Here is a 56,808-nt window from a genome sequence, read left to right on the forward strand (position 1 = left end):
AGCCGGTGAAGTGGATGCCGGCCAGCCGCGGATCGTCCAGCACCACGTCCGAGACCTCGGGCCCGTGACCGTGCACCAGATTGATCACCCCCGGCGGCAGTCCGGCCGCCTCCAGCAGCAGCATCGTCTGATGCGCCGCCAGCGCCTGGGTGGTCGACGGCTTCCACACCACGGTGTTGCCCATCAGCGCGGGCGCGGTCGGCAGGTTGGCGGCGATCGCGGTGAAGTTGAACGGCGTGACGGCGTAGACGAAGCCCTCCAGCGGCCGGTGGTCGGTGCGGTTCCACACCCCCGCCGCGGATATCGGCTGCCCGGCCAGGATCTGCCGGGCGAAGTGCACATTGAACCGCCAGAAGTCGACCAGCTCACAGGACGCGTCGATCTCCGCCTGATAGGGCGATTTGGACTGCCCGAGCATGGTGGCCGCGGCCACGGTCTCCCGCCACGGGCCCGCCAGCAGATCGGCGGCGCGCAGGAAGATCGCGGCCCGTTCGTCGAAGGGCAGGGCCCGCCACGCCGGCGCGGCGGCCGCGGCGGAGTCGACGGCATCACGGGCGTCGCCGGATTCGGCCATCGCGACGGTGCCCAGGACCGCGTCGTGCCGGTGCGGCTGCACGACCTCGACCCGGGGGCCGGAGCCGTGCCGGTGGCGACCGGCGATGACGTGCGGTATCTCGATGGGATCGGCGGACAGAGCGGTGAGTGCGGCCCGGAGCCTGGTTCGCTCGGGCGTCCCGGGAGCGTACGAATGCACGGGTTCGTTGGCCGGTACGGGGACCGTCGTGATCGCGTCCATGCCTGGTAGGAAACACCCTCGGCGGCCCCGGTGTGTTGTTCTATCGTACGAATTGCAGGGTGTGTCTTCGTCCAGTTGAATGAAAAGGGTGCCGAGGTTCCTGTCCCTGTCCGAGCTGCTGTCGTCGCTGACCAACTCGGTGGCCACGCTGGTCGACGCGCCGGCCGGTGCCGATGTGGTGGTCGATCAGGTGGCCTTCCTGGACGCGGGCGATCTCATGATGGACCTGCCTCCGGGTCAGCCGCTCGCCGAGGCGTATCTCCAGGTCGGTGTCGGCGATCGGGAGGCCACGCAGTGGCTGTGCGCGCTCGCGCGGGAATGCCCGGCGGCGGACCGGCCCCGGGTGCTGTTCTCCAAATCGGTCACCCCGGAGTTGCGGGCCGCCGCGGCGGAGGCGGGGATCGCGCTGGTCGCGGTGCATCCGCAGGCCCGGTGGGAGATGGTGTACTCGCTGATCGACCGCATCACCGGGCACAGCGCGGGCGCCGCCACGGCCGAGCAGCCGCCCGCGCTGGACACCGACCTGTTCGGGCTGGCCCAATCGGTGGCGGCGTCCACCCGTGGCCTGGTCAGCATCGAGGACGATCAGTTCCGAGTGCTGGCCTATTCGGCGGACAACGCCGCCACCGCGGATCCGGTCCGCCGGCTGTCGGTGCTGGGCCGGCAGGGGCCGTCCGGCTATATGCGCTGGTTGCAGCGCGAGGGCGTGTTCGACCGGCTGCGCAATTCCGGCGACACCATCGAGGTGCCACCACAGCCGGAGTGGGAGACCCGGCGGCGGATCGCCATCGGGATCCGGGAACCGGGCCGCCACGGCGGCCGCTCGCCCGCGGTGCTCGGCACCATCTGGGTGCAGGAGGGCGGGGAGCCGCTGGATCCGGACAGTCCGCACACGTTGCGCGGCGCCGCCTCCATCGCCGCGCGGGTCATCTGGCGTGCCCGCCGCGCCCCGACCAGCGACGCGCTGCTGATCCAGCGGCTGTTCGGCGCGCACGGCGGCGGCGTCGACGTCGCGGCCTTCGCCCACCACTTCGGCGTCCACGCGGACGGGCCCGCGGCGGTGGTGGGCTTCGCCCGCTGCGCGGAGGCGGACGAGGACGACGAGGTGATGCAGCGCGCGATCGTGACCCTGCGGTTGCACGCCAGCGCGTTCCGGCAGGACTGCCTCACCACGCTGATCGGACCGCGGCTGTATGTGCTGTTCCCGGAACATCATTCGGTGGACCGGGTGGCCTCCTGGGCGCGGCAGGTGATCGGCCGGCTCGGCGAGCACTTCGCCCTGGAACTGCGCGGCGCGATCGCGGCGCCGGTCGAGGGCCTCGCCGATGTGACCCGGGCCCGCGCCGAGGTGGACCGGGTGCTGGACCGCACCACGGAACTGCCCGGCGCGGAGGCGGTCACGACGCTGGCGCGGTCCCGCACCACCGTGCTGCTCGCGGAGATCCTGGCCGCGGTCGGCGAGCGCGCGGATCTCCAGGACCCGCGGGTGGATCTGCTGGTCGACTACGACCGCCGGTATTCCGCCCAGTTGTGCCAGAGTCTGGACGCCTACCTGCGGCGATACGGCGATGTCCGATCCGCCGCCGCCGACCTCGGCATCCACCCCAACACGCTGCGCTACCGCATCCGCCGCGCCGCCGATCTCATGGGCATCGACCTGGACTCCGCCGCCGACCGGCTGCTGCTGGAGATCCAGCTGGCCGCGCGCCGCGCCGGATCGGGCGAACAGCCACCCGAGGGCGGGCGATCGTGAGTGCTCGCATCGAGGTCCGGCACTCCCATCTGTTCCCCGGTCTGGTACTCGAATCCGACTGCACGGCAGAGGAATTCGAGATCCACTTCGGTGACGGCGGTCGCACGCGCGCAATCGTGCTGCACGATCCGGCGGGCCGGGCCGCGCTGGCGGTCGACCCCTACGTCACCGTCGCCGGTACCCGAATCCCCGCCCGGCTGTGGCCGATCCGAACGTTGTGTGCCGAAGGCGGCCTGCGGTTGCGGCTCGGCCGCGCCCTCCCCGCCGGACCGGCCGCGCCGAACGAGGATTCGCCCTGATCGCGGACTGCGCTCACGGTCGTGGCCGGCGCTCGGCGCGCGCAACCGGCGGCGATCGCGAATGATCATGGTTTACGCGCAGTTACGGCTCGGTTAGGGGTATCGGTACGTCTTGACGGTGCATGCGACTCTGTATACAGTCTCGCGTACGACGTGGTGTGTGACTCCGCGCACGGGCTGCGGTGGCCACGTTCTCGAGCTGTGCAGGAGAGATGATGAAACGACCTCGACTCGCCGCTGCCGTCGCGGCGGTCCTCGGCTGCGCCCTGGTCAGCGCGTGTTCCGGCGGGGGCTCCGGCGGGACCGCACCGTCGGCCACCGCGGGCGGCACCCGGCCCGCCTTCACCACCGTGACCCCGGGGGTGCTGACGATCGCCACCGAGGTCGGCAATCCGGGCTGGATGGACGGCACCGATCCCGAACACCTCACCGGCGGTGTCGAATACCGGATGGCGTTGCAGCTGGCCCAGGACTGGGGCATCCCCAAGGTGGTGTTCCGCAATGTCAGTTTCACGCCGCTGGTGTCGGGCACCGTCACCGGCTACGACCTCGGCCTGATGACCATCTTCAAGACGGCGGCCCGCGAACAGGTCAACCGGTACTCGGACTGCTACTACCCGGCGATCACCGGCGCCCTGGTACGCAAGGACGTGACCCTGGCGACCGCCGCCGACGCGAAGAAGCTGCGCTGGGGCTACGTCACCGGCGGGTACGCGGGGCTGATCATGCAGAAGCTGGCGCCGGCCACCACCGCCAAGAGCTATCAGGACGGGCCGACCGAATACGCCGCGCTGCAATCCGGGCAGCTCGACGCGGTGATGGACGATCTGTCCTCGCTGGCCGGGCGCTCGCAGCAGGCCGGATTCGAGAACACCCGGGTGGCGGCGGTGATCGAGGGGAAGGATGTGCCGATTCCGTGTTCGGCGGCCCGGCTGCCGGAGAACGCGCCCGCCGCGAACGTCGCCGCCGTGAACGCCGAACTCGCGGCGCTGAAACCGCAGATCGACGGCTGGGTGCATCAGTACCTGTCGCCGCTGGGCGACGACCCGGCGAAATATCCGACGATCACCGTCGGCTGACCGTCCGCAGAGGGCACGTCCGCTGATGACGAAGGACGATATGAGTACGGCGATCGAGCCGGGTCCGAGGGTGGCGAGCCCGGCCGGACCCGGTGGCGCGCGGCGGGATCCGCGCCGGCGCACGCTCGCGCTGGTGCTGCTCGGCTGCCTGTTGCTGCCGCCGCTCGGGCTGGCCGCCGGATGGCGATATCTGCGCGGGGTGCGGCGGTGGCCGGTGGAGCGCGACGCCGCGCGGGTGGAACTCGCGACCGCGCGGCTGTGGGCCGGATACGCCGTCAGCCTCGGCATCCTGCTGGGGCTGGTGGCGTTCGTGGCGCTGGTGTTCCTCGCCGACGACCACGCGGTGTACCGGACCTTCTTCGATGCTTCGGTGCTGCGGCCCAATCTGCGGTATCTGGCGGCCGGATTCTGGATCAACGTGAAGTTGTTCCTGGTCGGCGAGGTGGTGATCCTGGTCTGGTCGACGCTGGTGGCGGTGGTCCGGGAGCTGCCGGGACCGGCGGCCGGGCCGCTGCGCGCGGTGGCGATCGTCTACACCGACGTGTTCCGCGGCATGCCGGTGCTGCTGGTGCTGTTGATCGTCGGACTCGGGCTGCCGCGCACCGGCCTGCCGGTGGTGTCGCACTTCGACGATTTCCAGGCGGCGCTGGTGGCGCTGACGCTCAGTTACGGCGCCTACATCTCCGAGGTGATCCGGGCCGGCATCCACAGCGTGCACTGGAGTCAGGACGCGGCCGCGCGGTCGCTGGGGTTGTCGCACCTGCAATCGATGCGGCTGGTGGTGCTGCCGCAGGCGATCCGGCACACCGTGCCGCCGCTGCTGAACGGGTTCATCAGCTTGCAGAAGGACACCGCGCTGGTCTCGGTGCTGGGCATCCTGGACGCGGTGAACCGGGCCCAGGCCACCTCCAGTTATGCCGCCAGCCTCTCGCCGTACGCCGGGGTCGCCCTGTTCTACCTGGTGATCACCGTGCCGCTGACCCGTCTCACCGACCATCTGGAACGACGCAACCGCCGCCGGCGGCTGGCGAGGAGTTGACCGTGCTCGAGAACCGTTCCGCCCTGGTCGAACTCGACCGGGTCACCAAGCGCTACGGCCCGGTGACGGTGCTCGACGAGGTCAGCCTGACCCTGGCCGAGCACACCACCACCTGCCTGATCGGCGCTTCCGGCAGCGGCAAGTCGACGCTGCTGCGCTGCGTCAACGGGCTGGAGACCATCGACGGCGGCAGCATCCGGTTCGCGGGCGAGCGGATCAGCGGCTTCGGGGTCGATCTGGACGAGGTGCGGCGGCACGTCGGCATCGTGTTCCAGTCCTACAACCTGTTCCCGCACATGACGGTGCTGGAGAACGTGATGCTGGCCCCGTGCACGGTGTTGCGGCTGGCCCGCGGCGCGGCCCGGGAGCGGGCCGAGCGGCTGCTGCACCGGGTGGGGCTGGCGGACAGGGCCGGTCACTATCCGGACCGGCTGTCCGGCGGGCAGCAGCAGCGTGTCGCCATCGCCCGCGCGCTGGCGCTGGAACCCCGGGTCATCCTGCTCGACGAGATCACCTCCGCCCTGGATCCGGAGCTGGTCGGCGAGGTGCTGGCGCTGATCGGGGAGCTGGCGGCCGAGGGCATGACCATGGTGCTGGCCACCCACGAGATGGCCTTCGCCCGCGAGGTCGCCGACACGGTGTGCTTCCTCGACGGCGGCCGGATCCACGAACAGGGCCCGCCGGAGCAACTGTTCGGCGCGCCCCGGCAGGAACGCACCCGCACCTTCCTGAGCCGTGTCCGCGCGGGCGGTCCGGCGGCACCGGCCCCGTGAGGGGTGGCCGAGTGCCGGTGTCTCCGGGCGGATCGAGTACGCTCTTGTATACAGACAATCGGTTTCGATGAGGGGATGGGTGAGACGGTGCTGACCGACGGGACGGCCGCCACGGCGCGCAAGCCGCGTGGCGGCGCCGAGAACATCGCCGACGCGGTGCACGAGCAGTTGCGCGATGCCATCCTGTCGGCGGAGTTCCGGCCCAATCACCGGCTGGTGGAGGAGGAGTTGGCGGAGCGGTTGCAGGTCAGCCGTACTCCGGTGCGCGAGGCGCTGCTGCGGCTGCGGCAGGAGGGCCTGGTCGAACAGCGGCGCGGCTGGATCGTGCGTGACCACGCTCCCGAGGAACTGCTCGAGATCATCGAGGCGCGAGCGGGTGTCGAGGCTCATACGGCTCACCTGGCCGCCGAACGCATCGGCGCGGCGGAGCTGACGCGGCTCGAGGAGCTGATCGCCGAAATGGAGAGCCCGCCGCCCACCCGGGCCAAGCTCAACGAGCTGAACGGCGAGTTCCACCGGATCATCACCGAGGCGTCGGGCAACGCGCTGCTCACCCAGTTCCATCGGCGCACCAAGCTGAACTACTGGAACCTCACGCAGCCGGTGGTTTTCACGCCCGCCGACGACGAGGTGGTGAACGCGCAGCACCGCCTGCTGGTGTCGGCGCTGCGCGCCCGGGACGCCGAGACCGCGGGCCGGGTCGCCCGCGAACACGTCGAGAACACCGCGCGGATCATCCGCGGCGCCCTGGGGTGAACGTCGGGCCGCCGTCGTATTCGGCCGACGTGGTGCCGAACCCGATGCGGCACCACGCCCTGCGAATCCGGGCCCACCCGCCACCGCCGGGTCGCGTCCTGAGATCGCGCGCGACGAACAGCGCCAGTCCGGCGAGGATCGAACCCAGTGCGGCCCACTGTCTTCCGGTGATCGTTTCGCCGAGCAGGCCGAGGCCGAGGGTCAGGCCCACGATCGGTTGCAGGTAGGTGTTGAACGAGGTGGCCGTGGAGCCCCAGCGCAGGATGAAGCGGAAGTACAGCAGGTAGGCCAGCGCCGAGGCGAACAGGCCCAGCTCCAGCAGGGCCAGCGCCGGCGCCGGGCCCACGGCGCGGATCGGGGTGCCGATCGTCGCGGCGGGCAGCGCGGAAAGGATTGCGGCGCTGCCGATCTGGCCCGTCGCGATGACGAGCGGGTCGACCCCGGCCAGATATCGGCCGGTGGCGACGTTGCCGATCGCGAACACCAGCGATCCCGCCACCGCGACCAGCGGCCACAGCCGTCCGCCGCCGGCGCCCGGCGGATGCAGCAGGGCGATACCGGTGAAGGCCAGCAGCACTCCGGCGGCCCGGCCGGGCGTCACCCGTTCCGTGCGCAGGATCGGCCCCGCGACCAGGAAGACGAAAATCGGTGTGGTGGCGGAGAGTACGCCGGTCAGCGCGGACGGCAGATGCGTCTGGGCGACTGTGATCAGGGTGTACGGCAGGGTCACGTTGCACAGCCCGAATACGCACAGCAGCACCATGATTCGGCGCGTGGGCCGGGGCGGGCGGCGACGCCACGCGACGCCGCCGAGCACCATCGTCGCGATCGCCATCCGGCCGAACACGACCATCATGGGAGAGAAGGACCGCAGGGCGATGGCGGTGAAGAAATAGCTGGCGCCCCACACCGTCGTCATCGTCGCGTACGCCAGCAGATCCGGCGCGCGCACCGGCGACCACCGGGTGCGCGCGCCGGATGCCACCCGGCCCGTCACCGAGACCACCCGGCCCGCAACCGATTCCGCGAGGCACGCCGGGTGGCCGCGGGGCCCGCCGGATTCTCGCGGCTGGTAACCGATTTCGCCGGATTCGCCGGGCACGTGACCGGATCCGCCGGTTCCCTCACCGGGACGCGGCCGACCGGCCCGGCGGGCCCGAGGGGGCGGGGCGGTCGAAGTCGGGGCATTCGGCGGCCTCGTCGAAGATGTCCTGGACTTCGCGCTGGTAGTCGGCCGGGAAGCGCTGTTCGGCCAGGCCCGCGGGGACGCGTTCCCAGTAGAAGCGGGGTGGCCGCATGCGCGCGCCGGGCCGGGTGAGTACGTAGGTGAAGCAGTCGTAGCTGCGGCCGTCGTCGCCGCGCACGGTCAGGAAGACGATGTCGAAATCGTCGAAGTGGTCGGCCAGATGCGCCGCGTCGACCTCGAAGACGATGCCCTGCGCGGATTTGCCGTAGGTGCCGGTGTGGGCCAGATGGCACCAGCCACGGTCGGTGCGGTCGCCGGCGGCGCGGAACTGGATCTGATGGTTGACCGCGGTGGCGTGGGTGATCGCCAGGGCCTCGGGCAGATACTTCCGTAGCTCGGATTCGAGCAGGTAGGTGCAGTAACCGAAGTAGTACATGGTGCTCCGATCGGATCGCCGCGAGAATCGGCGACTCTCTGTATGTGATACCGTGCACTAGTCTGTATACAGCACTGTGTGCGGGGCGTCCACCGGTCGTCGCGCCGCGGTCCGGCCGTCGCCGAGGAGTTGCCCGTGTCCCCGTTGTTCCGGCAGTTGCACCATGTCTGCGTCGTGGTGCCCGATCTCGACGCGGCCGTCGGGTACTACCAGCGGCTCGGCATCGGTCCCTGGTACGACTACCCGAAGGGCGATCCGTACGTGGTGTACGAGGTGGCCGATCCGGTGGCGTCGGCGGCGCTGCGCTACAAGTGCGCCGATCTGGACAACGTGCAGTTGCAGCTGTGCGAGCCGCCGTTGCGGGACTGCCCGCAGCGGCGATTCCTGGACGAATTCGGTCCCGGCGTCTACCATCTCGGGTTCGAGACCCCGGATCTCGCCGACGCCGAGGACCGGGCCGCTGTGCTCGGGCTCGGCACGATCGGCCGCGGCCACCGCGCCGACGGGTCCGGATTCTGCTACTTCGACACCCGTGCGGAGGCGGCGGTGGTGCTGGAGGTACGCCGGACGGCGGGCGGCGCCGCGTCGCACTGATCCGCCCAGGTACGCGACGCGCGCGGGTGCCGCGCGGGCCGCGCCCCGCCAGGTGCGGTTCGATCCGAAATCGGTCCCGTCGCCGCCGACCGTGTTGCATCATGGCGCACAAGGGTTCTCGTGCCGGACATCGATGGTGTGCGAAAGGGAGTGTGAATTGGACAATCCAGTGTTTCACCAGTGGCCCGGCCACAGCCTCACGCCCGCGCAGATGCACGGCGAGCTGAACAGACGGCATGCCGACTGCACGCTCGAGGCCTGCGACATGAAGCGGTACTGCTGGACCAGACTGATCGACCTGGGCCATCCGCACCCCGGCCTGCCCGCCGTCGACTGCCAGACCTGCCGCACGGCAGTGGCGTGACACACCCCGGGCGAACGGGGAATTCGCTGTTCGATCATCACGTGGACACCTGCCGGTGGCAGCGTGGCGAGGTGCGTATCGAACCCGAGATCGCCGCGGCGCGGCTGGCAGCATGGTTCCACCGGTGCTGCGCGGCAGTGGTGTCCCGGTTGCCGTTCGGGCTGGATACCGTTGTCGCGCCGACCTTCCTGGGTTTCGCGCTGATCAACGGCGGCACCTTCGCGGTCGATCTGCTGGTGCTCACTCTGCTGCACGGGATGGTGCCGCTGCCGGTCGCGATCACCGGCGGGTACGCGGTCGCGTTCGGCCTGAGCTACGTGCTGAACCGGACCCTGAACTTCCGCTCGCATGCCGCGGTGGTGCCGCAGGTGGCCGTGTACGTCGCGGTGGTGGTGGTCAACTATCTGGCCTTCATCCTCGGAGTGTCCAGCGTGCTGGCGGCCGTCGGTGTCGAATACCACCTCGCGCGCATCCTCTCGGGGGCCGGTGAGGCGGTGTTCATGTACTCGGCGATGCGCTGGGTGATCTTCCGGCGCTGACACCGCCCGGCCGGTTTTGTACCCTGGCATCCGGATTCGATCACCCCGCTCGGACCACGGGTGGGGTGATCCGCCGCGGAGCGAGGGAGCAGAGTGAACGCGATCGTGCGGAGTGCACTGGGAGCCGCGATCGCGGTCGTGCTGGCGGCGGCGCCGGCGGCGGCCGAGCAGTTCGGGCCCGCCGCACCACCGAACCCCTGGCTGGGCCCGGCCGGCACCGCGACCATGCACGGCGACGCCGAGGCGTCCGACACCACGCCGTTGCCCGGACCGGGCACCGGCCCGGTCGCGGCGAGCTACCACCCGATCGGCGGCACCTGCCCGACCATCCTGGTCGGCGGCGACGGCCTGCCGGTGGCCCTGTGCACCCTGATCACCACCCGCATCCCGACCGCCTTCCTGCTGGACCCGGCGAGCGGCGAACCGCTGGCCTCGCTGCCCACCCGCGCCGGGAGCGGGACGGTCCTCGGCGGGGTGTACGCCTTCCTCGACCACCAGGATCGGCTGGTGACCGTCGACGGCGCGGGCAATCTGGAATGGATCGCCCACGACCACGGCGGTCCCGGCGGGGCCTGGCGGCTGTACGTCGACCACACCGCGCCGACCTCGGCGGTCGTTCCCGCCGGTGACGCCGTCTCGTCGGCGACCCCGGACCGGACCGGCGCGATCTGGCTGGCCACCGAACACGGCACCGCCGCGGTGCTGCGCCCCGACGGCGGGATCGCGGCCGTCGCGCTCGGCGCCGGGGAACTGGTGGAGAACAGCATCGCCGCCGCGGCCGGCGGTGTCGCCGTCGCCACCGACCACGCGCTGTACCTGCTCGGCACCGATGCCGCCGGCACGCCGGTGATCGCCTGGCGGCAGCCCTACGACCGTGGCCCCGCCCGCAAACCGGGTCAGCTCAGCCACGGCACCGGCGCCACGCCCACCTTCTTCGGCCCGCGCACCGGCTCCGAATACGTCACGATCACCGACAACGCGGCGCCGCAGGAACATCTGCTGGTCTACTCGACCGCGACCGGCGTGCCGATCTGCTCGGTCGCCGTGCTGCCACCGGGACCGAGCGGCACCGAGAACTCGCCGATCGGCATCGGAAACACGGTGATCGTCGCGAGCACCTACGGCTATCCGTATCCGGCCGGGACGGTCGGCCCGAGCGATCCGGCGTCCGCACCCTTCACCGGCGGTATGACCCGCGTCGAGGTCGACCCGTCCGGCTGCACGGTGCGCTGGAACAATGCGGTCCCCTCCGCGGCGGTGCCCCGGCTGTCGACCGCCGACGGCAAGATCTACACCTTCACCCGGCACTCCCCGGCCGCCGACGCGACGGTGCTGGACGGCTACGACTATGCGGTGATCGACGCCGCCACCGGTGTCCTCGACACCGAACAGCCGGTCGGCACGGGCCTGCCGTTCGACACCCTGGAAATGGTGGGCTCGATCGCGCCCGGCGGGGTCCAGTACCAGGGCACGGTGACCGGATACCTGCGCGTCGCGGCGGGCTGAGCGTCCGGCGTGCGGCGGCGCGGCGGTGCGTGCCGCCGCAGTTCGTCAGGCGCGCTGGATCTCGATGATCCGCGCGGCCGCGATCGCGGGCCGGCGCTGATGCATGGTGATCAGGTCACCGCGCCGGAGATGCCGCCACGCATCCGGGGTGAACGGCAGCAGCCGGATCGTGCCCTGCCCGCCCACCGGGATCTCCGGCGTGGATTCGGCCAGGAAACGAGCGATGCGCCGGCCGACATCACCGTCGCCGACCGCCCACATCGGCCGTAACCGGCCGGTGCCGGGCAGCGGCTGCCGCGGCCCGCCCGCCTCGGGCGCCAGCAACTGGAGTTCGGCGCGAATGATGCTGCCGCACCGGGTTTCGTCACCCCGCCACCGGCACCAGCGCATGTCGTACTCCAGGCGCATGCGCTGCGCCGCGTCGGCGAGCAGATCCCAGAACTCGGCCGGTTGCCACCCCAGACCGTCGAACTCCTGGAGCAGGCCGAGCGCCACACCCCATTCGTGCTCGCGCAGATATTCCCGGACGTCCGCGCTCGACCACCCGGTACCGCTGCGCACCCCCGCGGGCACCAGCTCGGTGGCGCGGCGCAGCAATTCGGGAACTGTCATCCCATGATTCTCGGTCGGAACCCGGAACCTGTCAGCGACGGGGCCGGGGAACCGTCACCCGACCTGCCGTGCGGGCAGGCTGCGCGCACAGTCGGCGAGGGTGTCGCGGACCGGGTGCGCTCGTCGGCCGAGCAACTCATGAGCCGCGGCGGCGCGGTGCCCCGATCGTCGCCTGGCGGCGGCCCGACCACCGGTCACACCGCCTGTCCCAGTGGCGAATCCGGATCGTCGCCGGGGCCGGATCGATGGATCGCGCGGGCGATCATGCTCGACCGGAGGTACCACAGATCCGTGGCGCGGGAGGGATCGAGCCCGGTCAGCTCCGTGACCCGGGCCAGCCGCCGGCGCAGCACGCCGACCGGCACCCCGAGCCGCTGCGCGGTCGCCGCCCGGCCACCGGCGGCGAGAAATTCCCAGAGCATGCGCTCCAATTCGGGTTCGGTCTGCAACGGCGCCAGCACCGAGCGGATCTTCTCGTTCGCGGTGCCGGGACGACCCAGCTGGTATTCGCAGGCGAGATCCTCGAACCGGTAGAGGCCCGGGCCGCGATCCAGCCGCACTGCGAGATCCAGCAGTTCGTGAGCGAATTCGACGGCGTGCGGGATGTCGTCCCGATCGGTGTCGACAGCGGCGACGGTGATCGGTGCGCCCGCCGCCCGCTCCAGCCGGGCCACGAGGGTGTCGGTCTCGCCGGCCGTGCCGGGAGCGCGGTCGGCTGTACCGGGGACGCGGTCGGCCATGCCGTGTATTCGATGGGCTGTATCGCGTATCGGGTCGGCAGTGCCGGGCGGATCGGTCGCGCGGTCGTTCGGTTCCGGCGCGTGGTTGCCCGGGTCGGGCAGGCCGCCGGTTCGGCCGGGTAAGGGGAGCAGCAGGGTGCCGCCGTCCACGCTGAGTTGTGCCAGCACCCCGGCGTGGCCGGTGGCGGCGAGTTCGGCCTGGACCCGCCGCAGTTTCCTGCGGGCGACCACTCGGGCGTCCAGGCGTCGATCGTGTTCGTCCGGATGCGGGCCCAGGGCGACGGCCAGCACCCGATACGAATCCGCGAGATCGAGGTCATCGGGGGTGTCGGCGCGGGTGGCGTTCCCGGCGATCAACCGGGCCGTCAAGGTCTGCACGACGGCCCGCTGCTCCGCGGCCAGCGCCCGGATCTCCCGGACGTAGCCGCGGGACACCGCGGTCGACATGGTCCGGATGATGTCGATCAGCACGAGGCCGTTGGCGCGCACGGTCCGCACAGACGACCAGGTCAACGCCGGGGCCAGGTGCCGGAAGGCGGTACCGGCCCCGGCGTGCACGGCGTGCTGCAACGGTTCGACGGGCCGATCCAGCTGCGCCCAGCGCGCCGCCACGGTCTCGATCTGGGCCAGTGCGTCGGCGCTCACCGGAGCTTCCCCGGCCAGCGCTCGGGCCAGTTCGGTGGCGCAGAGATTCACCACCAGCGTCAGATCCGCGCGGGTCCGGCCGCGGGTGCGGTCGCCGAGGAGTTCGTCGACGATTCCACGCACTACCGTGGTGGCGAGCACGGGCGGCGCCACGACGGCGGCGCCACGCCTCGGGACAGTCGCGCGGACAACAGACATCCGGCCCTCCGTTCAATTCGTCGAATGTATGCCGGACCCGGGCACGATTCGACTCGATCATCGCCGCCGGTGGCGGGAGGCCGAGCGGACCACTGCTCTGCCACCGGGCGCTGCGGCGTGGGATCGCCGCGTCCGGGACCGAACCGCGGCCGATCGGAGCGGCTGCCACCGTGGGCCGCGGCATGCCGGTGCGGCTGCTGCCGTCGTGGGCCGCGCTCATGACGAATGTCTTTCCGGCGTGGTGATATTCGGAGCCGAAGGCAGGCCCGGGTCGAGCGTCAGGGTGCGCAGGTCCCGCCACAGTCGCGGCCAGGGCCGCCGGGGACGTTCACAGCGCCACACCGTGACACCCCGGTCGATTCCGGGGAAGCCGAGCGGATCGTCCAGGCGCGCCACCGGCCGCGCCGCCTCGAACGCCGCGGTCGCACCCGCCCCCGTGGCGCCCGCGGTCACGTACAACACGATGCGCGTATCCGGCGGTGGCACACCGAAATAGGCGAATCCGCGATCCGGGCTGTACACCCGCGGCCCGATCTCCGCCTGCTCGACAGCGCTTGCCTGCCAATAGGTTTGAGTGACGATCCCGACCCCGTCCCGATCGTCCGCGGGCAGCGCCCGGTAGGCGGCGCCGACGGTGTCGATCAGCCGTGACCAGCCGGTGGTGCCGAAAGTCCGCATACGTGTGGACAATTCGGCCTGCGTATCGGTCGGCCGGTGCAGCCGTGACAGCGGCAGCGGCAGCGCGGCGACCACCGTCACCGCGATCGCCACGGACACCACGATCACCGCCACGCCCGCAATACGCGCCGGGTGTGGCCTCCGGACCACGGCCACCGCCGCATCGGAGTGGGCCGCGTGCGGCGGTGTCGCGACCGTGGCCGCCGTGGAGATGCGCGCCGGTCGTGACCTCGGCGCGGCACCCGCCGCCACCCCGGCGACGCGTGTCCTCCGGTGCCGGGGCGCTGTGACCGCCACGGCTCCCGCCGCGAAAAGCGCTGGTAGGCAGGCCGCTATGTAGTAGGGTCGCCCTCCTGTGCCGATCACGAACAGCGCTTGCAGGATCGTCGTGACCCCGACGAACCGGTACGGGTGGAAGTCGCTCCGCCGCAACAGTGCCCACCCACCGGCGAGCGCGAGCAGCCCGCCGAGCAATCCGGTGAGGATCGCCCACTGGACGGGCAGCCCCAGCACCCCGCCGGTCGCGGATCGCTGTTCGTCCCGGATGATGGCGCCCATCGCCGGCTGTGGCCACCCGTGCTGTCGCTGCCAGGCGATGCCGGGTGCCGCCGCCGCTGCGACGATCAGCATGCCGAGCCAGAAGGCCCTTCGCCGCAACGGTTCTCGCGGTCCGACGGCGGTGAGGGCCGCCGCCGCGGCGGCGACCGGTACCAGGACCAGTAGTTTCACCTGGACATCGACCGCCACCACGATCGCCGCCGCCACCAGCAGCCGATCCCGGCGCACGCGCGTCCAGCGCACGAGCAACCACAGCGCCGTCGCCGTCGCCGTACTGTCCAGTGCGAAGGTCGACAGGCTTGCCGCCTGCGTGATCAGGTAAGGGCAGGTCGCGTACGCGATCGCGGCCAGCGCCTGCGCTTTCCGGCGCCCGCCGAATTCGCGGGCGGTCGCCGCCGCCACCATGACACCGGCGACGGCCGCCATGATGGACGGAAGCCGCAGCGCCACCAGTGATCCCGGTGCCAGCGCCGTCGCGGCGCGGGCCAGCAGCGGGATCAGCGGCCCCTGGTCGGCGTATCCCGGCCCGAGATGTCGCCCGGCGGCGAGGAAATACAGCTCGTCGCCGAAGTAGCCGTAGCGATCGCACCGCACCAGCAGCACGATCGCGGTGAGACCGGCGATCAGCGCCACCGGTCCCCAGGCCGCGGCGGTGGTGTCGGCGTCCGGCGAATCCGATCGGTGATCGGGGACCGTCGTGTCCTCGACGGTCACGGTCAGGCGCCGGCGGGCAGCGCGTAGTCGCCGTCCCCGGCGACCGTGGTGATGATCGAGGTCAGCGTCTTGAGGTAGCGCTCGATCGACTCGCGCGCCTCGTCGGTGTCCGGGTGCAGCAGGCTCAGCGTGGTCACGTCGAGGAACCGGTTGATCCAGACGTACACCTCGTCGGCGGCGGCCCGATTGGCGAACAGGCCGCCGTTGATGCTGTCGAACAGTTCCGCACCCGCGATCCTGCGCACGTCGACGTAGGACAGCATCATCGCCACCCAGCCCGGTCGCACCCGGAGGCCGAGATCCGGCGGGGCCAGTTCGAGCACCCGGTGCGGCGACACGTCGGTGAGGGTGCGGGCCAGGTCGGCGGCCTGCTGCGCCGCGGGCACCAGCGTGGCGAAGGTGGCGTCGGCAGGGACGTCGAAGGCGATCGGCACCAGATTCGTGTAGTAGCCCACCGAGCCCTGCTCGCCCGGCGTGCGCCGGGTATTGGCCGGGGTCAACACGAAATGCCAGTCGTTGCCGGTCAATTCGGCCTCGGCGAGGGCGAGCGCCGCGAACAGTCCGCCCACGAAGCGGCCGCCGCCGTCCTCGCACGCCTGCTCGAAGCGCAGCGCGTCGGCCTCGGTGAAAAGCGGCATCGTCACCTGGGCGCCGCGGTTGTACCCGGCCGCCCCGGCGGGCCCGAGATACAGCGGGAACGCCGGCATGTCGCCGCCGTTGCGCTGCAACAGCCGCAACCAGGTGCCGACCTGCGGTGACCGCTCGGTCAGCTCGGAATTCTCGGCCCGCTCCCGGCGGCAGTAGTCCAGGTGCCCGTCCACCGGGGCCGGAGGCGTTGCCGCCCCGGACAATTCGCCGCCGTACAACATCAGCAGGTCCATACAGGTCAGGGCCTGGGCGACGCCGTCGGTGTGCAGGTGGTCGACCGCCGCGTACACCGTGAACGATCCCTCCCGGGCGATCACCCCGAAGCTGAAGCAATCCCAGTGCAGCGCATCGGGTGTGGTGTCCTGCACGTGGCGGCGCAGGGCGGCGCTGTCGGCGACATCGCCGTGATCCGTGGGCAGCAACTCGATCGCCGCCGCCGCGACCGCGTGCCGGACCACCCGCCCGTCGGCCTCGACGGCGAATCGGCTGGTGAAGGTGTCGTGCCGGCGCACGAACGCGGTGAGCGCCCGCGTCATCGCGGCGAGGTCGGGCGCACCGGGAATGTCGAAGGAGATCATGCACAGTCGCGAGGCCCGCCGACCGGCGCTCGCCGTCCGATGGGTGGTGCGCAGATACTCCTGCTGCTGATACGACGCCGGTGCCGGATGCGCCGGTGCGGCCGCCATCGCCTCCCGCGCTCCCGGCGACACACTCCAGCCGGTGAGCCGGCCCGGTTGCGGATGCCAGTCGTCGAAGAAGCCGAAATTGACCATGAGTTCCCTCGATTCACGCCGGGGTCGAGCCGGGTTATCAGTGAACGGCAGGCACCGGATCCCGGGCCACGGCTACGGCGTAATTCTGTGAACATTTCCAGCCCGCCGCCGACCCGACGGCACGAAATCCAATCCTGAGCGAGCACCCCTGCCGCCCTTGCGGATTCGGCGGTACCGTCGCCGTGCAACCCAGCAGGATCTCCGGGAGGCGCAGGTGGGCAGACATATTCGCAGCGGATACCCCGTGGTTCCGGCGGTGCTGGCCCTGCTGGTCGCGTTCGCCGGCACGGGCGTCGCGAGCGCCGACGACGCCGGCCCCGCGCCGATCGCCGCCCTCACCGCCGCGGCCCGCTCCGCGACCGACGGCTCCTACCTGTCCGGCATCGCCGAGGGTCCCGGCGCCGGGATCGACATCCAGGTCTGGTCGGCGGCGATGAACTCCACCATCACCGTGAAAGTGCTTCGCGCACCCGATGATTCACGACCGGCCCCGGTGCTCTACCTGCTGAACGGCGCCAACGGCGGCACCGACGACTCCAGTTGGACCGAGCAGACCGACATCGCCGGCTTCTTCGCCGCGAAACGGGTCACCGTCGTCGTCCCGATGGGCGGCCGGGGCAGCTACTTCACCGACTGGCAATCCGACGACCCGATCCTGGGCCGGCAGCGCTGGACCACCTTCCTGACCCGCGAACTCCCCGCCGTGATCGACTCCACCTTCCACGGCACCGGCGCGGCCGCGATCGCCGGTATCTCGATGGCCGGCACCTCGGTGTTCCAATTGGCCCTGGCCGCCCCCGGCCTGTACAGGGCCATCGGCTCCTACAGCGGCTGCGCCCAGACCAGCACCCCCGAGGGCGAGGCCTTCGTGGCGGCCGTGGTCACCCGATGGGCCGGCAACACCGCCAACATGTGGGGCCCGTTCGGCAACCCCGCCTGGGCCGCCAACGACCCCTACCTGCACGCGGATCGCCTGCGCGGCACCGCGATCTACGTCTCCTCCGGCACCGGCCTGGCCGGTCCGCTGGACACCCTCGACGGCCCCGGCGTCAACGGCAACCCCGGCAAACTGCTTGCCCAGCTCACCTCCGGCGGCGTCCTGGAAGCCGTCACCGACCAGTGCGCCCACGCCCTCCACGACCGCCTGACCGAACTGAACGTCCCCGCCACCTTCGCCTTCCGCACCCTGGGCACCCACTCCTGGGGGTACTGGCAGCAGGACCTGCACGACTCCTGGCCGATGTTCGCCGCCGCCCTGGGCTGATCCGGCCGCATCGGCGACATGTGTCCCGGCGGTGGCCGAGCGGCCCGCCCGCGCGGTTGAATAGCGAGGAGACCCCACCACTTTCGAGACCGGATGGACAACGTAGCTGCCGAGGCGCTCCGACGACTGCTGGCCGACATGCGCACCACGATCCAGGCCGCGGGCGACGCGAGCTCGCAGCCGTTGCGCGACGTCGGCGGCAGACTCGGCGATGTCGACCGGACCCTCGCCGCCGCCGACAGTGAGGGCGCGGCGGTTTTTTCGACCGAGGCCGCGGCGGCGTCCGCCGGGAGTGATTCTCCCCGAACGGCATTCGAAAAACTCCGGGCCGAGAAGATGGAGCTGGCCCGGCTCGGCAACCCCGGCCGGACGCTGACACCGCGCACCGATGCCGATCACCTCTATCGCGGCGACGCCCGGCCGCCGTCGACCATCCTCACGGCGGGTTTCGAGCCGCTGGTGACCTCCGACGACGCGGCGGATTACGTCCTGACCTCCCGGGCCAAGCCCTACATCTACACCACCCGCTCGGAATCCCTCGCCAATATCCACCCCCCGACGCCGCATATTCCGCCGGACTACGACCCGACCTGGATATACGAGATCGATCTACCGGCCGCCGGCATCGACCTCCATCCCGGTGATGCGGCAGCGACCGTCGTCTTCCCGCACCGGATCCCCGCGGAGCACATCAAGGGCGGCTATCTGTACGACCGCATGCGTCGGACGCGCGGAGAATTCGTTCCCAATCCCGGATACCGTCCGTCCGGCTGAGCGGCCACGTCACCGACGGCGTCGGCCGGCGGAGGCGGCGGGGACCGGCGCGGACAGTGGGAAACTGCACACCTCGTCACCCGATCCGAGCGGACATCGGTGTGGCCTGCATTCCGCGCGCAGCCCGCATGTTCGCGGCGATCAAGGCCGTGCCGGTCGCAGGCGGGCTCGCCCTGGCCTGTACCGCGAGCACGGTCACGGGCACCGGGTCGATCGAGGGCGGCCCGCGGCCGATCGCGGTACGGGTGCAGGGGCCCGGCGGCGGTTGCGGGGGCGATGAGGCCGGGCCGGCACAGGGTCCGCGCTGGTAGGGTGGGCGCGTGCTCATCGAGGAAGTCGACAGACTCTAGCCGCCCGGCGTAGGCGGCGTCTCCGCACAGTGCCCTGCTCGGTGTCCGCTTCCGGACCGAGTGGCTCGCCTCCGTCCGGTTCCGCATCTTCCCGGATCATCCGCGCCTGTCGTCCCGGCGCGATACTCGAGGCCGCTCGTTCGCGAGCAGGAAAGAGTCGGCGACCCATGTCCACCTCCATGTCTTCTGCGATCACCGTGCAGAATCTGACCTTCGAATGGCCCGACGGCACCGTCGCGCTGTCCGGCATCGACGGCACCCTGACCACCGGGCGCACCGGTCTGGTCGGCCGCAACGGCGCCGGTAAATCGACGCTGTTGCGGCTGATCGCCGGAATTCTCACGCCGACGTCCGGGCGGATCGACACCACCGGCGCGGTGGGATATCTGCCGCAGACGCTCACCCTGCGGCGCGCGACCACCGTCGCACAGTTGCTCGGTGTCGCCGACAAGCTCGCGGCGCTGCGTGCGATCGAATCCGGCGCGACCGCGACCGAGCATTTCGACACCATCGGCGACGACTGGGACATCGAGGCCCGTGCCGCGGAAGCGTTGCACGACATCGGTTTCGGCGTCGCCGATCTGGACCGTGCGGTGGGTGGGATCTCCGGTGGCGAGGCCGTGCTGATCGCGATCACCGGTCTGCGGATCCAGCGCACACCCGTCACCCTCCTCGACGAACCGACCAACAATCTCGATCGCGAAACCCGGGGCAGGCTCACCGAATTCGTCGACGCGTGGCCGGGGACGCTGGTGGTGGTGAGCCACGACCTCGAGCTGCTCGAGCACATGGACACCACGGCCGAGTTGCGCGGCGGGTCCCTGGAGGTGTTCGGCGGACCGTACAGCGCCTGGAAACAGCACGTCGACCGGGAGCAAGCGGCGGCCGAGCAGGCGATGCGCAGTGCCGAGCAGGCGCTGAAGGTCGAGAAGCGGCAGCGGATCGAGGCCGAGACCACACTCGCCCGCCGTGAGCGCACCGCGCGCGGCACCCAGCGCGACGGCGGCATTCCGCGCATTCTCGCGGGCAACCGGGCGAGCCGGGCCCAGGGTTCGGCCGGGGCGATGCGGACCACCATGGACTCGAAAGTCCGTGCGGCCCAAGAGGTGCTGGACAGCGCCGCCACCCGGGTCCGGCAGGACGAGCACATCCGCCTGGCGCTGCCCGATCCGGACGTGCCGCGCGGGCGCGCCATCGCGGAACTGGGCGACGGGAATCGGCGCATCGTCATCCAGGGGCCGGAGCACGTCGCCCTGATCGGCTCCAACGGCGCGGGCAAATCGACCCTGATCGAGATCCTGCTCAGCGGGCGGGAGCCGGAGCGCGCGGTGCTGCGCACAGACCGGGTGGGTCATCTCCCGCAACGCCTGGACAATCTGGACGAGGACGCCGGGGCGCTGGAGAACGTCCGTGCGGCAACCGGGTCCACGCCGGCGGTGATCCGCAACGGCCTGGCGCGGCTGCTGCTCCGCGGCAGCGGTGTGGAACGCCCGGTCGCCACGCTGTCCGGTGGGGAACGTTTCCGAGTGTCGCTGGCGCGCTTGCTGTTCGCCGATCCACCGGCGCAGTTGCTGATCCTCGACGAGCCCACCAACAATCTCGACATCGCGGGCGTCGACCAGTTGGTGGACGCGCTGGCCGAGTACCGCGGCGCGCTGCTCGTCGCCAGCCACGACTACCCGTTCCTGCGGCGGATCGGCATCGACCTGGTCATCGAGCTCGACCGCGACGGTACGCTGCGGCAACGCGACGCTCTGTGACCGTGGCCGCCGCCGGGCCACCGTGCCCGGCGGCGGGTCTCAGCCGGCCCGATCGGGCAGCAGGGCCGCGAGATCACCGCGCGAACTGATGCCGAGCTTCGGGAAGATGCGATGCAGGTGGGTGCTGACGGTCCGATGCGACAGGTACAGCCGTTGCCTGCCGTCGCAGCCACTCGCGGCAGACTACCGAAAGCGACTTCGGTCCCACCCGCCCCGAACCGTGCCCCGGCATCGACGCGGAGCATTCCGCCGTCGGCGACCACGGCGGCACCCGGGCCGAGGGCACTGCCGCCCGAGGACGTGTCGGCGGCGAACGGGACCCCGCCGGTGACACCGTCACCACTCCGAACTCTTCGGCGGCGGGTCTTCCTCGCGACCCCGGCAGCACACGGTACCCGGGTCGGCGTCGAACCCATCCGCACTCCAGGGTGCTCGGGAGCAAACTCCCGGCCGCACTGCTGCCCCGCATCGGACCCCGCACCGCGCAAGTCGTTCGTTACCGCACACGGTGTGAGGCGCATCCACCCGGTCGGACGGTGCACGTTCCAGCCGTGGCAGGCAGGATGGACACAGTGAACGTGGACCAGGACATCCTCGTGTGGCTCTCCGGGCACCGGACGGCGGCGCTGACCACGCCGGCGCGGTGGGCGATGAACATCGGCACCGGCGGTACCGGCGCCCTGCTCGCCGGACTGGGGTTCGTGGCGGTGGTGATCGCCGGCCGGTGGCGGGAGGGCGTCACGGTCGGTGTGTCGGTGCTGGCAGCGCAGGTGTCGGCCAAGGTGCTGAAACATTTCATCGGACGGCCGCGGCCCGCCGGAGAGCTGACGGTGGTCCGGGTCGAAGCCTTCGCGATGCCGTCGACGGTGGCCGCGATGACCGCGGCCTTCGCGGTAGCCGTCTACCTGCTGGTGCCGTGGCGGCCGGAACATCGGCGGTACGCCGGAGGGTTGCTCGCGGCGGGTCTCGTGGTGATCGCCTGCGCGATGGTCTATCTCGGGGCGCACTGGCCCACGGACGTGCTGGCCGGATGGGGTCTGGGGGCGCTCGTCGGGGTCGTGCTGGTGCGATCGCTGCGCATCCTGAGCCGCCGATACCCGCTGCTTTCCCCGACCACCGCCGGGGATTCGGCGGACAACCGGTGAGCCGACCGCTCGCGCTGCCGTTTCGCCCGGTGCGGGTGCGGAATCGGTGACAGGATCGACCGCGTGAGGCGAATTCTCGGGGCGGCGGCCGCGATTGCGGTCCTGTCGGCGGTGCCGGTCGGCGTCGCCGGCGCACAATCCATTGCGGCACCGGCCACCTCGGCGTCGCCCGGCGCGAGCGTGACGTCGGCCGCGGCCGGCGGTGGACTGACCCAGCCGTACGCGACGGTGCTGACCGGCGTGCTCGCGGTGATCGTCGCGCTGATCGTACTGGCCGGCGTGCTGCTGACCCGGCGCACCTCCGAACGGCAGTTCGCGCAGCGACAGCAGCTGGACCAGGCGCATTTCGAGCAACTGCACGCGGCGGACCGGATCCGGGGGCTGCGAGCCCGGTACACGACCTGCGCGGAACAGCTCGCGCACACCGGCCCGGTCGTCCGGCAGGCCGGGATCTACGCGCTCGCCGCCCTGGCCGACGACTGGAACGACACCCTCCCCGGCGACTCCACCGAACTGCACGACGAAGCCCGGGTCTGCCTCGATCTGCTGTGTGCCTACCTTCGATCGTCCACGAGCGCAGCGGATTTCGAGGTGCGGCTGTCGGCCGCATCGGTCATCCGCCGGCACCGCGAACAGTGGTCGCGCTACACCTACGATCTGCCGGATGCGGATCTGAGCAGGGTGGACCTGAACAATGCGAATCTGCGGAGCGCGGAACTGGCCCGCACCAATCTCGCCCAGGCGAACCTGCGCGTCGCCGACCTGACGGCCGCGGATCTGACCGCCGCGGACCTGTCCCGGGCGAATCTGCACGAGACCGAGCTGAAGTCCGCCCGCCTGTCCGAGGCCCGCCTGCCGGCCGCCAACCTCCTGGGCGCGAACCTGGGGTCCGCGGACCTGGTCGACGCCGACCTGGTGGCGGCGGACCTGCGCGCGGTGCACCTGACCGAAGCGAACCTGACCGGTGCGGACCTGTCCGGGGCGAATCTGACCGGCGCACAGCTGGATCGAGCGAACGTGACCGGCGCGAAGCTCACCGGCGCGAACCTGACCAGCGCGAACCTCACCGGCGCGGACCTCGGTGGCGCGAGCCTGACCGACGCCGAACTCTCCCGCGCGAACCTGTCCGGCGCCGATCTGACCGTCGCGTACCTGGATCGGGCGAATCTGACGGATGCGGATCTGACCGGGGCCGATCTGACGGGCACGGACCTGACCGGAGCGAATCTGACCGGCGTCACCCACGACGAAACGACCCGGTGGCCGGAGGGATTCACGCCGCCGCCTGCCCACGCCGCCGCCGGCGACGACGAGAGTGCTTGACGCAGAGCCGGTCACGCGACCATCGTGTCGACCGTCGCGAAGGCGACGGTGATCCTTTCGGACCGAACAGCATCGGCGACGACGAGAGAGCCGATCACGCGCCCCTGGCGCCGGCGTCCCGCTCGAAAACGAGCGGTGTTCCCTTCGGACCGAACAGGATCGGCAGGCGCGGGGCGGCTGATCGGGCTCGCCCCCGGGCACGATCCGGCCGCAGCGGTGCGCCACCGGTCGGCGGCATCCGCCCGGCACCCCCGGCCCGCCGCGCGATATACCGGAAGTTCCTGACATACTTCAGTATTCGGCGACAAGCGAGATCGGCCTCGCACCGACCGTGGTCGCGGTGTGGTGGGTCGTCGACCGTAAGGCGCACCACGCCTTCTACGCCGTGGAGGTTTACCGATGATCGCTCGAGTGCTCTCGGGCGGTGCCGCTGCCGCACTCCTGGTCCTGGTCGGTCTGACCGGTACCGGGGGACCGGCCCGCGGCGATACCGACAGCCCGCTGTGCGGCGGGTTCATCTGCCACCGGGTCGCGGTGGGGCCGTCGCCGGTGACCGCGCCGACCGGCCCGTATCCGGTCGGGCGGGTCGATACCCCACTCGGCGACGACGAGCGCGCGATCATGGTGTCGGCGTGGTACCCGGCGGCCGAGATCGGTTCGCCCACTTCATATGTCCCCGCGAGCGGACCCGATGCCGACATCCGGATCGCGAGCACGGCGGCGACCTGGCTGCATTCGCCGGTGTCGGCCGCCGCGGCGATCGGCGCCGCGGCCCCGGCCGCCGAAAGCGTGCCCGCCGACACCACTCTCGGCCGTCTGCCGGTACTGCTGATGTCCCCGGGGCTCGGCTCGCCGCGGTGGATCCTGTCCGGGCTGGCCGCGGATCTGGCGTCGCGCGGCTGGGTGGTCGTGGTGGCCGACCACACCGGGGAATCACCCGCCGTCGAATTCCCCAGCGGCCGAGTCGTTCTCGGCGACCCGCCGACGATGACCGACGACTACATGCGGGAACGGCTGATCGCCCGGGTGGCCGACACGCGTACGGTCCTGGACCACCTCACCGAACTACCGATCGTCGGAGACCTGGTCGACCTCGGCGCGGTGGCGATGCTGGGTCACAGCTACGGCGGATACACGGCGGTCTCGGTCGCCGCCGCGGACCCGCGGATCCGCGCCGCCGTGGTGCTCGACGGGTCGGCCGGGTGGCACGACGGGGCCGCCGTGGAACGCCGCGGCCTGGACCGCCCGGTGATGCTGGTCGGCTACGGCGCGATGGTCGACGCCTCGTGGATCGCGTTCGGGCACCACACCCCCGGACCGTTCACGGTGGCGATGGTCCGCGGCGGCGAGCACTACACCCCCACCGACCTGCCAGAACTCGGCGGCCCACCCGAACTGTGCGGCACCCTGCCGCCGGACCGCGCCGCCGCCGTGACCCGCGGCCTGGTCGCCGACTTCCTCACCCGCTCGGTGCTCGGCCGCCCGGCCTCGGGCGAGGTGTGGCCCGAGGTCGAATGGCCGACATCGATGGACTGATCCGATCGCCCCCGCCCTGCCGAGCGGGGACGACCGGTCCCGGTCACAGCACGTACAGCAGCTCCTGATAGGTCGGCAGCGGCCACAGATCGTCGGCGACCACGGACTCCAGGGTGTCCGCGGCCGCGCGGACCGCGGCCATCGCGGGCAGCAGGCTGTCGCGAGCGTGCTTCGCCTCGTCGTAGGCCGACTCGCCGGGGTGCTGCGCGAGCGCCTCGGTGAGTGCGGCCAATGCCGCGCGCAGATCGGTCAGCGGCGCCGACACCTGCTTCAGCACATCGGTGTCCGTCGGGAAGCCGGCGCTCGTGAGCGCCACGACGTTCTGCGCCACCTCGGTCTGATAGCGCATCGCGGCGGGCTCGACGATCGTCGAGCCGATCTCGAGGGTCAGCCGTGCCTCCACCCCGATCGTGAGCGCGTACTGCTCCAGCCCGACCTCGTACCGGCTGTGCATCTCCCGGCCGTTGAACACCCCGTACTTCTCGAACAGCGCGATCGAGGAATCGGTGATCAGTTCGGGCAGCGCGTCGAGGGTGGTCCGCAGATTCGGCAGCCCGCGGGTCGCCGCCTCCTGCTGCCACATGTCGGAATACCCGTCACCGTTGAACACGATCGTGCCGTGATCGGTGATGATCGCGGTGAGCAGATTCTGCACCGCGGTATCGAAGGACGTCCCGCCGGCGACCGCGGTCTCGAGTTCGGTGGCGATGTAATCGAGCGATTCGGCCATGATCGTGTTCAACGTGACCATCGGAACGCTCACGGTCTGCATCGAACCCGGTGCCCGGAACTCGAATCGGTTGCCGGTGAACGCGAACGGGCTCGTCCGGTTGCGGTCACCCGGATCCGTCGGCAGCACCGGCAGCGTGTCCGCGCCGATGATGAGCGTGCCCTTGCCCTTCGACGAGGTCGCCGCGCCCTTCGCGATCTGCTCGAAGACATCGGCCAGCTGATCGCCGAGGAAGATCGAAATGATCGCCGGCGGTGCCTCGTTCGCGCCGAGCCGATGATCGTTGGTGGCCGAGGCCACCGAGGCCCGCAGCAGTCCCGCGTGCATGTGCACCGCCCGGATCACCGCGGCACAGAACACCAGGAACTGCGCGTTGTCGTGCGGAGTGTCACCCGGTACCAGCAGGCTGCCGAGTTCCCCGTTGCCGATGGAGAAGTTGACGTGCTTCCCGGACCCGTTGACCCCGTTGAAGGGCTTCTCGTGGAACAGGCATTCCATGCCGTGCCGCTTGGCGACGGTCTTGAACGTCGTCATCAGCAACTGCTGATGATCGGCCGCCACATTGCCGCGCTCGAACATCGGCGCGACCTCGAACTGCCCCGGCGCGACCTCGTTGTGCCGGGTCTTCGCGGGAATCCCGAGCTTGAACAGTTCCCGCTCGGTATCGATCATGAAGCCCAGCACCCGCTCCGGAATCGCCCCGAAGTAATGGTCGTCGAACTCCTGCCCCTTCGGCGGCTTGGCGCCGAACAGGGTCCGCCCGGCATTCAGCAGATCCGGTCGCGCCAGGAAGAAGTGCCGATCGACCAGGAAGTACTCCTGCTCCGGCCCGCAGAACGACACCACCGGCGCCGGATTCTCGTGCCCGAACAGCTCCAGAATCCGCCGCGCATGCTTACCCATCACCTGCTGCGACCGCAGCAACGGCGTCTTGTGGTCCAGCGCCTCACCGGTCATCGACACGAAAACCGTCGGGATGCACAGCGTATTGCCGTTCGGATTCTCCAGCACGTAGGCCGGACTGGTCACATCCCATCCGGTGTACCCACGCGCCTCGAACGTATTGCGCAGACCGCCGTTCGGAAAGCTCGAGGCATCCGGCTCACCCTGGATCAACGTCTTGCCCGCGAATTCGGCCAACGCGGAACCGTCGCCCTGGGGCTCCAGGAAACTGTCGTGCTTCTCCGCGGTGAGCCCGGTCAGCGGATAGAAGACGTGCGCATAGTGCGTAGCCCCCTTCTCCAGCGCCCAGTCCTTCATCGCCGCCGCGACCGCATCGGCCACCAGCGGATCCAGCGGCGCCCCGCGCTCGATGGTCGCGACCACCGATTTGAACACCGACTTCGGCAGCCGCTTCTGCATCACGGCGATGTTGAAGACGTTGTCGCCGAAGATCTCACCCGGCGTTTCCGATTCGTCGATGCTCAGTGCCGGCGGCACATGCGCTTCGACAGCCCGGATAGCTTCGATCCGGACGCGGTTTCCAGTCATATCGTTACCCCTTGCCCGGTGCGGATCGGCATCCGCGTGCTCAACCCGGTCCGGGCAACTCTACGAACCCGCGATAGCCACGATGTTTCATCGCTGTCACCGGCGGGAGACCACCCCGGTCACGCGCTTGATCGAGGCGATGCCGAGCGGTCACCAGGCGATCCGTACCCGGCCGGTCGGTCCGATGTGCGGTGGCGGCGGGATTGCCGCGAGCGGAGCAGCGACAATTCCGTCCCGCATTATTCCCCAACGGCGGATCGTGCACGCACTGTGCTGTGCACGACAGCGTGAGGTTCACTCCGACCGGCCGACGCTCGAAGGAGGAGGTTCGAAACCTTCCGGCCGGCGGGTGTCCTCGCCATGCCTGGTCCCGCTCAGGTTCGCACCGGTCAGGCCGGCGCCGCTCGGGTCCACCGCGCGCGGATCGAGTTCGGGGAAGACGAGATCAGCGAGGTTGCACCTGAATACCGTCTGTTCCCCCTCGGACACAGACACCGACGGTAGCGTCTCGAACGACCTCGAGGCACAGCACGGATTCGCGGATGCCACCGCCGCCAGGGGCGGTTCGTGGAGACCGTCTGTTACCCGTTGTGAGTTGTGGCGGCCGGGAGCAGACTGATGCTCGTTCCTGGGTTTCGGTACGCAGGGGGATGCGGTCATGCGGAAAACTATTGCCAGGCTTGTGATTACGGGATTCGTAGCGTTGGCGTTGATGGGAGCGGTATCGGTGGGCGAGGCTTCCGCCATTACCGCGGCGGATTGTGAGGATGCGCACGGGATCGTGGTTCTCGAGATGGACGGAACCCGTGAATGCATAGGCGGGTTCTACAACGGCCTGAAGATACTGTTCTGAGAAGGAGGACTTTCGATGAGTACGAACGAAACCCACGCATCGGTGACCGGCGCTGCGCCGTCACTGATCCGGGCCCTGCGGCAGGCTGCCGAACTGGCGACCGAACGCGGCCGTGGCTGGTTCGGCGTCGAGGATGTGCTGTCGGTTCTGCTGTCGGAACGCCGATCCGTCCTCGGGCACCACGCGTCGGAACAGGGTCTCACTCGCGAGTTCGAGTCGATTCGAGATCTGGCCCGGTCGATCGTTCCGGGAACTACGGCCGGCACCTCCACACCCGTCGGTCCCGCGACCGTCGAGGCGACTGTCACCGGTCCGGATGCCGACGAACTGATCGCCGCAATTCAATCCTGACAGGATCGGAAAATAGCACAACGCCCGAGACCTCATCACGGTCGCGGGCGTCTTTTCTCGGTGGACCTACCGAGAACCTACTCGAACCGGAACGACCTGCTCAAAGACTTCTCCGGTCTGCGTGAGCGACTTGGATCAGGCGCGGGATCCGGGTACGGCACCTGCAGCGCTCGACACCCTGATCATGGGCTCCTAACCTGATCTGCGGAGTGAAGCACCATGCGTGGGTCGATGCGCCAGACTTGGAGGGGTACGCGTGCCGATGAGAAAGACACTGGTGTGTCTCGCGAACTCTCGCAAGCTCTTAGAGCGATGTATGTCCGTGGCCATCCTAAAGTCCCCGCTGGTGGCCGTGTGTAGGTCGCCGCGGGCGGCCAAGTAGAAGTCCCCGCCACTTCGCTCCTCGTGTCAACCCCGGAACCAGGCCCGGGGCGGTGGACGGTGATAGCGCCAACTGTCACCTCCCACCGACCCCGGGGAGTTCTATTGAAGTCTGCGAGAGAGCGAATGGACATCATTTCCGCCTATCGAGAGGTCGGAACCTACCGAGGCGCCGCCGAATTGTGCGGCACCACACACAAAACGGTGAAACGAGTCGTCGAACGCGCCGCCAACGGCGGCACCCGGCCCGAACACCGGCCCGCGCCCCACAACTACGACCAATACCGCGACCTCGTCGCGAAACGTGTCAAGACCTCCCACGGCCGGATCACAGCGAAACGACTGCTCCCGGTCGCTCGCGCGGCCGGCTACGACGGGTCACCACGCAACTTCCGACGCCTGGTCGCCGAGGAGAAACAGTTGTGGCGCACCGAGAACCACCGCGGCCGCCGCCCCGGGATCTGGGTCCCGGGCGAGTTCCTGGTCATCGACTGGGCCGAAGCCGCGCCCGGCCTGCACGTGTTCTGCGCGGTCCTGGCGTTCTCCAGGTGGCGGTTCGCCGCGTTCGCCGCCGACCAGCGGCAGTCCACCACCCTGGCCATGATCGCCGACGCGCTCGCCGGGATCGGCGGCGTCCCCCGCAAGGTCCTGGCCGACCGGATGGGCTGCCTCAAAGGCGGTGTCGTCGCGAACGTCGTGGTCCCGACCGCTGAATACGTCCGCTTCGCAACGCATTACGGTTTCTCGCCGGACTGGTGCAACGCCTCGGATCCGGAATCGAAAGGTGTCGTGGAACACCTGTGTGGTTATGCCCAGACAGATCTCGCGGTCCCGCTGGTCACCGAAGCAGCGATCGCTGGCCGGACCGTCACACTGCGCGAGGCCAATATCGCGGCGAAAGCGTGGTGCGCGGAAGTGAATTCGACGATGCATTCGGAGATCTGCGCGGTTCCCGACGAACGCCTCACCGGCGAACGGGAGGTCCTGGCGGCGTTACCGTCGCTGCGGTTGGAGATCGCGGCGGCGTCGGTGACCCGCAAGGTCGACAAACTCTCTTGTGTCCGTTACGGATCCGCGCGTTACTCGGTCCCGATGCGGTTGATCGGCGCCAGTGTCGCGCTCGTCGTCGACTGCGGCGCCCTGCTGATCATCGAACCGGGCACCGGGGTGATCATCGCCGAACACGAACTCGTCGCACCCGGTTCGACGTCGATCCTCGACGAGCATTACGACGGGCCGCGCCCGGCCCCGAACCGGGGACCGCGCCCGAAAACCCCTGTCGAGAAACAGTTCTGCGCGCTCGGACAGGACGCGGAAGCGTTCCTGGTCGGTGCCGCCGCGATCGGCAACACCCGTCTGAGCCAGGATCTCGAGATCCTGCTCGCGCTCGGGGCCGCGCACGGCACGACGAATCTGGTCGCCGCCCTGCGCAGGGCGGTGGCGTTCAAACGGTTCCGGGCCGCGGACGTCCGGTCGATCCTCGCCGCGGGCGCCGGGGCCCCGCAACCCCGCCCGGCCGGCGACGCCCTGGTCCTCGACCTGCCCGCCGCGACGACCAGGTCGCTGGACGCCTACCGGATCACCGGTGACGGGAGCGCGTCATGACCACCGCTGCTCGTCCGGGAACGGCCGCGCCGAAACCGGTCCCGAAACCGGTCCCGGAACTGGCCGCGGACCTGGACGCCGGCCTGCGGCGGTTGAAGTTGTCGACGGTCCGGCGGTTGGCGGCGGAGGTGATGCAGACCGCGAAGACGCAACGCTGGACCCCGGAAGAAGTGCTGCGCACGCTGATCGAGGCCGAGATCGCTGCCCGGGACGCGTCGAACGCCGCGAACCGGCTCAAAGCCGCCGCGTTCCCGGTGACGAAGACCTTGGACACGTTCGACGTCGCCGGGTCGTCGATCCCGGCTGCGACCTATGACTACCTGGCAAGTCTCGAATGGGTTGGCACGCAACAGAATCTGGCGTTGATCGGGCCACCGGGAACGGGCAAGAGCCACACGCTGGTCGGGCTCGGACACGCCGCGGTGACGGCGGGGTTGAAGGTCCGGTACTTCACCGCCGCCGAGTTGATCGACACGCTCTACCGGGGTCTTGCCGACAACACCGTGGGGAAGGTGATCGAGTCGGTTCTACGGGCTGACCTGGTGATCTGTGACGAGGTCGGGTTCGCGCCGCTCGACGATACCGGGACGCAGTTGTTGTTCCGGCTGGTTGCGGCGGCTTACGAGCGGCGGTCGTTGGCTGTCGCGTCGCATTGGCCGTTCGAACAGTGGGGGCGGTTCCTGCCCGAACACACCACCGCGGCAAGCATTTTGGATCGGTTGCTGCATCACTGCACGGTGGTGGTCACCGAGGGTGATTCCTACCGGATGCGGCACCGCACGACAGGGAGGAGGTGACCGGTGAACTGATCATTCCAGGGCGAAGCGGTGGAGACTTCGGTCGGCCACCAGCGGCGACATCACGCTGGCCGTTGACAGATGTATAGCGGGGGGAACTCATGAAGTATCGTCGGATTGAGGAAACCATCCCGCAGGAACTGCTCGACAACGCAGTCTTGCTATGCAGCGAGGACAAAGCGCACCACTGCCACCGTCGGCTAGTTGCGGAGTATCTCGCACAACACTGGGACAATATCCTGATCGAACATCTATTCTGAGTGCACGCTCCGGTTGGAACTGTGGTCCCGTCCAGGCCCTCTCGGGCCTGGCGGGTGACGCCGAATGCCGACGGTGAACGGCGTCGGTAAGCCGTGTGCGGGAGGACCGCATGCACGCCTCCCCTGTTGGGTCGAAGACGAACGGCATCCTATCTCGGAACCCGCCGGGGTTCGAGGGCGAAGCTCTTTGAGGTTATGCAGCGCTTTGCTGGACTCGATCCGATCGACCAACGGTCTACCCAGTTTCGGTCCACGCTCAGTTCGTCCAGCGCAGTTGGCCGAAATCGAGGCGTAACGGTGCTGCAGCGGACGGATCGGGGGCCCGGGTCGTCGGCTAGATGAGTTCGAACGCGGAGCGGATCGCGGCTGTCAGGGCGGGTTCGGCGTCTGCGTGTAGGTAGCCGACCAGGCGGCCGAGCGCGTCGGTCGGAATGGTCACGATGTTGTCGCAGGAGACCACGCTGTCGTGTTCGAGGCCGTTTCGGGGGCCTACCGGCAGTTCGGTGGACAGCCCCCGGATCGTGCTCGTGATCGGCGCAACGGTAACCCGTGTCAGGTACGGGCGGACCGCCTCGCGGGTAAGTACCAGCACAGGGCGGGTCTTGTCCAGGCGTGCGATATGGATCGGCCTCACCCGAGGTCGTCCAGCGGAGTCGGCGCGGCGAACCGGGCGAGTGCGTCCATGTCCGCGTCGGCGCCGGCCGCGGCGAGGATCTTGGCGTCACGTTCGGCGGCGCGGCGGAGGCGGTCGCGTTCGAGTGCTTGCGCGATGATGGCGGCCCGGCTCGGGGCCTGGCCGCTGGAAACGGTGCGGTCGAGGTAGGTCACGATCTCGTCAGAGAGTCTGACCGTAATCTGAGTACTCATCCCACAATGGTACCCATTCTGGGATTCACTGGCATGCAGAGCATGGTGCGGTTCGGTGCGGGGTTCCGCGACCTGGTGGTCGCGTGGTCGGCGCGCGGGTGCTGTGTCCCTACGCCGACCTGTTCCCGGATGACCTCGAATCGGTTGCCAATGCGCTGAACGCTGCGGCGCGGGTCGCAATCGAAGGTGGTGCGGACGTACTGAGGGCGGGCATCGAAAATCCGAATTCGGAATGATTTGGAACAGTGAAACGCCCAGGGCCTTTGTCGAGGTCACGGGCGTTTTTCATGGTGGAGCTAAGGGGAATCGAACCCCTGACCTTCTCGATGCGAACGAGACGCGCTACCAACTGCGCTATAGCCCCGTGTGGATCGTTGCCGAACCACGCTGGTGAACTGTAGCAGGTGCTCCGGCGAGACTCCGAATCGGCTGGTCAGGGGATTCCGGCGGCCTGCTTGGCCTGGGTGAGGACGGTCTCCAGCATGGCGGGGGTGAGGCGGCCGGTGAAGGTGTTCTGCTGGCTTACGTGGTAGGAGCCGAACAGGCGCAAGGGAGATCCGTTCGAAACTGCGGGGAGGAGGGTGTGGTGGACCCCGTGGCCGAAGGTGGGGCGGGGGCGGGGAACGGTCCAGCCGGCGGTGGCGAGGATCGGGAGGAGGGACTGCCAGCCGAAGGCGCCGAGGACGACGACTGCGCGGAGGGTGGGGGTCAGCAGGTGGAGTTCGGAGGTGAGCCAGTGGCGGCAGGTGTCGCGTTCGGTGGGGGTGGGTTTGTTGTCGGGTGGGGCGCAGTGGACGGGGGCGGTGATGCGGGTGCCGAATAATTGCAGGCCGTCGTCGATCGTGGTGGCGGTGGGCTGGTTGGCCAGGCCTACGGCGTGCAGGGCGGCATACAGGAAGTCGCCGCTGCGGTCGCCGGTGAACATGCGGCCGGTGCGGTTGGCACCGTGGGCGGCGGGGGCCAGGCCGACGATCAGGAGGCGGGCGTCGGGTGGGCCGAAGCCGGGGACCGGGCGGGCCCAATAGGTCTGGTCACGGAAGGCGGCGCGCTTGTCGCGGGCCACCTGTTCGCGCCAGGCGACCAGGCGGGGGCAGGCTCGGCAGTCGATCAGTGCCGTGTCCAGGTCCGCGAGGGTGCGGTACATGGTGGGAATTCGATCACACGATGGTGGGGCTCGGGGGTGGGCCTACCATGAGCGGGTAGCTGGTTGACGTTTGCCGCTTGTCCGCTCGAGAGGTTTCCGGTGCGTCTGGGCAGGGCGGTGGGGGCGGGGTCGATCGGGCCTGCGGTTGTCGGTCATGCCGATCGGCACGGGTTGGTAGCATGGCGGTTCCGGCCGGACGGCGGCGGGCGAGGTGGCGACGCGTTGCGCGCAGCCGACCACGATTCGTGCGAGAGAGTCCTTCCATGCAGTTCGAGATCATCGAGCGAGACGAGACGTGGGTCGCCGGACTGCCGGTGCGGAGCCCCAAGCGCCCGCTCGGGGAGCTGCGGGACCACGATCTCGAGGCGGCCTGGGCGGCGGTGCTGCACCAGGAGCTGGGCGGGCCGCTGGCCACCGCCTATACCGACTGGTCAGCCGACCTGGCCACCTATAACACGCAGATCGTGGGGTACGAGTGCGGGTCTTTCGGTGACGTCACGCGCGGGCACATCGTGGCGCGGTTACCGAAGGGGACGTATGCCCGGTTCTCTGCGGTCGGGAACTTTCCGGAGATCATGACGGACCTGTGGACCCAGATCTCCTACGCCGAACATCACCGGCAGATCCGGCGGACCTTCACCGGCGACTTCGAGTTCTATCCGCACGCCTACCGGATCGACCTGTATCTGGCGGTCGAGCCGCGATGACCTACTCGATCATGGTGCGCGGCGAGGCCGTCTACGGCGGTCTGGTGGTGCCTCGGGGGCGGCCCACCTTCAAGGTCAGCAACAGTGAGCTGATCGAATTCCTGCGCGACCGGCTGCGCGACCGTGATGGCGGCGAGTCGGCCCGCGCGCTCTACACCGTGTACGTCCCCGATCCGGCGGGCAACTACAACGTGCTGATCGGGTACGACTACCCCTCACCGGACACCGTGCCGGTCGGCGATGTGCTGACCCGGGTGCCGAAGGGGGTCTACGCCCGCTTCGAGCCCAACGGCGACTACCACGATCCGGTGGAGGACGTCTGGGCTCAGGTCGACGATGCGACCGCGTCCGCCGAGATCACCCGCGCCTACCGCGAGGAAATCGAGATCTGGCGGGGCGTCTCGCACCTGGAGTTGCTGATCTCCATTCTCATTTAGGTAGCCCCCCGGTAACCATGCTGGAACCAACTGGTCTTAATATTCTGTCCGGTTGCGGCTGGCCGCGCCGTGGTCTTGCTGAAATTTGCGCCCGCGGGCAAGGTTTCGGAAGATTTGCCGGACATCTGGTCAACTCCAGCGGAATGGCGGATACTGCCTAGGCGACCCGTATACGAACTCGGCCCTCTCGGTCGGTCGGCCCGGGTCCGGGCGGGCATGTGCCCGCGTGAGTTACAGAGTAGGAATCATCATGACTGTCGATACGATGGCGGTCGGCCCGGCGGCGAACCCCGGTGGAGGGGCGAGCAGCTTCCGGGATTCGCAGTCGGAAAGCATCTTTCACGTCGGAACCGTCGACTCCCGCCCGGATCTGTGGGCCGGATATCTCGACGGTGCGCTGCGCGCTTATCGGCACTACGGTGTGGAGCGCGCACTGGACATCGAACACACGCGCGAGGGTGGCACCACCTCGTTGTTCTTCACGGCCGTGGACGCCGCCGGCGACGTCGTCGCGGGTGTCCGGATGCAGGGCCCGTATCTCGAGCTGGGCGAGGTCGATTCGCTGCGACCATGGGCGGACCGCCACGGCGGCGCCTACCTGCGGCGGGTGGTCGAGGAACGGATCCGGCTCGGCATGGTCGAGGCGCGCGGCGCCTGGGTCGCCCGCGATCATCCGCACCGCCGCGCCCTGGCCGCGGCCGTGTCGCGCTGTATCGCGCACGGCCCGTTGCTGTTCGGCGTGCCGTACGGCTTCTGCACGGTGGCCTCGTTCACGCTGGACCGGCACCGCGCCGCCGGTGGGGTGGCGATGGCCGAGGTGCCCGCGGTCGCCTATCCCGACGAGCGCTACCGCACCGTCCCGGTGTTGTGGGACGCGCAGTCGTATCGCGCCTACGCCACCGCCGCCCAGTACGCGCTGCTGCGGGCCGAATGGCGGGAGCTGGGGCTGCAATACGACGAATACGACCCCTTCGAGGTCGGAGGTCGTTCCTGAGATGGCCACCCCACCCCACCGGTACGCGGAGTACCGGCCCTCGATCCTGAACGAAACCTCCCCCGAGGACGCCCGGGTGCTCGCGGAGCTGCGGGCCCGCCCCGATGTCGAGGTCGCCGACCTGCGGCCGGGCCTGCGGGCCGAACTCGCGCGCATCGCGGCACGTTCGGGCCACGTCCCGGTCGACGAGACCGGGCGCTGGGTCTACTACCCGTGGCGCCGGCGGCTGGTCGCCCTGCTGGCGGCGCCGGATTTCCATGCGGTCCGGCTCGATCGCAACCGCAACAAGCTCACGGTGACCGAGCAGCAACGGCTGCGGACGCTGTCGATCGGCGTGGTCGGCCAGAGCGTCGGCCACGCCGTGGCCTACGCGCTGGCCCTGGAGGGGGTTTGCGGGCGGTTGCGCCTGGCGGATTTCGATGACATCGAATTGTCCAATTTGAATCGAATTCCCGCGACCGTCTTCGACATCGGGCTCAACAAGGCCGTGGTGGCGGCCCGCCGAATTGCCGAACTCGACCCGTATCTCCCGGTGGAGATATTCGAGGCCGGGGTGGACGAGTCGACCGTGGACGAGTTCGTCGACGGATTGTCCGTTCTGGTCGAGGAATGTGATTCGCTGGATATCAAGGTGCTGGTCCGGGAAAGCGCGCGGCGACATCGCATTCCGGTCCTGATGGACACCAGCGACCGCGGTCTGCTCGACATCGAGCGGTTCGATCTGGAGCCGGATCGGTTGCCGCTGCACGGTTTGCTGGGTGACGTCTCGGCGGCCGATCTGCGCGGACTGACCAGCCGGGACAAGGCGCCCTACGTCGTGCGCATCCTCGACCCCACGGAGATCTCCGCGCGGATGGGCGCCAGCATGGCCGAGGTCGACCGGACCATGCTGAGCTGGCCGCAACTGGGCAGTGAGGTGCTGGCCGGTAGCGGCAACGTCGTGCATGCCGTCCGGCGGATCGGACTCGGCGGCAAGTTGCCCTCCGGGCGGGTCCGCATCGACGTGGAACAGGCCCTCGACGGGACCGCCGAGCCCGCCGGACTCGCCGCGCCCGAGGCGCTCGACACCGTCGCCGCGGAGCCGGCGGCGGACACCCCGCCGGACCGCGTCCTGGCCTGCGCGCAGCGCGCGCCCTCCGGCGGCAACGTGCAGCCCTGGTCGCTGCGCCTCGCGGACGGCGAACTGACCGTCGAGCTGGACCCGGCGCTGTCGGTGACGATGGACGTCGGATACCGCGGCAGTGCGGTGGCCGTCGGCGCCGCCCTCTACAACGCGCGGGTCGCGGCCGCCGCGCACGGATTGCTCGGCGCGCACCGGCTGGTCACCACCGCCGGGGCGCCGCTGACCGCGACGTTGCGGTTCGGCGTCGGCGACGATCCGGACCTGGCCGCCGACTATCCGGGCGCACTGCTCCGCGAGACCAACCGGCAGCCGGGGACCGGCGAGGACCTGCGACCGGGGGCGCTCGCGGAGCTGGCCGCCGCCGCGGCCGCCGAGGGCGGGGGAGTGCGCGCGCTGACCGGCCGGGCCGAGATCGCCGCCGCCGCGGAACTGCTGGCCGAATCGGATCGGATCCGCTATCTCACCCCGCTGCTGCACGAACAGATGTTCGCGGAGATGCGCTGGCCCGAGGACGACCTGCGGACCGGCATCGACGTCCGCAGCCTGGAGCTGGCTCCCGACGAACAGGCCGCACTGGAGCTGAGCAAACGTTCGGACATCCTCGCCGAACTGCGGGCCTGGGGTGCCGGTACGGCCCTGGGCGACTACACCCGCGACCGGATGGCATCCGCCGCCGCGATCCTCGCCGTCACCGTCGAGATCCCGGCGCCGACCGGGGATACGGAGTCGGATCTGATCGGCTACGCGCGGGCCGGGGCGGCCGTGCAGCGGCTGTGGATCGCGGCCGGTCGGCTGGGTCTGGCGGTGCAGCCGATGTCGCCGGTGTTCCTGTATGCGCGACGCCCCAGCGAACTGACCGCGATCTCGCCGGACTTCGCCGCTACACTGGCCTCACTTCAGTGGCGTTTCAACGATCTACTGGGAGTGCCCGAGCATGAGACCATGGCATTGGTGCTTCGCCTGAGCTACACGGCAGCAGCTGCTTCCGTCCGTAGCCTGCGGCGTCCGCGGTTGTGGCACCACGGCAGCTAGCGTGATCGGAGACAGAGTGCCTCGGCGTACGCTCGATTCACTGGTGACGGAGGTCGCCTCCGAGCTCATGGGAGTCGACGCCTCCACCATGGTCGGGGCCACCGAACGGGTGCTGGCCCTGCTGATCGAGTACTTCGACGTCGACTTCAGCTATCTGCGGCACACCGACCGGGATCGGCGGGCGACCGAACTGGTCGCGGAGTGGCCGCACCGCGTCGACGTCCCGGATCCCGATCCGTTGCAGACCATCTATTTCGAGGAGGCCGATTCGGTCTTCCGGGCGCTCGAGCACACCACCGAGCCGTTCCTGGTCACTTCGGCCGACACCGACTACCAGGAGACGATCCGGCAGGCCACCGGCATCCCGAACGTGGTGTCGGCGGTGGTGCCGCTGCTGTCGCGCGGCGAGTCCACCGGCGTGCTCGGCTTCATCAAGGCCGGTGACCGGGCCTGGAGCACCCGCGAGCTCAACGTGCTCAAGGCGATCGCGGCGCTGTTCGCCCAGTTGCAGGCCCGCGTGGTGGCCGAGGAGCGGCTGCGCTACATCGCCATGCACGACGATCTGACCGGCCTGGCGAACCGGCGGGCGCTGCTCCAGTACATGGAGGCCCGGCTCGATCCGGGCAGTCCCGGGCCGGTGGCCGCGTTCTTCCTCGACCTGGACCGGTTGAAGGCGCTCAACGACTTCCTCGGCCACACCGCCGGCGACAACTTCATCCGCACCCTGTCGGCGCGGTTGCGGGAACATCTCGATCCCAACGACATGATCGCGCGACTCGGTGGTGACGAGTTCGTGATCGTGCCCGCGAAACCGATGGACGCCGTCGCCGCCGAGCTGGAGGCGACCCGGATGCAGCAGCTGATCGGGCGGCGGGTCACCGTCGGCGGCGAGTCGGTGAGTCGCGGCGCCAGCATCGGCGTGGCGGTCGGCATCCCGGGGGAGACCACCGTCGCCGACGTGCTGCGCCGGGCCGACCACGCGCTGTTGTCGGCCAAGTCACGCGGCGGCAACGGGGTCGCGGTGTTCACCGACGCCATGCGCGCGGAGTTCGAGTTGCAGGACGACGTCGAGCTGAACCTGCGCGGCGCGGTCGCCGACGGCTCCCTGGTGCTGCACTACCAGCCGGAGGTGGATCTACGGACCGGCCGGATCGTCGCGCTGGAGGCGCTGGTGCGCTGGCAGCACCCGACCCGCGGGCTGTTGCCGCCGGGAGCGTTCGTGCAGGTCGCGGAGGCCACCAATCTGGCCGGTGAGCTCGGCCGCTGGGTGATCCGCACCGCCTGCGCGCAGTTCGCGCAGTGGCGGCGGCACGGGCTGGCGGCCAATGTGGTGATCCGGATCAACGTGTCGCCGGTGCAACTGGTCAGCCTCGATTTCGTGGAGAACATCGAGGACATCCTGCGGCGGCACGACATCGACGGCAGTTCGGTGTGCCTGGAGATCACCGAGCACGTGGTGGTGCAGGATCTGGCCCGGACCAAGGTGACGTTGCGCGGGCTGAAGCGGATGGGTGTGCAGATCGCCATCGACGATTTCGGCACCGGATACAGCTCGCTGTCGCATCTGAAGGCGCTGCCGGTGGACGCGGTGAAGATCGATCGCGGTTTCGTGCAGCGCCTGGGCGCCAATCCGGACGATCTTGCGATCGTGAAATCCATTGTGGGACTTGCCGGTTCGTTCGGGCTCGGGGTGGTGGGCGAGGGGGTGGAGACCGCCGTCGCGGCCCGCACCCTGGTCGGGCTGGGTTGTTATCGGGCACAGGGCTTCCTGATCGCCCGGCCGATGCCCGCCGACGAGGTCGAGACCCATCTGTCCGCCGGGCGCATCCCGCTGGACCTGGAGTTGCCCGGGATGTCGCGGGCGCCGAAGGTATAGACCTCCTCCGTCGGTGCGGTATAGACCTCCTCCGTCGGTGCGGTATAGATCTTCTCCGTCGGTGCGGTGCAGATCTTCTCCGTCGGTGAGCTTTCCCTCGGAATTCATGCCGCGTTGACCCGGTGGGTTCGGTTGCCTTGCACCATTCGTGCGTGTGCGCATCGTGCAGCTCGCGAATTTCTACGGTCCGCGCTCGGGCGGACTCCGCACCGCGCTGCACCATCTCGGCTCGGGATACGCCGCGGCCGGGCACGAGGTGGTGTTGATCGTTCCGGGCGCCAGACGTTCGGAGCAGGTGCTCGACAGCGGGGTGGTGCGGATCACCGTGCCCGCCGTCGCCATTCCCGGGACCGGCGGTTATCGGGCCGCGAATCCGCGACGGGTGGCCGACGTGCTGTCCGGGCTGCGGCCGGACGTGCTGGAGGTGTCGGATCGGCTGACGCTGCGCGGTTTCGGGCGCTGGGCCCGGCAGCGGGACGTGGCCGGGGTGATGATCTCGCACGAGCGGCTGGACCGGCTGCTGGGGCAGGTGCTGCCCGGCCCGCTGGCCCGGCGTGCCGCCGACGCGGCCAATCGCCGCACCGCCGCCGACTACGACATCGTCGTCTGCACCACGGAGTTCGCGCGGGAGGAGTTCCAGCGCATCGATGCCCCGAACGCGGCGCTGGTGCCGCTCGGGGTGGATCTCGACATGTTCAACCCGCATCGCCGCGACGGGTCGCTGCGCGCCGAACTCGGTGGCGCCGAACATCCGCTGCTGGTGCACTGCGGCCGGTTGTCGGTGGAGAAGCGGGTCGATCGCAGCATCGAGGCGCTGGACACGCTGCTCCACGACGGGGTGTCCGCGCGCCTGATCGTGGTCGGCGACGGGCCGCGGCGGGAGGCGCTGCAACGCCGGGCCCGCGCGCTGCCGTCGTTGCCGGGTGGGCGGCCGGCGGTGCACTTCACCGGTTTCGTGGCCGATCGGACCGCGCTGGCGACCCTGCTGGCCAGCGCGGACGTCTCGCTGGCCCCCGGACCGCACGAGACCTTCGGGCTGGCGGCGCTGGAGGCGCTGGCCGCGGGCACCCCGGTGGTGGCCAGCCGGTCGTCGGCGCTGGCGACCATGGTGACCGCCGACTGCGGCGCGGTGGCCGACAACCATCCGGCCTCCTTCGCACAGGCGGTGACCGAGGTGCTCGCCCTGAATCCGGACCGGCGCCGGCACGCCGCCCGCAGCCGGGCCGAGCAGTTCCCCTGGCCCGCGGCGGTCGCGCGGATGCTGGCGGTATTGGATCGCGGCTGAGCGGGCCCGCGGAGGTGGTGCCGCCGTGCCCACGCGGCCGGTTGTGCCCGAGCGAGGCTGTGACCTCGCTCGCAGCGCAGCTGCGCCATCGCGCGAAGTGCCTGTGTGATGCCATCGGCTTCGGGCCGTGCGGACGGCTCAGGCCGTATGCTGCTGGGCAGCAGTGGAAATCCGTCCGGCGACATCGGCAGTGCCGTATCGGCCCCCGGCGCCGCCACGACCCCCGAGGAACGCGTGCGTGATCGCTTGAAATCCGTCAGCGGCAAGAAAACCCTCGTCACCGGCGCGGCCAGCGGTATCGGGCAGGCCACCGCCCGCGCCGCCGCGCGGCGAGGAGCCGAGTTGGTGCTGACCGATATCGACGCCGAGGGCCTCGCCGGCACCGTGGCGTCGATCGAGGGCGCGGGCGGCAAGGTACTGGCCCAGCGCGCGCTCGACATCACCGACTACGACGCGGTCACCGCCTTCGCCGAGGAGGTGCACGCCGGGCACGGCAGCCTCGATGTGGTGATGAACGTCGCCGGTGTGTCGGCCTGGGGCACGGTCGAGAATCTCGAGCACCGGCACTGGCGGCAGATGATCGACGTGAACCTGATGGGCCCGATCCACGTCATCGAGAACTTCGTGCCGCCGATGACCCGCGCCGGGCGCGGCGGGGCGCTGGTGAACGTGTCCTCGGCGGCCGGGCTGCTCGCACTGCCCTGGCACGCGGCCTACAGCGCCAGCAAGTTCGGGCTGCGCGGCGTGTCCGAGGTGCTGCGCTTCGACCTGGCCCGGCACGGGATCACCGTGCACCTGGTGGTGCCCGGTGCGGTGAACACCCCCCTGGTACAGACGGTCGAGATCGCCGGGGTGGACCGCGACGATCCCCGGGTACAGCGCTGGGCGCGGCGCTTCGCGGCACACGCCACCGCCCCCGAAGAAGTCGCCGAGGCGATCCTGCGCGGTATCGAGCGCAACCGCTTCCTGATCCACACCTCGTTCGACGTCCGCGCCGGCTACTGGTTCTCGCGCAAGTTCGCGCTGCCCTACGAATACGCCATGCGCAAGGCCAACGACCGCTTCTACTACAGCCTGGGCGACGGCCGCCGCCGCTGAGTCCGGTTGCGCCGCTGGTCGGTAGCGGCCGCGGCGGCGTGGCGGCAGCGGGCTGGGGCCGTCAGGCGCGATCGACGGGCCGTGAGTGGTGGTACAGCAGCGGTGCGGCTCGGTGGCCGCCGTCTTCGCCGCTGCTGACCTGCGGCCGGTCAGGGGTGTCATTCGTGGCGCGTAAGGTCGGATTCGGCTCGATTCGATCATGATTTGCGGGAGGTTTTTCAGATGGCTCGGATTCCCACGTCGCTGCTGGTTGCCGGTGGACTCACCGGTGGTTTCGCGCTCGCGCAGGCGACGAAGAAGCGGCAGCTCGGCGGCGTGGTCTTCACCGCCGCGATCGGTGCGGCCGTGCCGCGCTGGCGCAAGGTGGCCGGGGTCGGTGGCGCGGTGGCGCTGACCGGATTGTCGGCCGGGGCGATGGGTGCCTCGCATCCGCTGGCGAAGAAGATCGGCGCGTGGCCGTCGGTGATCGCGGTGTCCGCCGCCGCCGCTGCCGCGTCGTGGGCGCTGGTGGATCGCCGGGCCTGATCGGCCCGGCCTGCTTGTGCGGTCCGGGTGGTAGCCCGCCCGCACTGTCGGCCGGTCCGGGTGGGTACGCCGGGCGGCAACGTCAGTCGGTGCGGGCGGCCAGCACGGCGTCGTAGAGTTCGCGGCGGGAGGCGCCGGTGTCGGCGGAGATCTGGGCGCAGGCGTCCTTGAGGCGGATGCCGGTGGCCACCAGCGCCTCGACCTCGTCGACCAGGCCGGCCGGGTCGGCGGAGCGGGGAGCCGCGCCCGCCAGGACCACGGTGATCTCGCCGCGGGCGCCGGTGACGGCCCAGTCGGCCAGTTCGGCGAGGGTACCGCGGACGACCTCCTCGTAGGTCTTGGTCAGTTCGCGGCAGACCGCCGCGCGGCGGTCGCCGCCGAGGACCGCGGTGGCGTCGGCGAGGCAGTCGGCCAGCCGGTGTGGGGCCTCGAAGAAGACGACCGCGCGCGGCTCGGTGGTCAAGGTGCGGAACCACTCCCGGCGCTGGCCGGACTTGCGGGGGGCGAAGCCGTCGAAGCAGAAGCGTTCCATCGGCAGGCCGGACAGCGCCAGCGCGGTGGTCACCGCCGACGGGCCGGGCAGGCAGGTGATCGGCAGGTCGCGTTCCACACAGGCCGCGACCATCCGATAGCCGGGGTCGCTCACCGAGGGCATGCCGGCGTCGGTGACCAGCAAGACCGTGTGACCGGCCTCGATCTCGTCCAGCAGCTGGGGGATGCGGGCGGTCTCGACATGGTCGTAGAAGCTCACCACCCGGCCGGTGATGGTGATGTCCAGCGCCTTCGCCAGGGAACGGGTGCGGCGGGTGTCCTCGGCGGCGATCACCTCGGCGGTGGCCAGGGCGTCGCGCAGGCGCTGCGAGGCGTCGCCGACATCGCCCATCGGGGTCGCCGCCAGCACCAGCCGGCCGCCGTCCTCGCTCATCGCGCTCCCGTCATTCACAGTCGTCGGCCGCGCCTCGGCCGACACCCATCACAGCACGGTCCGGTTCCGCGGCTGCGCGCGCAGGCTCCGGCAGTGCGGCTCAAGATCTCGGAGTGCTGCTCCGGTCCGGTGATCGAGCCCGTCGCAATGGCCGGCCCCGGATGCGATCGGTCAGCAGCGGGCAGGCGTTTCCGGTGCACGATGTCCGGCAGGACCTGTCGGGTTTCCCGTCCGGTTCGGCCCGGTCCGTCCGAGGCGGTGGCGCTCGGGACCTCGGAACGTGGCCTGGTCCGGCGGCCTCGGTGCGTGTGGCGGGCAGGTGGCGGCAGCATTGCTGTCCTGATGCGGCACGGTCCGGTCGGGACGACATACGATCGGGGGCGTGACCCAGCTGACCGACGTGCGGCCGCCGATCGGCGCGGGCCCGGCCTTGTCCAGTCCGGCGCCGCTGCGCCCCACCCTCGACTTCGGGCCCACCGATCGGTTGCGGGGCTGGCTGGTCACCGCATTTCTCACCGCGATCGCGGCGGTCACCCGGTTCACCAACCTGAACTATCCGACCGATGCCGACACGCCCGTCTTCGACGAGAAGCACTATGCGCCGCAGGCGTGGCAGTTGCTGCACGGCGGTGGCGTGGAGGACAACCCCGGGTACGGGCTGGTGGTGCATCCGCCGGTGGGCAAGCAGATGATCGCCCTCGGGGAGGCGATGTTCCATTACACGCCGCTGGGCTGGCGGTTCACGGCGGCGGTGTCGGGGTGCCTGATCATCCTGCTGGTCATCCGGATCACGCGGCGGATGACCCGGTCGACCCTGCTGGGCGGGGCCGCCGGGATCCTGCTCATCGCCGACGGCACGACCTTCGTCTCGTCGCGGATCGGGATGCTGGACATCTTCCAGGCATTGTTCGTGCTCGGTGCGTTCGGCTGTCTGATCGTCGACCGCGACGAGGTCCTGGGACGGATGGCCCGGGTGTACGCCGAGGGGCGGGCCACGCTGAGCCCGTACGGGCCGCGGCTGGGGGTGCGCTGGTGGCGGTTCGGGGCCGGGCTGCTGCTGGGGCTGTCCTGCGGGACCAAGTGGTCCGGCATGTACTTCATCGCGTTCTTCGGGCTGATGTCGGTGGCGTTCGACGTCGCCGCGCGGCGGCGGTACCGGGTGCCGCAGCCGTGGGCGGGCACGTTGATGCGCGATGTCGGGCCCGCGTTGTACGCGCTGGTCGCGATACCGCTGCTGGTGTACCTGGCCACCTACGCCGGCTGGTTCGCCAGCGAGGACGGGTACGACCGGTATTCGGTGGGCAATGCGGTCGGGGCCGGGGGGACCTGGTCGTGGGTGCCGGACGCGTTGCGCTCGCTGTGGCACAACCAGGGCGAATCGTTGAAATTCCACGAGGGGCTCACCAATTCGGCGGGCAACCATCATCCGTGGGAGTCGAAGCCGTGGTCGTGGCCGATGAGTCTGCGGCCGATGCTCTACTACTACGCCGACACCGGGTCCACCGGCTGCGGTAAGCAGGTGTGCGTCAAGGCGGTGATGCTGATCGGCACGCCAGCCATCTGGTGGTTGTCGCTGCCGATGCTGGTCTGGGGGATCTGGCGGGTCGCGACCCGCCGCGACTGGCGGTACGCCGCGATGCTGGTCGGCTACGGTGCCGGATTGCTGCCGTGGTTCCTGACCCTGGATCGGCAGATGTACTACTTCTACTCGGTCCCGATGGCGCCGTTCCTGGTGATGGGCCTGGCGCTGGTGCTCGGCGACATCCTGGGCCCGGCGCCGATCCTGCGCATACCCGGCGGGCATCGCTTCCTGGTGGCCAGCGAGCGGCAGAGTCTGGGGCTGCTGCTGGTCTGCCTGTATCTGGCGCTGGTGATCGCGAACTTCATCTGGCTGTGGCCGATTCTGACGGCCCTGCCGATCACCACCGAGAGCTGGCACAACCATCTGTGGCTGCCGAGCTGGAAGTGACTACTCCCGCAACGCCAGCCGGAGATAGTGCAGTGCGGCCTCGTCGTCCAGGCCGAGCCGCCGCATCACCGCCACATACTCCGTGGCCGCGCGACCGGCGGCGTCCCGGGTCGGATCGCCGGTGGAGGCGATGAAGGAGCCGAGCCGGCCGCGGGTCTCCAGCACCCCGTCCTGCTCCAATTCGCGATAGGCGCGCGCGACGGTGTTGGGGGCCAGGCCGAGCTGGGCCGCCAGCCCGCGCACGGTGGGGATCTTGGTGCCGGCGGTCAGCTCGCCGGACCGGACCCGGGCCATGATGCCCTGCCGCAGCTGTTCGTACGGCGGGACCGCCGCATTGTTGTGGTCGACCGGAATGTCCAGCATCACCTCATACCTCGTCGCGCAGCAACGGACAGGACAGGCAGCGCGGCCCGCCCCGGCCGGAGCCGAGTTCGGAGCCGGGGATCGTCAGTACTTCGATACCCGCATCGGACAGGCGCGCATTCGTGTTCTCGTTGCGTTCGTAGGCAACGACCACGCCCGGCGCCAGCGCCAGGGTGTTGTTGCCGTCGTCCCACTGCTCCCGTTCGGCGGTGACGCGGTCGCGGCCGGTGTCGAAGACCCGCAACCGATCGATGCCCATCGCCTGCGCCGCGGCCGGCAGGAACGGGTCCGGCCCGCGCATACCGACCGTACCGTCCTCCTCCTTGCGGATGGTGAAGGCGTGCAGCGAGTCCTGGACCGCGGGATACATCACCACCGCGTCGGCGGCGACCATGGTGCACACCGTGTCCAGGTGCATCGTCGCGCGATTCTGGGCGATCGGGACGACCAGGACGGTGTGCGCGAGATTGTCCTCGAAGAGGCTGCGGGCCAGCGCCTCGGCGCCGGCCGGGGAGGTGCGCTCACCCACACCGACGGCCACCACGCCGGGGGCGAGCAGCAGCACGTCGCCGCCCTCCATCGGCGCGGTATGCGATTCGTAGGCCCGCCGCACCCCGCGGAAGCGCGGGTGGAAGGCATACACCAGATCGGTGAGCGAGGTTTCCCGCGCCCGGGCCGGCAGCGCCAGCGAGGTGATCGCCACCTTGGGGCCCACCCAGAACGAGGAATCGCGGGTGAACAGGAGATTCGGCAGTGGGTCGATGACGAAATCGGTACCGTGGTGCATGCGCCGGACCAGTGACGTGCCGTCGGAACCGAACGGGAGTTCGTCGAACGTCATGCCGGCCATCAGGATTCCGGCCAGTTCGGGCGCCGGGACACCGCGCAGGTGGGTCTTCAGATCGCTGGCGAGGGCATGGCCGATGCGGCGGGCGTCGACGGCCGCGGTGATCCCCATGCTGCGCCCGGCCCCGCTGGCGGCCAGGGTCTCGACCAGCAGATCCTCCAGCAGCAGCACCTCGACCCCGCGGCCGCGCAGCACCCCGGCGAAGGTGTCGTGCTCCTGCTGGGCCCGCTCCACCCAGGGGATGGCGTCGAAAAGCAACTGGTCGTTGTTACGCGGGGTGAGCCGGCGCAGCTCGTCACCGGGCCGATGCAACAGCACCGTGCGCAGCGCGCCGACCTCGGATGTCACGGAAAACGGTCGCGCCGTCGGCACAGCCTTCGTTTCCATGATCCTGACCGTACTGGCACAGAGCCGCATTGGCACGAAATTGACCGCGTGCGGGAACCGTGCACGGTTCCCGCACGTTGTGCATTGTGAACAGGGCCCGACCAGCGCGAGTGCACAGGAATGTCACAGCTTGTCCGAAACGCCCGGCCGACCAGGAAACCTCGAGTAATATCGAGGTTATGTCGAGAGGTCAGAGCGGGGTCCGGCCAACGGCGGGCGGTCCCCTTCGAGCGGAGCGAAGCCCCGGACCTTCCCGGGTGGAGCACCGCCGAGCGGAGCGAGGCCATTGACGCATTCGCAGCCGTGGCAGGCGAAGGAACTCACCCCCGGACAGCTGTCCGAGCGCAGCGGGGTGGCCGTGTCCGCCTTGCACTTCTACGAGCGCGAGGGCCTCATCACCAGTCGCCGCACCAGCGGTAACCAGCGACGATACGCCCGCGAGACACTACGGCGGGTGGCATTCATCCGAATCTCGCAACGCGTAGGCATCCCCCTCGCCGAGATCCGCAAGGCCCTGGAGACCCTCCCCGAAGGCCGCACCCCCAACCGCAAGGACTGGGAGCGCCTGTCCACCACGTGGCGCGAGGACCTGGACCAACGCATAGAACAACTGACCCGCCTCCGCGACAGCCTCACCGGCTGCATCGGCTGCGGCTGCCTCTCCCTGGCCAGCTGCCGCCTGGTGAACGCCCACGACCACCTGGGCGACGAGGGCCCCGGCGCCCGAGTCCTGGACGTGAACCTCAACTGCGCCAAACCCGACTGCTCCCCCGACGAGCACACCTCCCCGGAACCCGCACCCCCCACGAACATCCCACCCCCACCCCTCCCCCCATCCCCACAGCTGACCTGCACAGCCGACAACATCACCCCCCAGTGCCACCCCGCCCCGTTCACCAATTCGCAGCCCTGACGCGCACGGCCCAACCATCCAGCCTGCTCACCATCCCAAAGACCCACCCCGCAAGCCCTTTCCCGGCTCACCCTCCAACTCGGTCACCAACCCACAGGCCGGAACCCCAATTCGTTGCGCCTCCCTACGGACCTGCGTCACCACAATGCAGGCCCGCCACCCACGTCACCCCGATTCGCGGTCACCAACTCGCAGGCCGGACATCCCAGTTCGTTGCCCACCCCACCTCCGAGCCCGTGCCACCAGCAGACAGCCCCGACACCCGGCCCACCCCGGTTCGCGGTCACCAACAGCAGGCCGGACACCCCAATCCGCTGCCCACCTCCCCATCGACCCGGTCACCCCCGAGCAGGCCCGGACCCTCGAGTTCTCTTCCCGCCCCAGCTCTCCAACGCGGTCACCCCCGAGCAGCCCCGGACCCTCGAGTTCTCTTCCCACCGCACCCTCCAACCCGGTCACCCCCGAGCAGGCCCGGACCCTCGAGTTTCTTTTCCCACCTCACCCTCCACCGCGGTCACCAACAAGCAGGCCCGGCATTCGGCCCGCCCGCTGAGGGCCCGGTCACCACCGAGTAGGCATACCCCGAATGTTCTCGGCCCGTCTCGATTCTGGACTGACGGAGCGGGGGAGCGAAGCGGAGGAGCGGAGGAGGGAAGAATCGAGACTCAGGGGCCGAGAACCCGCCGCAGCGAAGCGGAGGCCAAAAACACAGCCGGTCACCACCAAGACGGCCAAACCCTCATCCGCAACCAGACGCACTCCCGACCCGAACCCCGAAACTCAGCTCTTCGGCTCCAGATACTTCGGAAACACCACCTCAGGTTCCGGCAACACAGTCCCCGCCACCAGCGGCGTACCGATATCCGCAAACGTCCGCCCGCTCAACCCCAGCAGATCCAAAATCTTCCCCGCAGACCCCGGCATCACCGGCTGAGCCAGAATCGACACGATCCGCAACACCTCGAGGGTGACATACAAAACCGTCCCCTCCCGCTCCACCTCACCGGCCTTGGCCAGCGCCCAAGGCTGCTGCGCCGAGAAGTACCGATTCGTCTCACCCAGCGTCAACCAGATCGCCTCCAACGCCAGATGCATCTGCTGCTGGTCGAATTCGGCCCGACACCGATCCAGCAACCCCCGAGCCCGATCGAGCAACTCCGTATCGTCATCGGTGAACAAACCAGGCGTAGGCACCAAGGACCCGAAATCCCGAGCGACCATCTTCAGGCTGCGCTGCACCAGGTTCCCGTACTCATTGGCCAGATCACTGTTGATCCGCCCCACGATCGCCTCGTGACTGTACGACCCGTCCTGCCCATACGAGATCTCCCGCAACAGAAAGAACCGCACCGGATCCAGCCCATAAGCGTCGACCAGCGCCATCGGATCGACCACATTCCCGACCGACTTGGACATCTTCTCGCCCTTGTTGAACAGGAACCCGTGCACGAACACCCGTTTCGGCAGCGCCACCCCCGCCGACAACAGGAACGCCGGCCAGTACACGGTGTGGAACCGCGTGATGTCCTTCCCGATGATGTGCACATCCGCCGGCCAATACCGTTGGAACGCAGCCGAATCCAGATCCGGGAAGCCGACCCCGGTGAGATAGTTGGTGAGCGCGTCCACCCAGACGTACATCACGTGCGCGGGATCCTCCGGCACCGGCACCCCCCAGTCGAAGGTGGTGCGCGACACCGACAGATCCTTCAACCCCGCCTTCACATAGCTGACGATCTCGTTGCGCCGGGTGGCCGGCAGGATGAAGTCCGGCTGCGACTCGTACAGCGCCAGCAACTGGTCCTGATACTTCGACAGCCGGAAGAAGTAGTTGGACTCCTCGCTCCACTCCACCGGCGTGCGCGTCTCGGCGGCGACCCGGGTGCCGTCCTCCAGCACGCTGGTCTCCTCGGCGGTGTAGAAAGCCTCGTCCCGGATCGAGTACCAGCCCGAATAGGTGCCCAGGTAGATGTCCCCGGCCGCCATCATCTTCTCCCAGATGGCGACGCTGGCCCGGGTGTGGTCCTCGTCGGTGGTCCGGATGAACCGGTCGTAGGAGATGTCGAGCACCTTGTCCAGATGCTGGAACACGTCCGAATTACGCCGGGCCAGCTCCTCCACCGGGATGCCCTCGGTGGCGGCCGTCTGCTGCATCTTCTGACCGTGCTCGTCGGTGCCGGTCATGAAGAACACGTCGTACCCGTCGAGCCGCTTGAACCGGGCGAGCGCATCGGCGGAGATGTACTCGTAGGCATGCCCGATGTGCGGCACGCCGTTCGGGTAGGCGATGGCCGTGGTGATGTAGAAGGCGGGACGTTCGGCAGCAGTCATGATCCCACTACTGTAGTCGGCGTGCCTCGTACCGCTCGCGTGAATATCCTCCGACATCATGGCAGGTAAACGACCCGCGCCGGAGGCGCCGGAACCGCTGTCCCCGCTCGTCGACGCGCACACCCACCTGGACGCCTGCGGCGCCACCGACGCGGAATCCGTTGCCGCGATGCTGGATCGGGCCGCCGCCGTCGGAGTCGGCCGGGTGGTCACCATAGCCGACGATCTGGACGCCGCCCGGTTCGCGGTCCGGGCCGCGCACTGGGATCCGCGCGTGTACGCCGCCGTCGCGCTGCACCCGACCCGGGCCGACGCGCTGGACGACGCGGCCCGCGCCGAACTGGAGCAGTTGGCCGCCGACCCGCGCGTGGTGGCCGTCGGCGAGACCGGGCTGGACTACTACTGGCCCGGCAAGCTGGACGGCTGCGCCGCGGTGGAGGAGCAGGTCGAGGGTTTCCGCTGGCACATCGATCTGGCCAAACGCGTGGGCAAGCCGCTGATGATCCACAACCGCGACGCCGATTTCGACCTGCTGACGGTGCTGCTGGACGAGGGTGCGCCGGAAACGGTGATCTTCCACTGCTTCTCCTCCGACGCGACCATGGCGCTGGCCTGCGTGGAACAGGGCTATCTGCTGAGTTTCTCCGGCACGGTGAGCTTCAAGAACGCACACGAGTTGCACGAGGCCGCGAAGCTGGTGCCGGACGAGCTGATCCTGGTGGAGACCGACGCCCCCTTCCTCACCCCGCACCCCTTCCGCGGCGCCCCGAACGAGCCGTACTGCCTGCCCTACACCGTGCGCGCGCTGGCCGCGCTGCGTGATCGGGATCCGGCCGAACTGGCCGAGTCGCTCACCGCGAACGCCGAACGGGTGTACGGGCTCTAGCCGCCGTCCTTCCGCGCCCCGATCCGACATGCGGATCGGGGCGCGGTTCATTACGATGACCGCTGATCGTTATCGACTCGCGGTACCTCCATCGAATCGTTATGTGGAAACCGGCTGCTCCACGGCCTGTATTGCCGGGCCCCGACCCCCTCGTTATCGTGTTGTGACCATGTCGCCGTCCCGGATGTCGCCGCTAGAGCGGATCAACTCCACCCGGTCGCCGCTGCTGTACGCGGCGATCGCGGCATTGCTGCTGACCCTCATCGCGGGGGCGTCGCTGGCGATCGTCAGCAAGAAGACGGTGACCCTCGTCGTCGACGGTCAGAAGGTCACCCGGATCACCATGTCCGGCACCGTCCGTGGCGCGCTGAAGTCCGCGGGATTCGCCCTCACCTCACGGGACGCCGTCGTACCCGGCGGCGGTTCCGGGATCACCAACGGCGCCACCATCACCTTCAACCGGGCCCGTCAGGTGACGCTCACCGTCGACGGCAAGCGGCAGATGGTGTGGACCACGGCGTTCACCGTCGCCGACGCGCTCGCCCAGCTGAAGATCCCCGACGACGTGTTCACCTCGCCGTCGCGGCCGACGCCGCTGCCGTTGCAGGGCGCCTCGCTCGCGGTGACCAGCCCGCGCACGGTGCAACTGGCCGACAACGGCGGGGCGTTCGGCTACGTGCGGCTGGCCGCGCCCACCGTCGGCGAGCTGCTCACCGTCGAGGGGACGCCACTGATCAATCAGGATTCGGTGGTGCCCGCCGCGGACACGCCGCTCACCGAGGGGATGAAGATCACCGTCACCCGCAAGCGGGTGGAGAACCGGGTGGAGCGGGAGGCGCTGGATCCGCCGGAGAACGAGATCGACGATCCGGACCTGAACATGAGCCGTACCGTCGTCGAGAATCCCGGCGTAGCGGGCGTGCAGGACGTGACCTACGCGGTGTCGATCGTCAACGGCGACGAGGTCGGCAAGGATGTGGTCGGTAACAAGGTGATCGTGCCGGCCCAGGCCAAGACGGTTCGGCACGGCGCCAAACCGGGCACCGAGGTGCCGCCAGTGCGCGACGGCAACACCTGGGACGCGCTGGCGAGCTGCGAATCCGGTGGCAACTGGGGGATCAACACCGGCAACGGCTATTTCGGCGGGGTCCAGTTCGATCAGGGCACCTGGGAACGTCAGGGCGGCCTGCGCTACGCCCCGCGCGCCGACGAGGCGACCCGCGAGGAGCAGATCGCCATCGCCGAGGTGACCCGGTCCCGCCAGGGCTGGGGCGCCTGGCCGGCCTGCACCAGCCGCCTCGGCATCGGCTGATGCGCTGCCGCCTAGGCATCGGCTGATGCGCTGCCACGTCGGCATCGGCTGATGCGCTGCTGCACCGGTTTCGGCTGATACCGGTTACATCAGGGCGCCGCCGTCCACACGGATCTCGCTGCCGGTGATGTAGCGGCCGTCCTCGGAGGCGACCATCGCCACCACACCCGCGACATCGGCCGGATCGCCGAGCATGCCGCCGTCGATCCAGCCGGTCAGCCGGGCCATCAGGCCCCAGTCGGCGTCGGCGGGCAGGGCGAGGTTCGAGGTGATGCCGGTGCTGATGCCGCCGGGCACGATGTTCACCGCCCGCAGGCCCTGCTTCACGTACTCCAGCGCCAGCGAGTGGGTGAACGCGTTGATGCCGCCCTTGGAGGCGGAATAGGCCGCCATGTACGGGTTCGAGCCGAAGGCCGCGGTGGAGGAGAAGTTCACGATGACCGGATGGTCGGCCCGCAACAACGTGGGCAGCGCCGCCCGGCACATCAGGAAGGTCCCGGTCAGGTTGACGCCGATCACCTGATTCCACACCTCCAGCGACATCTCGTGGGTGTGCGCGGCGCGCATGATGCCGGCGGCGTTGACCAGCACATCCAATCCGCCCAGGTGGTCGGCGGCGGTGGCGCAGGCGGTCCGGGCGGAGGTCTGGTCGGCGATGTCCACCGGCACGGTCAGCAGCCGGTCGGCGTGGTCGGCCGCCGCCGCCGTGTCCTTCAGGCCCTGCTCGTCGATGTCGCCCGCGACCACCCGGGCGCCCTCCGCGAGCATGCGGAGCACGATGCCCCGGCCGATGCCCGACCCCGCACCCGTCACCAGTACCCGTCGTCCGTCGTGTCTGCCTTGCATCGGTCTGCCTCTTTCGTCGCCGCGACCCCTCCCAGAAAATTAGAACCAGTTTCAATTCTCGTCAACGACATCCCGCGTGCCATGCCGAATGCCTGCGGTTTCCCGGTATTTGCCCCCAAACCCCGATACGCTTCGCCCCGAGTTTGCCGCTCCGGTGAAACGAGGTGTTCGATGGGTAGATCGGGCAGGTGGAAGCGGAAGATCCTCACAGCAGCAACAGCAGCGGGTAGTGGACTGGCCGCGGTGGCGACACACACCATGGCCGCGCCACTGCCCGGCACCACCACGGCCGTGGTGGCGCAACCGGCCGGTTGGCACGGCATATCCAACGGTTCGATCATCGATTACTGGACGACCGCCTCGGACGGCGCCCTGCGACACGTCAGCGGCGCGCTGTTCGTGCCGTCCGGGAAGCCCCCGCCGGAGGGCTGGCCGATCATCGCCTACGACCACGGCACCACCGGACTCGGCGTCAACTGCGGCGGCATCACCAATCCGGTGTACGGGTCCGATCGCGAGGACGAGTTCCTGCGGTACTTCCTGGCCCACGGCTTCGCGGTGGTCGCGCCCGACTACGTCGGACTCGGGCGGTTCGCCACCGGTCCGCATCCGTATCTGGAAATTCGCTCGGAGGCGGCGGCCACCATCGATCTGGTCCGGGCCGCCCGCACCGCGAACCCGCGGCTGTCGCGCACCTGGGCGACGTTCGGGGCCTCGCAGGGCGGCCAGGCCGCGCTCGGCACGGCCTGGGTGCAGCAGACGGTCGCGCCCGATCTCGACTTCCGCGGTGCCGTCGCCGACGACCCGGAATCCGATGTGGAGAAGCTCATCGTCGCCATCGGCGGACCGCATGTGCCGGACATCCCGCTGCTCACCGGCCCCACCACCGGATTCGTCGCGATGATCCTGGCCGGATTGCGCGCCGCCCGGCCCGATCTGAACGTGAACGACTATCTGACCCCACTGGGCCGGGAACTGCTGGACGGGATCGGCGGGCTCTGCCTGCTCGACATCGCCGATCGCACCAAGGACATCAAGATCGGCACACTGCTGTCCCGGCCGCTCGGCGACGACGACTTCCGCAGCGCGATCGAGGAATACATGGAGGTGCCGACCTCCGGCTACGACGCGCCGGTGTTGTTGCTGCTCAACGCAACCGACACGATCGTCCCGTCGCCGCTGCACGCGGCGCTGGCCGCGCAGATGGTGCTCGGCGGGGTCCGTCCGCAGATCGTCGTCGGCGCCAACCGGCACACCCACCTGGACGACCGGATGTGGGCCGCGCTGGACGAGTTCCTCGACCGCATCGTGGCGACGCCGCCGCGGCCGTAGGGAGTGCGGGCCATCGTGGCGGTGTGCTCGTCGGGGTGCGGCCGGGATGCCCACGGGACACGCGAGTTTCGGACGGTGCTCGCGTCCCGGGCGCGAAAGTTCACGGAGTTCTCACGAATGCCCGCTACGCTGCGCCGGTTCGTCCGCGGTGAGTGAGGTGTTCGATGCAAATACCAGGCAAATGGCGATGGATCGCGGCCGCGGCGGTGGTCGCGGCGGGCGTGGGACTGGCAGGTCCGGACGGACCGGCGGTGGCCGCGCCGATCGCGGGTACGGCGACGGCGATCGTCCCGCAGGCCGACGACTGGCACGGCCTGCCCGGCGGTTCGATCATCGACTACTGGACGACCACCGGGGACGGGAAACCGGTGCAGGCCAGTGGCGCCCTGTTCCTTCCGGCGGGTCCGGCGCCGGCGGGCGGCTGGCCGATCGCGGCCTACGACCACGGCACCTCCGGCATGGGGCAGAACTGCGGCGGCATCACCACCGTGCGGCGCGGGCAGGGCCTTCAGGACACCTTCCTCCAGCGCCTGCTGGCCCAGGGCTTCGCCGTCGTCGCGCCGGACTATCTGGGGCTCGGGCGTTTCGACACCGGCCCGCACCCCTATCTGGAGTTGCGGACCGAGGCGACGGCCACCATCGATCTGCTGCGGGCGGCGCGGTCCACCCATCCGGAGCTGTCGCGCACCTGGATGGTGTTCGGCGGGTCGCAGGGCGGGCAGGCGGCGCTCGGCACGGCGCACCTCCAGCAGAGCACCGCACCCGATCTCGACTTCCGCGGCGTGGTCGCCATCGACCCGGAATCGGATGTCGAGAAGCTGCTCACCGTCCTCGGCCCGGATATCCCGGACATTCCGGATATCCCGATGGTCAGCGGACCCGCCACGGCCCTGGTCGCGATGATGCTGGAGGGAATTCGCAGCAGTCACCCGGAGGCGGGCCTCGACGACTATCTGACCCCCCACGGCCGCGCGGTGCTCGATTCGATCGGCGGGCTGTGCCTGGGGCAGATCGGCGCCCGGACCGCCGGTCTGCAACCGCGCGACCTGTTCGCCCGGCCCCTGCGCGACGCCCGGATCGCGGCCACGATCACCTCCTACATGGCCGTTCCGACCACCGATTACCGGCAACCGGTGCTGTTGTTCCTGAACGTCACCGACCCCGTCGTGCCCTCGCCGCTGCACGCGCTGCTGGCCGCCGAGCTGACGGCCGGGCAGGTGAACTTCCGGGTGGTGCCCGGCACCGGCGAGCACACCCAGATGAACCCGCAGATGTGGGCCGCGCTGGACGATTTCCTCACCACGGTCCGGACCACGCCCGCCACCGCGTGACCGGCGGCCGGGTACCGCCCGGTGCTTGATACCTTGTCGGGCGTGCCCGAATCCGTCGTCACCGCCCGCGGCCAGGCCGAACTGCTCGGCCCGGCCGAGGTCCGGACCCTGTCCGAGCGGTTCGGGGTGCGCCCGACCAAACAGCTCGGCCAGAACTTCGTGCACGACGCCAACACCGTGCGGCGGATCGTGGCGAGCGCCGGCGTCGGCCGCGCGGACACCGTGCTGGAGGTGGGCCCCGGTCTGGGCTCGCTGACCCTGGCGCTGCTGGACGTCGTCGACCGGGTGGTCGCGGTCGAGATCGACCCGGTGCTGGCCGGGCACCTGCCACAGACGGTCGCCGATCGCGCCCCCGGGCTGGCCGAGCGGCTGAGCGTGGTGGAGGCCGACGCGCTGCGGGTCCGTGCCGCGGACCTGCCCGCCGCCCCGACCGCGCTGGTGGCGAACCTGCCCTACAACGTGGCGGTCCCGGTGCTGCTGCACCTGCTGGCCGAACTGCCGAGTCTCACCACCGCAGTGGTGATGGTGCAGGCCGAGGTCGCGGACCGGTTGTCCGCGAGCCCCGGTTCCCGGATCTACGGCGTGCCGAGCGTGAAGGCCGGATTCTTCGGCACCGTCCGCCGCGCCGGGGCTGTCGGCCGTCAGGTGTTCTGGCCTGTACCGCAGGTGGAGTCCGGCCTGGTCCGCATCGACCGCTACCCCGACCCGCCCTGGTCCCTGGACGCCGACCACCGGGGGCGGGTCTTCGCGGCGGTCGACGCCGCCTTCGCGCAGCGTCGCAAGACCCTGCGCGCGGCCCTGGCCGGTTGGGCAGGCTCACCCGCCGCCGCGGAACAACGCCTGATCGCCGCCGGCATCGACCCCACCGCCCGCGGCGAAACCCTCGACACCGCCGCCTTCGTCCGCCTCGCCGCCCAAGGCGCCCGCGCCTGACCGTGGCTGCGTAGCCGCTGGGCCGCGGGGACCGAGTCG

54 protein-coding genes, 1 tRNA gene and 1 pseudogene (1 of these 56 running past the window's edge) are annotated in these 56,808 nt (G+C 69.8%); 38 read left to right on the forward strand and 18 right to left on the reverse strand.

Translation table 11 applies throughout. The features are described 5' to 3' along the window. Nucleotides 1–796 carry the beginning of an L-glutamate gamma-semialdehyde dehydrogenase gene (gene pruA, locus LBW94_RS32635; protein WP_225058769.1) on the reverse strand. The gene continues 860 nt to the left of window position 1, outside the view, so the window shows 796 of its 1,656 coding nt (coding positions 1–796); its start codon is at nt 794–796; its stop codon lies beyond the left edge, outside the window. Between the two features lie 88 nt (nt 797–884). Here pruA and LBW94_RS32640 point away from each other — a divergent pair, with 88 nt between their 5' ends. The 6 genes from LBW94_RS32640 to LBW94_RS32665 all read left to right on the forward strand — a co-directional run bounded on the left by LBW94_RS32640 (nt 885) and on the right by LBW94_RS32665 (nt 6,495). Beyond that, entirely contained in the window at nt 885–2,549 is a 1,665-nt protein-coding gene (locus LBW94_RS32640) for a PucR family transcriptional regulator (protein ID WP_225058768.1), read from the forward strand. After that, nucleotides 2,546–2,848, forward strand: a complete 303-nt coding sequence (locus LBW94_RS32645) for a hypothetical protein (protein ID WP_225058767.1) — start codon at nt 2,546–2,548, stop codon at nt 2,846–2,848. Before LBW94_RS32640 ends, LBW94_RS32645 begins: the two co-directional genes overlap by 4 nt. 215 nt (nt 2,849–3,063) lie before the next feature. Beyond that, a complete protein-coding gene (locus LBW94_RS32650; protein ID WP_225058766.1) occupies nt 3,064–3,927 on the forward strand; it encodes a substrate-binding periplasmic protein in 864 nt (287 codons plus the stop codon). A gap of 25 nt (nt 3,928–3,952) precedes the next feature. Further along, the gene (locus LBW94_RS32655) at nt 3,953–4,966 is read left to right on the forward strand and encodes an amino acid ABC transporter permease (protein ID WP_225058765.1); all 1,014 of its coding nucleotides are present in this window, start codon (nt 3,953–3,955) and stop codon (nt 4,964–4,966) included. Beyond that, the gene (locus tag LBW94_RS32660; RefSeq protein ID WP_323137978.1) at nt 4,963–5,739 is read left to right on the forward strand and encodes an amino acid ABC transporter ATP-binding protein; all 777 of its coding nucleotides are present in this window, start codon (nt 4,963–4,965) and stop codon (nt 5,737–5,739) included. Before LBW94_RS32655 ends, LBW94_RS32660 begins: the two co-directional genes overlap by 4 nt. Nucleotides 5,740–5,814: 75 nt before the next feature. Then, complete coding sequence (locus LBW94_RS32665; protein WP_225058764.1) at nt 5,815–6,495, forward strand: GntR family transcriptional regulator; 681 nt, start codon at nt 5,815–5,817, stop codon at nt 6,493–6,495. Here the strand turns inward: LBW94_RS32665 and LBW94_RS32670 are convergent. Continuing rightward, nucleotides 6,473–7,597 (reverse strand): DMT family transporter, encoded by a 1,125-nt coding sequence (locus LBW94_RS32670; protein ID WP_225058763.1) that lies wholly within the window; start codon nt 7,595–7,597, stop codon nt 6,473–6,475. The two genes, LBW94_RS32665 and LBW94_RS32670, sit on opposite strands and share 23 nt — an antisense overlap. A gap of 22 nt (nt 7,598–7,619) precedes the next feature. Then, entirely contained in the window at nt 7,620–8,117 is a 498-nt protein-coding gene (locus LBW94_RS32675) for a hypothetical protein (RefSeq protein ID WP_225058762.1), read from the reverse strand. A 135-nt stretch (nt 8,118–8,252) separates the two neighbouring features. On the opposite strand from LBW94_RS32675, the gene LBW94_RS32680 reads away from it, so the two are divergent. The 4 genes from LBW94_RS32680 (at nt 8,253) to LBW94_RS32695 (ending at nt 11,120) form a co-directional block, all read left to right on the forward strand. After that, nucleotides 8,253–8,711, forward strand: coding sequence for a VOC family protein (locus tag LBW94_RS32680; protein ID WP_225058761.1), 459 nt, complete (start codon nt 8,253–8,255; stop codon nt 8,709–8,711). Between the two features lie 157 nt (nt 8,712–8,868). Further along, nucleotides 8,869–9,075 carry a hypothetical protein gene (locus tag LBW94_RS32685; RefSeq protein WP_225058760.1) on the forward strand — a complete coding sequence of 69 codons (207 nt, stop codon included), beginning with the start codon at nt 8,869–8,871 and terminating at the stop codon, nt 9,073–9,075. A gap of 71 nt (nt 9,076–9,146) precedes the next feature. Beyond that, nucleotides 9,147–9,614 carry a GtrA family protein gene (locus LBW94_RS32690; RefSeq protein ID WP_225058759.1) on the forward strand — a complete coding sequence of 156 codons (468 nt, stop codon included), beginning with the start codon at nt 9,147–9,149 and terminating at the stop codon, nt 9,612–9,614. Between the two features lie 102 nt (nt 9,615–9,716). Beyond that, nucleotides 9,717–11,120, forward strand: a complete 1,404-nt coding sequence (locus LBW94_RS32695; protein ID WP_225058867.1) for a hypothetical protein — start codon at nt 9,717–9,719, stop codon at nt 11,118–11,120. 45 nt (nt 11,121–11,165) lie between these two features. Here the strand turns inward: LBW94_RS32695 and LBW94_RS32700 are convergent, their stop codons facing one another. From LBW94_RS32700 to LBW94_RS32715, 4 genes are all read right to left on the reverse strand, one after another. Next, nucleotides 11,166–11,732 carry a hypothetical protein gene (locus LBW94_RS32700; protein ID WP_225058758.1) on the reverse strand — a complete coding sequence of 189 codons (567 nt, stop codon included), beginning with the start codon at nt 11,730–11,732 and terminating at the stop codon, nt 11,166–11,168. A gap of 194 nt (nt 11,733–11,926) precedes the next feature. Next, nucleotides 11,927–13,315: a helix-turn-helix domain-containing protein gene (locus LBW94_RS32705; protein ID WP_225058757.1), complete on the reverse strand. Its 1,389-nt coding sequence runs from the start codon at nt 13,313–13,315 to the stop codon at nt 11,927–11,929. A 216-nt stretch (nt 13,316–13,531) separates the two neighbouring features. After that, nucleotides 13,532–15,265, reverse strand: coding sequence for a glycosyltransferase family 39 protein (locus LBW94_RS32710; protein WP_225058756.1), 1,734 nt, complete (start codon nt 15,263–15,265; stop codon nt 13,532–13,534). Between the two features lie 2 nt (nt 15,266–15,267). After that, nucleotides 15,268–16,686: a condensation domain-containing protein gene (locus LBW94_RS32715; RefSeq protein ID WP_225058755.1), complete on the reverse strand. Its 1,419-nt coding sequence runs from the start codon at nt 16,684–16,686 to the stop codon at nt 15,268–15,270. Between the two features lie 214 nt (nt 16,687–16,900). Between LBW94_RS32715 and LBW94_RS32720 the strand changes: the two genes are divergently transcribed. From LBW94_RS32720 to LBW94_RS32735, 4 genes are all read left to right on the forward strand, one after another. After that, entirely contained in the window at nt 16,901–17,950 is a 1,050-nt protein-coding gene (locus tag LBW94_RS32720) for an alpha/beta hydrolase (RefSeq protein WP_225058754.1), read from the forward strand. A 93-nt stretch (nt 17,951–18,043) separates the two neighbouring features. Then, nucleotides 18,044–18,724: a hypothetical protein gene (locus LBW94_RS32725; RefSeq protein ID WP_225058753.1), complete on the forward strand. Its 681-nt coding sequence runs from the start codon at nt 18,044–18,046 to the stop codon at nt 18,722–18,724. 128 nt (nt 18,725–18,852) lie between these two features. Further along, nucleotides 18,853–19,035, forward strand: a complete 183-nt coding sequence (locus LBW94_RS32730; protein ID WP_225058752.1) for a hypothetical protein — start codon at nt 18,853–18,855, stop codon at nt 19,033–19,035. A gap of 206 nt (nt 19,036–19,241) precedes the next feature. Further along, nucleotides 19,242–20,834 (forward strand): ABC-F family ATP-binding cassette domain-containing protein, encoded by a 1,593-nt coding sequence (locus LBW94_RS32735; protein ID WP_225058751.1) that lies wholly within the window; start codon nt 19,242–19,244, stop codon nt 20,832–20,834. Between the two features lie 39 nt (nt 20,835–20,873). Here LBW94_RS32735 and LBW94_RS32740 read toward each other — a convergent pair whose 3' ends face one another. After that, the gene (locus LBW94_RS32740; protein ID WP_323137995.1) at nt 20,874–20,984 is read right to left on the reverse strand and encodes a LuxR C-terminal-related transcriptional regulator; all 111 of its coding nucleotides are present in this window, start codon (nt 20,982–20,984) and stop codon (nt 20,874–20,876) included. Between the two features lie 422 nt (nt 20,985–21,406). Here LBW94_RS32740 and LBW94_RS32745 point away from each other — a divergent pair, with 422 nt between their 5' ends. The 3 genes from LBW94_RS32745 (at nt 21,407) to LBW94_RS32755 (ending at nt 24,838) form a co-directional block, all read left to right on the forward strand. Continuing rightward, nucleotides 21,407–21,979 (forward strand): phosphatase PAP2 family protein, encoded by a 573-nt coding sequence (locus LBW94_RS32745; RefSeq protein ID WP_225058750.1) that lies wholly within the window; start codon nt 21,407–21,409, stop codon nt 21,977–21,979. Nucleotides 21,980–22,042: 63 nt separating this feature from the next. After that, on the forward strand, nt 22,043–23,302 hold the full coding sequence (locus LBW94_RS32750; RefSeq protein WP_225058749.1) for a pentapeptide repeat-containing protein: 1,260 nt from the start codon (nt 22,043–22,045) through the stop codon (nt 23,300–23,302). A gap of 399 nt (nt 23,303–23,701) precedes the next feature. Next, nucleotides 23,702–24,838 carry an alpha/beta hydrolase family protein gene (locus LBW94_RS32755; protein WP_225058748.1) on the forward strand — a complete coding sequence of 379 codons (1,137 nt, stop codon included), beginning with the start codon at nt 23,702–23,704 and terminating at the stop codon, nt 24,836–24,838. A gap of 43 nt (nt 24,839–24,881) precedes the next feature. Here LBW94_RS32755 and LBW94_RS32760 read toward each other — a convergent pair whose 3' ends face one another. Further along, nucleotides 24,882–27,059: a glutamine synthetase III gene (locus LBW94_RS32760; protein WP_225058747.1), complete on the reverse strand. Its 2,178-nt coding sequence runs from the start codon at nt 27,057–27,059 to the stop codon at nt 24,882–24,884. Nucleotides 27,060–27,717: 658 nt separating this feature from the next. On the opposite strand from LBW94_RS32760, the gene LBW94_RS32765 reads away from it, so the two are divergent. The 5 genes from LBW94_RS32765 to LBW94_RS44510 all read left to right on the forward strand — a co-directional run bounded on the left by LBW94_RS32765 (nt 27,718) and on the right by LBW94_RS44510 (nt 31,306). Next, nucleotides 27,718–27,912 carry a hypothetical protein gene (locus LBW94_RS32765; RefSeq protein WP_225058746.1) on the forward strand — a complete coding sequence of 65 codons (195 nt, stop codon included), beginning with the start codon at nt 27,718–27,720 and terminating at the stop codon, nt 27,910–27,912. 15 nt (nt 27,913–27,927) lie between these two features. Continuing rightward, complete coding sequence (locus tag LBW94_RS32770; protein WP_225058745.1) at nt 27,928–28,263, forward strand: hypothetical protein; 336 nt, start codon at nt 27,928–27,930, stop codon at nt 28,261–28,263. A gap of 486 nt (nt 28,264–28,749) precedes the next feature. After that, nucleotides 28,750–30,249, forward strand: coding sequence for an IS21 family transposase (istA, locus tag LBW94_RS32775; protein WP_225062765.1), 1,500 nt, complete (start codon nt 28,750–28,752; stop codon nt 30,247–30,249). Next, complete coding sequence (gene istB / locus LBW94_RS32780) at nt 30,246–31,046, forward strand: IS21-like element helper ATPase IstB (protein ID WP_266272713.1); 801 nt, start codon at nt 30,246–30,248, stop codon at nt 31,044–31,046. Before istA ends, istB begins: the two co-directional genes overlap by 4 nt. 101 nt (nt 31,047–31,147) lie before the next feature. Next, a complete protein-coding gene (locus tag LBW94_RS44510) occupies nt 31,148–31,306 on the forward strand; it encodes a DUF488 family protein (RefSeq protein ID WP_225062605.1) in 159 nt (52 codons plus the stop codon). A 334-nt stretch (nt 31,307–31,640) separates the two neighbouring features. Here the strand turns inward: LBW94_RS44510 and LBW94_RS32785 are convergent, their stop codons facing one another. Both LBW94_RS32785 and LBW94_RS32790 read right to left on the reverse strand, forming a co-directional pair. Further along, on the reverse strand, nt 31,641–31,940 hold the full coding sequence (locus LBW94_RS32785) for a type II toxin-antitoxin system PemK/MazF family toxin (protein ID WP_225062604.1): 300 nt from the start codon (nt 31,938–31,940) through the stop codon (nt 31,641–31,643). After that, on the reverse strand, nt 31,937–32,173 hold the full coding sequence (locus tag LBW94_RS32790; RefSeq protein WP_323137981.1) for an antitoxin: 237 nt from the start codon (nt 32,171–32,173) through the stop codon (nt 31,937–31,939). The genes LBW94_RS32785 and LBW94_RS32790 overlap by 4 nt, the downstream gene beginning before the upstream one ends. 83 nt (nt 32,174–32,256) lie before the next feature. On the opposite strand from LBW94_RS32790, the gene LBW94_RS32795 reads away from it, so the two are divergent. Continuing rightward, complete coding sequence (locus LBW94_RS32795) at nt 32,257–32,409, forward strand: hypothetical protein (RefSeq protein WP_225062607.1); 153 nt, start codon at nt 32,257–32,259, stop codon at nt 32,407–32,409. Nucleotides 32,410–32,461: 52 nt separating this feature from the next. Here LBW94_RS32795 and LBW94_RS32800 read toward each other — a convergent pair. Both LBW94_RS32800 and LBW94_RS32805 read right to left on the reverse strand, forming a co-directional pair. Continuing rightward, nucleotides 32,462–32,537 (reverse strand) — tRNA-Ala (locus tag LBW94_RS32800). A 69-nt stretch (nt 32,538–32,606) separates the two neighbouring features. Beyond that, nucleotides 32,607–33,317, reverse strand: coding sequence for a uracil-DNA glycosylase (locus LBW94_RS32805; protein ID WP_225062603.1), 711 nt, complete (start codon nt 33,315–33,317; stop codon nt 32,607–32,609). 263 nt (nt 33,318–33,580) lie between these two features. On the opposite strand from LBW94_RS32805, the gene LBW94_RS32810 reads away from it, so the two are divergent. The 8 genes from LBW94_RS32810 (at nt 33,581) to LBW94_RS32845 (ending at nt 42,394) form a co-directional block, all read left to right on the forward strand. Beyond that, nucleotides 33,581–34,024 (forward strand): GyrI-like domain-containing protein, encoded by a 444-nt coding sequence (locus LBW94_RS32810; protein WP_225062602.1) that lies wholly within the window; start codon nt 33,581–33,583, stop codon nt 34,022–34,024. Beyond that, entirely contained in the window at nt 34,021–34,461 is a 441-nt protein-coding gene (locus LBW94_RS32815) for an effector binding domain-containing protein (RefSeq protein WP_225062601.1), read from the forward strand. Before LBW94_RS32810 ends, LBW94_RS32815 begins: the two co-directional genes overlap by 4 nt. A 250-nt stretch (nt 34,462–34,711) precedes the next feature. Beyond that, on the forward strand, nt 34,712–35,455 hold the full coding sequence (locus LBW94_RS32820; RefSeq protein WP_225062600.1) for a hypothetical protein: 744 nt from the start codon (nt 34,712–34,714) through the stop codon (nt 35,453–35,455). Nucleotide 35,456: 1 nt separating this feature from the next. Then, nucleotides 35,457–37,610: an Rv1355c family protein gene (locus LBW94_RS32825; protein WP_225062599.1), complete on the forward strand. Its 2,154-nt coding sequence runs from the start codon at nt 35,457–35,459 to the stop codon at nt 37,608–37,610. A gap of 43 nt (nt 37,611–37,653) precedes the next feature. Beyond that, the gene (locus tag LBW94_RS32830) at nt 37,654–39,486 is read left to right on the forward strand and encodes a putative bifunctional diguanylate cyclase/phosphodiesterase (RefSeq protein WP_225062598.1); all 1,833 of its coding nucleotides are present in this window, start codon (nt 37,654–37,656) and stop codon (nt 39,484–39,486) included. 154 nt (nt 39,487–39,640) lie between these two features. Further along, nucleotides 39,641–40,771 carry a glycosyltransferase gene (locus LBW94_RS32835; protein ID WP_225062597.1) on the forward strand — a complete coding sequence of 377 codons (1,131 nt, stop codon included), beginning with the start codon at nt 39,641–39,643 and terminating at the stop codon, nt 40,769–40,771. Between the two features lie 234 nt (nt 40,772–41,005). After that, on the forward strand, nt 41,006–41,869 hold the full coding sequence (locus LBW94_RS32840; RefSeq protein ID WP_225062606.1) for an SDR family oxidoreductase: 864 nt from the start codon (nt 41,006–41,008) through the stop codon (nt 41,867–41,869). Nucleotides 41,870–42,091: 222 nt separating this feature from the next. Then, nucleotides 42,092–42,394 (forward strand): hypothetical protein, encoded by a 303-nt coding sequence (locus LBW94_RS32845; RefSeq protein WP_225062596.1) that lies wholly within the window; start codon nt 42,092–42,094, stop codon nt 42,392–42,394. A gap of 82 nt (nt 42,395–42,476) precedes the next feature. Here the strand turns inward: LBW94_RS32845 and rsmI are convergent, their stop codons facing one another. Continuing rightward, nucleotides 42,477–43,319 carry a 16S rRNA (cytidine(1402)-2'-O)-methyltransferase gene (gene rsmI, locus LBW94_RS32850; protein WP_225062595.1) on the reverse strand — a complete coding sequence of 281 codons (843 nt, stop codon included), beginning with the start codon at nt 43,317–43,319 and terminating at the stop codon, nt 42,477–42,479. A gap of 382 nt (nt 43,320–43,701) precedes the next feature. Between rsmI and LBW94_RS32855 the strand changes: the two genes are divergently transcribed. Next, nucleotides 43,702–45,288 (forward strand): dolichyl-phosphate-mannose--protein mannosyltransferase, encoded by a 1,587-nt coding sequence (locus LBW94_RS32855; RefSeq protein ID WP_225062594.1) that lies wholly within the window; start codon nt 43,702–43,704, stop codon nt 45,286–45,288. Here LBW94_RS32855 and LBW94_RS32860 read toward each other — a convergent pair whose 3' ends face one another. Next, nucleotides 45,289–45,651 carry a GntR family transcriptional regulator gene (locus LBW94_RS32860; RefSeq protein ID WP_225062593.1) on the reverse strand — a complete coding sequence of 121 codons (363 nt, stop codon included), beginning with the start codon at nt 45,649–45,651 and terminating at the stop codon, nt 45,289–45,291. A 4-nt stretch (nt 45,652–45,655) separates the two neighbouring features. Continuing rightward, nucleotides 45,656–46,885: an arginine deiminase gene (locus LBW94_RS32865; RefSeq protein ID WP_225062592.1), complete on the reverse strand. Its 1,230-nt coding sequence runs from the start codon at nt 46,883–46,885 to the stop codon at nt 45,656–45,658. 286 nt (nt 46,886–47,171) lie between these two features. Between LBW94_RS32865 and soxR the strand changes: the two are divergent. After that, nucleotides 47,172–47,633: pseudogene (gene soxR, locus LBW94_RS32870) on the forward strand (redox-sensitive transcriptional activator SoxR); the annotation flags it as partial. Nucleotides 47,634–48,578: 945 nt separating this feature from the next. Here the strand turns inward: soxR and metG are convergent. After that, nucleotides 48,579–50,129, reverse strand: a complete 1,551-nt coding sequence (gene metG / locus LBW94_RS32875) for a methionine--tRNA ligase (RefSeq protein ID WP_225062521.1) — start codon at nt 50,127–50,129, stop codon at nt 48,579–48,581. Between the two features lie 58 nt (nt 50,130–50,187). Between metG and LBW94_RS32880 the strand changes: the two genes are divergently transcribed. Continuing rightward, nucleotides 50,188–51,015 (forward strand): TatD family hydrolase, encoded by an 828-nt coding sequence (locus LBW94_RS32880; RefSeq protein WP_225062522.1) that lies wholly within the window; start codon nt 50,188–50,190, stop codon nt 51,013–51,015. Nucleotides 51,016–51,199: 184 nt separating this feature from the next. Then, a complete protein-coding gene (locus LBW94_RS32885) occupies nt 51,200–52,327 on the forward strand; it encodes a resuscitation-promoting factor (RefSeq protein WP_225062523.1) in 1,128 nt (375 codons plus the stop codon). Nucleotides 52,328–52,411: 84 nt separating this feature from the next. Here LBW94_RS32885 and LBW94_RS32890 read toward each other — a convergent pair whose 3' ends face one another. Further along, the gene (locus LBW94_RS32890) at nt 52,412–53,173 is read right to left on the reverse strand and encodes an SDR family NAD(P)-dependent oxidoreductase (RefSeq protein ID WP_225062524.1); all 762 of its coding nucleotides are present in this window, start codon (nt 53,171–53,173) and stop codon (nt 52,412–52,414) included. A gap of 171 nt (nt 53,174–53,344) precedes the next feature. On the opposite strand from LBW94_RS32890, the gene LBW94_RS32895 reads away from it, so the two are divergent. The 3 genes from LBW94_RS32895 (at nt 53,345) to rsmA (ending at nt 56,769) form a co-directional block, all read left to right on the forward strand. Next, a complete protein-coding gene (locus LBW94_RS32895; protein ID WP_225062525.1) occupies nt 53,345–54,505 on the forward strand; it encodes a lipase family protein in 1,161 nt (386 codons plus the stop codon). Nucleotides 54,506–54,669: 164 nt separating this feature from the next. After that, on the forward strand, nt 54,670–55,836 hold the full coding sequence (locus LBW94_RS32900; protein ID WP_225062526.1) for a lipase family protein: 1,167 nt from the start codon (nt 54,670–54,672) through the stop codon (nt 55,834–55,836). Nucleotides 55,837–55,878: 42 nt separating this feature from the next. Next, nucleotides 55,879–56,769: a 16S rRNA (adenine(1518)-N(6)/adenine(1519)-N(6))-dimethyltransferase RsmA gene (gene rsmA, locus LBW94_RS32905; protein WP_225062527.1), complete on the forward strand. Its 891-nt coding sequence runs from the start codon at nt 55,879–55,881 to the stop codon at nt 56,767–56,769. Nucleotides 56,770–56,808: the final 39 nt, after the last annotated feature.

Origin of the sequence: Nocardia sp. alder85J, assembly GCF_020176955.2 — a bacterium.
Classification (GTDB): domain Bacteria; phylum Actinomycetota; class Actinomycetes; order Mycobacteriales; family Mycobacteriaceae; genus Nocardia.

Excerpts from the sequence above, each read along its gene's own strand:
- LBW94_RS32755 (WP_225058748.1), top strand. The coding sequence starts at position 23,702 with ATGATCGCTCGAGTGCTCTCGGGCGGTGCCGCTGCCGCACTCCTGGTC.
- LBW94_RS32810 (WP_225062602.1), top strand. The coding sequence starts at position 33,581 with ATGCAGTTCGAGATCATCGAGCGAGACGAGACGTGGGTCGCCGGACTG.
- LBW94_RS32715 (WP_225058755.1), bottom strand. The coding sequence starts at position 16,686 with ATGGTCAATTTCGGCTTCTTCGACGACTGGCATCCGCAACCGGGCCGG.
- rsmI (WP_225062595.1), bottom strand. The coding sequence starts at position 43,319 with ATGAGCGAGGACGGCGGCCGGCTGGTGCTGGCGGCGACCCCGATGGGC.
- LBW94_RS44510 (WP_225062605.1), top strand. The coding sequence starts at position 31,148 with ATGAAGTATCGTCGGATTGAGGAAACCATCCCGCAGGAACTGCTCGAC.
- LBW94_RS32860 (WP_225062593.1), bottom strand. The coding sequence starts at position 45,651 with ATGCTGGACATTCCGGTCGACCACAACAATGCGGCGGTCCCGCCGTAC.
- LBW94_RS32845 (WP_225062596.1), top strand. The coding sequence starts at position 42,092 with ATGGCTCGGATTCCCACGTCGCTGCTGGTTGCCGGTGGACTCACCGGT.
- LBW94_RS32790 (WP_323137981.1), bottom strand. The coding sequence starts at position 32,173 with ATGAGTACTCAGATTACGGTCAGACTCTCTGACGAGATCGTGACCTAC.
- LBW94_RS32895 (WP_225062525.1), top strand. The coding sequence starts at position 53,345 with ATGGGTAGATCGGGCAGGTGGAAGCGGAAGATCCTCACAGCAGCAACA.
- LBW94_RS32700 (WP_225058758.1), bottom strand. The coding sequence starts at position 11,732 with ATGACAGTTCCCGAATTGCTGCGCCGCGCCACCGAGCTGGTGCCCGCG.
- LBW94_RS32650 (WP_225058766.1), top strand. The coding sequence starts at position 3,064 with ATGAAACGACCTCGACTCGCCGCTGCCGTCGCGGCGGTCCTCGGCTGC.
- LBW94_RS32880 (WP_225062522.1), top strand. The coding sequence starts at position 50,188 with ATGGCAGGTAAACGACCCGCGCCGGAGGCGCCGGAACCGCTGTCCCCG.
- istB (WP_266272713.1), top strand. The coding sequence starts at position 30,246 with ATGACCACCGCTGCTCGTCCGGGAACGGCCGCGCCGAAACCGGTCCCG.
- LBW94_RS32805 (WP_225062603.1), bottom strand. The coding sequence starts at position 33,317 with ATGTACCGCACCCTCGCGGACCTGGACACGGCACTGATCGACTGCCGA.
- LBW94_RS32760 (WP_225058747.1), bottom strand. The coding sequence starts at position 27,059 with ATGACTGGAAACCGCGTCCGGATCGAAGCTATCCGGGCTGTCGAAGCG.
- LBW94_RS32825 (WP_225062599.1), top strand. The coding sequence starts at position 35,457 with ATGGCCACCCCACCCCACCGGTACGCGGAGTACCGGCCCTCGATCCTG.
- LBW94_RS32820 (WP_225062600.1), top strand. The coding sequence starts at position 34,712 with ATGACTGTCGATACGATGGCGGTCGGCCCGGCGGCGAACCCCGGTGGA.
- LBW94_RS32705 (WP_225058757.1), bottom strand. The coding sequence starts at position 13,315 with ATGTCTGTTGTCCGCGCGACTGTCCCGAGGCGTGGCGCCGCCGTCGTG.
- LBW94_RS32885 (WP_225062523.1), top strand. The coding sequence starts at position 51,200 with ATGTCGCCGCTAGAGCGGATCAACTCCACCCGGTCGCCGCTGCTGTAC.
- metG (WP_225062521.1), bottom strand. The coding sequence starts at position 50,129 with ATGACTGCTGCCGAACGTCCCGCCTTCTACATCACCACGGCCATCGCC.
- LBW94_RS32815 (WP_225062601.1), top strand. The coding sequence starts at position 34,021 with ATGACCTACTCGATCATGGTGCGCGGCGAGGCCGTCTACGGCGGTCTG.
- LBW94_RS32735 (WP_225058751.1), top strand. The coding sequence starts at position 19,242 with ATGTCCACCTCCATGTCTTCTGCGATCACCGTGCAGAATCTGACCTTC.
- LBW94_RS32865 (WP_225062592.1), bottom strand. The coding sequence starts at position 46,885 with ATGGAAACGAAGGCTGTGCCGACGGCGCGACCGTTTTCCGTGACATCC.
- LBW94_RS32890 (WP_225062524.1), bottom strand. The coding sequence starts at position 53,173 with ATGCAAGGCAGACACGACGGACGACGGGTACTGGTGACGGGTGCGGGG.
- LBW94_RS32900 (WP_225062526.1), top strand. The coding sequence starts at position 54,670 with ATGCAAATACCAGGCAAATGGCGATGGATCGCGGCCGCGGCGGTGGTC.
- LBW94_RS32675 (WP_225058762.1), bottom strand. The coding sequence starts at position 8,117 with ATGTACTACTTCGGTTACTGCACCTACCTGCTCGAATCCGAGCTACGG.
- LBW94_RS32725 (WP_225058753.1), top strand. The coding sequence starts at position 18,044 with ATGGACAACGTAGCTGCCGAGGCGCTCCGACGACTGCTGGCCGACATG.
- LBW94_RS32655 (WP_225058765.1), top strand. The coding sequence starts at position 3,953 with ATGACGAAGGACGATATGAGTACGGCGATCGAGCCGGGTCCGAGGGTG.
- LBW94_RS32730 (WP_225058752.1), top strand. The coding sequence starts at position 18,853 with ATGTTCGCGGCGATCAAGGCCGTGCCGGTCGCAGGCGGGCTCGCCCTG.
- LBW94_RS32665 (WP_225058764.1), top strand. The coding sequence starts at position 5,815 with ATGGGTGAGACGGTGCTGACCGACGGGACGGCCGCCACGGCGCGCAAG.
- LBW94_RS32765 (WP_225058746.1), top strand. The coding sequence starts at position 27,718 with ATGCGGAAAACTATTGCCAGGCTTGTGATTACGGGATTCGTAGCGTTG.
- LBW94_RS32770 (WP_225058745.1), top strand. The coding sequence starts at position 27,928 with ATGAGTACGAACGAAACCCACGCATCGGTGACCGGCGCTGCGCCGTCA.